The following is a 57,671-nucleotide window of genomic DNA, read 5'->3' as shown; positions in this document are numbered from 1 at the left end:
TTGATATCCTCGTCCTCGCAATGAAACCAAAAGATGCAGAAACCACTTTACAATCACTTTCTGATTTTCTAAAACCAAATCATTTAATCCTGTCAGTCTTAGCTGGAATTTCCACATCTTTCATCGAAAAAAATGTACCATTTGGTCAACAAGTGATTCGAGTCATGCCCAATACTTCAAGTATGATTGGGGAGTCTGCTACAGCCATTTCGCCTGGAACTCACACCTCTGTACAAAACATCTCACTAGCTGAAGAGCTGCTCCAATGTATTGGTGAAGTCTACGAAATACCAGAGGAACAGATGGATCTCTTTACAGGGATTGCTGGCAGCGGACCTGCTTATTTCTATTACTTAATGGAGCACATGGAGAATGAAGCCCAGAGAGGCGGCTTGAATTCACAGATTATTCGGAAAATCATTGCCCAGACAGTTGTTGGAGCAGCAAAAATGATCCAACAACATGGTACATCACCAGAGGTTCTTAGAGAGAACGTGACTTCTCCAAATGGAACAACGGCTGCAGGCTTAGAGGCTTTAAAAGGGAATGGCGGCGGTATCGCAATCACTGAAGCGGTTAAACGCGCAGCAAAACGCTCGAAAGAAATCAGCTTACAGCTAGAAAAAACCGAGTTAGGTACGGGAGTGATAGGATGATTTTGGCACAAAAACCGCTTAGGGTCGTAATTAAAATTGGGAGCAGCTCTTTAACCAGCCGGCATGGTGAAATTAGCCGCAGAAAAATTGAAAAACTTGCAAATGAAATTGTCTATCTAAAGGACCTCGGACATGAAGTCGTATTGGTTTCATCAGGTGCTGTTGCTGCTGGGTACCGAAGACTAGGTTGTCTTGAGCGCCCAAGCACACTGCCTGAAAAACAAGCTGCCGCCTCCATTGGTCAAGGATTGTTGATGGAATCCTACTCTGAGCTATTTTTATCCCACGGTTATGTTGCCGCCCAAATATTAATTACCAAAAGTGATTTTTTAGACGAAGACCGCTATAAAAATGTCAGAAACACTTTAAACGTATTATTGGAAAGAGGCATGGTTCCTATCGTTAACGAGAATGACACCGTGACAAACGATGTGTTAAATTTCGGTGACAATGATACCCTCTCTGCAAAGGTTGCTGGACTATTAGACGCCGATCATTTAGTGATTTTGTCCGATATAGACGGCTTATATAATGAAGATCCGACAAGAAGTACCAATGCCAGAATGCTAGAACATGTAACTGAAATTACACCTGAAATCGAAGCTGCTGCTGTTGGCTCTAGTACTAAGATTGGAACCGGCGGGATGAAATCCAAAATCGAGGCTGTTAAGATTGCCATGGCCTCAGGAATTACTACTTTTCTTGGCAATGCTGCCCGCAAAAATATCATAATAGACGGTGTAGTCGGCAAAGCCAAAGGAACTTATTTTAAAAGTAAAAAGTCTTCAACCTATTTAAATCATAAGGAAAGATGGATCGCCTTTAACTCCGTACCTTAGGGGAAATTAGTCCGATAACCAGAAAAAGTAATTGGAATATCTTTAAGAAAACAATAAATAAACGAGGAGGATTTGATGCATTTATTAAATGAACAATCCACGGTAGAAGCACAAGCAATGCAAGCAAAAAAGGCAGGAAAACGATTAAGTCTATTAACAACAGAAGATAAGAATCATGCCCTTATCTCATTAGCTGAACATTTGGAAACTGAGTTTGATTTCATTTTAAAGGCAAACGAAAAAGACCTAGAGGCAGGTCGCAGTAAAGGGTTTACTGAAGCTTTTATGGATCGTTTAGCATTATCAAAAACAAGGATCTTTGAGTTTGCAGATGGTCTTCGTCAAGTTGCAGCATTAGAAGATCCAGTTGGAAAAATCCTTTTGAAGAAAAGCTTGGATAATGGACTAAGTGTTTCAAAGATATCTGTCCCATTAGGTGTAATTGGAATGATTTATGAAGCAAGACCAAATGTAACCGTGGATGCCACAGGGCTGGCATTAAAATCTGGTAACGCGATTATTCTCAAAGGCGGTTCATCCGCGATTCATTCGAACAAAGCCATAGTTGATGTCATCCACCGCGCTCTTATCCATACAAAAATCCCCAAAGAAGCTGTTCAATTTATTAATAGTACAAACCGTGAAGACTCACAGCAGCTGTTTACAATGAGGGAACATATTGATGTCTTAATCCCCCGCGGCGGCGGCTCTTTAATAAATGAAGTTGTTTCGAATGCAAGTGTCCCAGTCCTTGAAACTGGTGTTGGTAATTGTCACCTTTATATTGACCAAGAGGCAAATCCTGAAATAGCTTTACGTATTCTTGTGAATGCCAAAACGGATCGTCCTGCGGTTTGTAATGCTATTGAGACGGTAATTGTACATCAAGATTGGCTCAACAAACATAAAATTGACCTTATCCAAACATTCTCTGCCCACTCCATTAGTGTGCATGGCGACAAAAAGGTGGTAAGTGAGATTCCAAATGCATCCCTTGCAACTGAAGAGGATTGGGCAGATGAATACTTAAGTTTACACATTGCAATGAAGGTTGTTCAAGACATTGACGAAGCCATTGAACATATTGAAAGCTATGGAACAAGGCATTCTGAAGCCATTATCACGGAGAACAATGATAGTGCTGAGTATTTTATGCAGCGGGTTGACGCAGCAGCCCTCTACCATAATGCATCCACTCGATTTACGGACGGCGGTGCTTTAGGATTTGGTGCAGAGATTGGAATCTCTACACAAAAACTGCATGCCCGCGGTCCTATGGGGTTAGAAGCATTAACAACCGTAAAATATGTGATGAGCGGTAATGGGCAAATACGATAACGATATATTAGTAGTTCAATAGAAACAATCTGAAAGGTGGTGATATTACATGGAATACGTTCTTACAGATGCAACTTGGGCATGGCTTATGGTCCCAATGCTATCACTAATTGTACTATCCGTTGTAACCTATTTTACTGAAAAAGGAGAGGCTTAAATGACTATTAACGTACCTACGTTAATTTCCATTATTATTTATTTAGCAGCGATGTTGGTGATTGGAATCGTTGCAGCAAGAATGACGAAGGATTTAAACGATTATGTACTAGGCGGAAGGCGTCTCGGTGCAGGAGTTGCTGCATTAAGTGCAGGGGCCTCAGATATGAGCGGCTGGTTAATGCTTGGGCTCCCCGGAGCCATGTATGTCGGAGGAATGAGTGAGATATGGCTGCCTATCGGATTATCACTTGGTGCTTATCTCAATTGGCAATTTGTCGCAAAACCATTACGTGTTTACACAGAAGTATCAAAAGATTCGATAACGGTTCCTGACTTTTTTGAAAATCGTTTTCGCGACCAATCAAAAATTCTTCGAGTGGTTTCTGCCATTGTTATTCTTGTATTTTTTACCTTCTATACTTCTTCTAGTCTTGTAGGCGGAGCCATTTTACTAGAAAATTCTTTTGGAATGGATTATAAATTAGCCTTGTGGGTCGGAGCAGCAGTTATTCTCTCCTATACACTATTCGGAGGATTTTTAGCAGCAAGCTGGACAGATTTTATTCAGGGTATATTAATGTTTTTGGCATTAATTATTGTACCTATTGTTGCAATCTTTGAACTGGGAGGATGGAATGAAACCGTTCAGAAAATTGGAGCAATCGATCCATCACACCTTAATGTATATTCAGGAGCAACCACGATTGGAGTTATATCTTTATTAGCTTGGGGACTTGGCTATTTTGGTCAACCACATATTCTAGTTCGATTTATGGGCTTACAATCAACAAAAGACGTTCCGAAAGCACGTTTAATTGGAATGGTTTGGATGATCCTATCCCTATTCGGAGCTGTATTTGTTGGCTTTGCAGGTATCGCCTACTTTGCTGATTCACCTCTTCAAAACGCAGAAACAGTTTTTATCATGTTTTCACAGGTTTTATTTAATCCATGGGTAGCCGGATTTTTACTCGCAGCCATTCTCTCAGCAATCATGAGTACTGTGGACTCACAATTACTCGTTTCTTCAAGCGCACTTGCGAATGATTTTTACAAATCACTTTTCAGAAGAAATGCTTCTAAAAAAGAAGAAATGATTGTTGGCAGAATTGCTGTTTTAGGAATTGCAATTATTGCGATTCTTTTAGGATATGATCCTGATAGTAAGGTTCTGGAACTTGTCAGTTATGCCTGGGCAGGATTTGGAGCAGCCTTTGGACCTGTAATCATTCTTAGTCTATTCTGGAAACGAATGACAAGAAATGGCGCCCTCGCCGGGATTATCGTCGGTGCTGTTACCGTCATTGTCTGGTCATCCCTTAAAGGTGGATTATTCGATTTATATGAATTAGCACCTGGGTTTTTATTTAGCAGTCTCGCGATCATTATTATCAGCCTGATCGGTAAAGCTCCTTCCAAGGAAGTCCAGGAAGAATTTTCTAAATATCGCTCCGATCTTGAGCAGGCATAATCTTTAAAGTACCCCTTGAATACTACATTCAGGGGGTTTTTATGTTAATTAAATTTCTTTGTAATTTTATTATGAGTCACTTCAATCTTCCCTGGCAGCACAAAAAGATATTCAATGATATTTTCTAGCAGGTCAACTAGTAAGGAAGTGGTCTCATAGTCCATTTCACTTTCTAATTCAAGCATCTTATTTAAGGAACTCTCCGCTTGCAGCAGCTGGCTAAGGGATTGAATTGGTTTTGCTAGATCCACGTGATTTGGGAGAATTTCAAGCTGCTGTGATAATGGCTGACCTTTACTTTTTTCTTTGAGAAAATGTTTCAGGATACTCTCAATCACACGTTTAGACATAACCGCAGTGGCTGAATTCTCTCTTGTTTGATGGACATTAATGGCTGAGCGATATGCCCTAATAAGATCCTTTGGAATATTTGGCAGACTTTCGATATGATTTATAAGATGTTTTGACGCTTGAACATCATAAATATAGGTGTCAGCGTGTTCACCTTGCTCTTCATGACCATCCTTTGTCATAATAATAAACACTGTTGACTTTTTACACGTTGGACAACTGGATTCCGTTACGATTCCATTCTTACTGCTCTGAAAGTTAGCATTAATCATAAATTCAGTGGTGATTCGACATTGCGGGCACTCGCTTTGGATACTCTTTGGTATTTTTACATTCCCATATCTAATATAAGAATTGACGGAGCCAGGATTGATTCTTCTCATACGCTATCCTCCCGATTATTCCACTCTTTGTATAATACAATCTCCTGATTCAAGTAATTTATTACATCTCTCACCGTTAGTTTTCCCCTAAAAAGAAAAATATCATATGTACACTGGTATTTTTATTCGATTTAAAAAAAGATTACAATGTTTGTCCTAGGACAAGCATAAGATAAGTATCTATCTATTTTTGCTGAAGGGACGGTTCAGCTCGTGACTAATAGCAGATCGAAGTTAACTGCTTCGCTATTTGCCTTGATGTCGATCAGTTTTTGGGGTGTTTCATTTGTATCGACTAAGGCTGTACTTGGAAAGTTAGACCCGTATTCGCTTCTTGTCATCCGATTCGGTATTGGAGCATTATTTCTATTTTTACTATTACTATTGCATCGTCATCGGCTGCATATCTCCATTAGATATGTTCCGCATTTAATGGTTTTAGGAATTCTTGGAGTATTTGTACATCAGGTTCTACAGGCAACAGCATTGTTAACGATCAACGCTTCTTCTGCCGGATGGCTAATTTCCTTCTCCCCCATCTTTACAGTGATCCTATCGCTGTTGTTTTTGCATGAAAAGATGAACTTCACAAAGGCTGTTGGAATGGTGCTTGCGGTAACTGGTGTCCTTATCGTTTCTTCGACGCGAAGTGGACAATCCATTCAATTTGCCATGAATATCGGCTTTCTCCTAATGATTCTTAGTACGTTGAATTGGGCTATTTATTCGGTGTTATTAAAAAGTTTAAAAATTCCTTATCCACCTCTTGTTGTAACGTTTTATATGTGTTTAGTTGGGTTGATTATAACTACACCTTTTATCATCCGGAACAGAGGATGGGAAAACCTTACATTGCTTGACCATTCGGAGTGGGCTCATTTGTTGTTCCTTGGTATCTTTGTGTCGGGAATTGCTTATTGGTATTGGGGAAAAGCTCTTGAGGTTTTAGAGGCTTCAAAGGTTTCCATGTTTTTATATTTGGAGCCTATCGCGACTTTAGTTGCTGCTGTTTTACTATTACATGAAAAGGTTTTACTCATAAGTGTTATAGGAGGAATCATAATTATAATTGGAGTGGTTATTGTTAACGGTCAGCTTGTCCCTATGTTGCTGCGCTTCTTGAAGAATAAACGGCTATAGGAGGAGAAGATATATGACTTTGACAGAGAGGATTAAGAATGTTTTAGATTCCTTAAAAAGTCCATCTAAAGCCGAACTGAAGGATGCATTGTTACAAATAGATATGAAACTTGAAGATCTTGTACAATTGCCAGAACCATCTGAAGGAAAGCCTTATAATCGAAAGCTACTATATAAAAATGATGAAGTCGAGCTCCTTGTGATGAATTGGTCTCAGTTGGAGTGTGCCCCTCATGATCATGGCAATTCCCACGGCTGGATACAAGTAATCTCAGGTACTTCCCTTAATTCTGTTTATGAAGTGAAAGGTAATAGCTTACCAAAAGAATTGTTTTATCAGTACCATCATAAAGGTCAATATTTTTATGCACCTAAAAAGGCTGTCCATAAGATGAAAGCTTCTAACCATTCAGATATGGTTACCCTCCACCTTTATTCCCCGCCCATTACCGGAATGATTGTCTATGACTTACAAAAATGTGCGGCATGTGTTGTATCAGATGATTGTGGTGCATGGTGGCCAGATGAACAACGTCAGAGGTTAAAGGAAATAAAATTAAGTAAGAAGTAAAAACAAGAGACCTGCGGCCCCAGGTCTCTTGTTTGTTAGAATAGTTTTTCCATTATTATTTATCTAATAGATCTAGAACCACCGTAACTTTAAATAAATCTCCATCTACATCAATATCTAATGTACCCTCATGTAAATCAATGATTGACTTAGCGATAGCAAGACCTAGACCAGATCCATCTGTATGACGTGATTCATCACCGCGTTTAAACCTCTCAAATAATTCATCGATGTTCTCACTTAACTCATATTTAGAGATATTCTTAAAGGTAATATTGACTTGATGATTTTCCTCTTTCACATCAATAAAAGCTCTTGTGTGCTCCAAAGAATATTTGACGATGTTTCCAATGATATTATCAAATACTCTCCAAAGCTTTTGCCCATCAACAAAGGCATAAACAGGGTTATCTGGATTTGACACTCGGAATTGAATTTGAGAATCCTCGATCGTTTCATTGTACTCTGCTAGAGATTGCTGCAGTAATTGAACAAGGTCGACCTGTGCTTTGTTTAGCTCAATAGCCCCGCTGGCCATCTTAGAAGCTTCAAAGAGATCATCGATTAACACTTTTAATCGCTTTGACTTGCGATCGATAATTTCAATATACGAATTTCGCTCATCCTCCGATAATGCTTGATTTTTAAGGAGCTGCGAATAGGTAATGATGGAGGTTAACGGTGTTCGTAAATCATGACTGACATTGGTGATCAGCTCTGTTTTTAGCCTTTCGCTTTTTGCCTGGGCATTTTGTGACGTTTTGACACCAAATTTCATTTGATTTAAATCACCTGCAAGCTTCGCAAAAACCGACTTGCCAATGATCGGCAAATCAGATTTAAACTCACCGTTTGCCAATGCATGAGCATTCAAAAGGATTTGATTAAAATAACCTGTTCGTTTGATAATTAGGATAAGAAGAGGTATTCCAATTAATAAAGCTGCTGGAATATATAGGGCTAAGAATAGCTCATCTATAAAAATAAGGGCAGTTAAGATCCCAAATAAAAAGACAACCGTCAGGATTAAAAAGGCCTGAGTTCCGACTCGAAAATTCAAGAATGCATTTCGGAACATATTTGCAATACCTGTAAAGAACTTTTTGATCCTTGTTAATACGCGTCCAATTACTGTCTTTTGCCAGACCCCTTTGTCAGAGCGAATGGTTTTGAATCGATTGTACAGATAAATGGCTTGGACCATTGTTAATCCAATGATTATCGTTAAAGATACAAGCTGGATAATGATATCATCTATATAAATATTCGAGTAAATATACGATGTACTATCAATTAATGCAATCGATGCTATGACAAATATCCCCTGTACGATCAAGGCAATATCAAATGGAATATGGTTATATTTACTCTGCCATTTACTTGGTGCAATAATCTGGAGAATTGCGATTCTCTTGCCTATCAATCCACTCGCTGCTAAGGCGAGTATCCCTGCTATTGTATAAATCCAATAGAAAATTCTTTGGTTATCATAATTATCATAATTCTGCATGATGATATTTGTGAAGGGTGCATTCTTTGAAACTCCTATTTTCCCTTCATATCGATCATTCCCGTTGGTCCGTGGAAGGTCAATTAATCCCTCATCTTCACGGAGAAATGGTTCATCATTAAATACAAGATACCCATTTTCTTTGGTAGGATAGCTTTCTATATAGTACATATTTTCTTCATTTATAGTTTGGCCTGCTGATTTTCCATCCTTTGATAAAAGATTGGTGTGTATCTGACCTGTTTTTGTATTTTTTAAATAATAAACAAATACTTCTTGGTACATTTCATAATCCTGACGGTAACTTTCAAGTAACTTGAAATACTCGTCAATATTCTCTTCTTTCTCTTGAAGGATACTATTCTTGATACTTTCGTCACTTTCAAAATTCTTTGTGATTTCATCTATTTTTTGATCTCGCTCCGTGATATAGATATCCGCAATCTTTTCATTTTTATTTGCCTTCGCATCATCTATTCTAGGTTGGTACTGCATTTCTATATCCCTGATTTGTTCGGTTAAATTACCAGCATGGTACCTTTGCTGCTCTATTTCGTCCTTTGATACGGTAATTGCCTTTTTCATTTCTTCCTTTGAAGGATACTCTATCTCAAAAGCCTTGATATATTCGGTTAAACTTTCTAATTCACTTTGGAATTGCTCTGTTTTAAAATAATCCCGCTGATAATAATCATTATCATTCAATAATGCCGATGTAACACCGCTGACCCCAAACGCAAATAATACGAACCACACAATAATGATGAATTTATTTTTCCATTTTGTATCCAATTCCCCACACCACCTTTAAATACCTCGGATTTTTTGGGTCGATCTCTATTTTTTCTCGAATTTTCCGTATATGGACTGCAACCGTGTTTTCAGCATTGTAACAAGGTTCTTTCCAGACCCTTTCATATATATCAGAGATTGAGAACACACGACCGGCATTGACCATTAGTAATTCTACAATTTTATATTCGATCGGAGTTAATTTCACCCGCTCCCCGTTAACAGCAACTTCCTTTGCTTCCTGATCAATCATCAGACCATTCAAATCAATGGTCTTGTTTTTATGTTCAAATTGCCCTAATGTTACATATCTTCTAAGCTGAGATTTTACCCTTGCAATCAGTTCTAATGGATTAAAAGGTTTTGTCACATAGTCATCGGCACCGATTTGCAAGCCTAAAATTTTATCTGTATCTTCACTTTTAGCACTCAACATAATAATGGGAATATTTCTTTGTTCACGTATTTTAAAGGTTGCCGAAATCCCATCCATTCTCGGCATCATAATATCAAGCAGAATCAAATGAACCTCTCGCTCATTTAATATATCTAGTGCTTCAATGCCATCCTGTGCCTTAAATACGGTAAGACCTTCATTTCTTAAGTAAATTTCAATCCCATCGCGAATTTCTTTATCATCATCTACCACCAGCACCGTATATTGATTCATAAAGAACATACCCCCTTCCATATATTTGGCGTCCATTTATTAGGAATGAATCTAGTATAAGCAATATTTCTTAAGTTAAAAGTAGGAGAAAAATGAAGAATTTCTTAAGATTTTTAGAAATGTACTGGAATATACACTCCTATTATGCCAGAGAGTCTTAGTAACAGGGTAATTGGGTGAATTATGTTATTATTAAGACAACTCACTGCCACAATTTGATTATAAATGTATTTGGTAAAGTAATTTATAGGGGGAATAAAATTTGGTTCTTCAGATTGAAAATCTCTTTTTGAGACGAGGAGAAAAATGGATTTTACAGGATCTCAATTGGCAGATCGAAAAAGGTCAAAACTGGGTTTTATTCGGACTAAATGGTGCTGGGAAAACATCACTTTTAAATCTACTGAATGCCTACACCTTCCCAACAAAGGGGAAAATAAGTGTTCTGGGTATGGAATTTGGGAAGACCTACCTAGCGGAACGTCTTCGGAAACAAATTGGGTTTGTGTCCTCATCCCTTCAACAAAAATTCCACCAAGGTGATAATGCATTTGAAGTGGTTCTAAGCGGTGCCTTTGCTTCCATAGGTCTTTATGAAACACCTACAGATGAGGTGAGAAATAAAGCCATTTCATTACTCGAAAACCTTGGGTGTATCCATTATGCTAATCGGAACTATGAAACACTATCCCAAGGAGAGAAACAACGCGTGCTAATTGCTCGTGCTTTAATGGGAGACCCTCCTTTACTCATTCTTGACGAGCCTACATATGGATTAGATTTTATTGCCCGTGAAAGATTGTTAGAATCTATTGAAAAGATTGCCAAAAGTCCGAATGCCCCCACTATTATTTATGTCACGCATCATGTTGAAGAAATTTTGCCTGTCTTCAACAAAACATTACTGCTAAAAGACGGCCAAGTATTTGCATCAGGAGACACAACTGAGTTGATTACGAGTGAAGTGCTTTCAACGTTTTTTGAGCTCCCCGTCAGCGTAATTTGGAAAAATAGCAGGCCGCTGCTTTCTAAAGATCAACTGGTAGGAAAATGATTAAAAGACTACAATACTATTTTGGAATTCTCAAATTAGTGTATTGTAGTCTTTTAATCTATACACTCAAGTTTCCTTTATCATTATTCTTGTAGTTAATACATATAAATAATTACTAATATTAGCAATCTATCAGTAAAGGATGAAACTCTTTGTGTATGGACCTTGGAAGCCTAACTTCTAAACTAACTGAATTAACATATTCCATATTGTTAGCAGGTTACAAAACTTGTCCTCCCAATTGGAGTAAAAAAGGGAAAAAGCCCCTTTATCATTCCCTTTGGTTTATTACGAAAGGCACGGGAGAGCTCATAATTAATGGTAAAAAAAATGACCTTTCACCAGGAAAACTCATAGTCTTTACCCCAGGTATGATCTGCGACAAAAAAACTTACCCTTCTGATCCTCTTGAATTTTATTTTATACGATTCACTCATGCAGCGGCCTTTGAGAAAAAAGAGCAATGGCATTTCAAACTTCCACAGGAAATATCTTTTCCATTAAATGGAGTCTATACAATAAAAAACAGCTCAGGGGTTGTACTCATATTAGATGAAATCAACTCTTTATCGAAACGAAGAGGTTCAACGATAGCATTTAAACAAAAAATATTATTCCAAGAACTAATACTAACCTTATTACAAGACTTTCATGTTCAAACAGTCTCAAAGGATACCAGACAAGTGATAGAGGAAACCATGGATTACATAGGTCATCATTATCACCAGCTAATAAACGTAACAGATTTGGCAAAAATGGCAGGCTTAAGTAAAAGTCATTACTCTAGACTTTTTAAAAAATTTACTGGTTACAGTCCGATTGAATATTTAACCCATCTCCGAATTGATAGGGCAAAGGAACTACTTGCTCATTCTGATATTAGAGTCAAAGAAGTAAGTCAAAATGTCGGTTATGAGGACGAACTCTATTTCAGTCGAATTTTCAAAAAGGTGGTTGGCGTCTCTCCTACTCAATTTAGTGATGAACAAAAATTAATAGATCAATAGAAAAAGGATGGTTACGATTGGTAATATTAACCTATAAATTTTACCGGAAGGGATGAGACTCCCCTTTAATTCTAGGAATCTAAATAGGCGGAAAAATTCCGCTTATTTTACAAAAGGCATTGAAAATAGACCAAATAGGCGGAGAAATTCCGCCTATTTACATGAAAGATGCAAAGATGGGGGATTTTTCTTTGCGTAGTCGGAAAATCTCCGCTTAGTTTCCCCAAAACCTGCTCCACTTTACTTTTAACCGGAGAATCTCCGCTTAGTCTACATTCGCTGGTTACCTAAAAAAATTCCATTTTCATTCATTTAACAAAGCCTATACGTTAACTTTTGCATGCTGGCCTTTATTCTGGTTTTTGCATAATTGATAGTAGGCTGACTGGTTTTTGAGCAGCTGTTGGTGATTACCCATTTCTACAATTCTGCCTTTATCTAAAACAATTATTTTATCTGCATGTTGAATGGTGGATAGTCGATGCGCAATGATAATGGTGGTTCGATTCTTGGACATTTCTTTTAAGGTTATTTGAACCGCTGTTTCGGTTTCGGTATCAATATTGGCGGTCGCTTCATCAAGGATAAGGACATCATTATCCGCAATCATGGCACGTAAAAAGGAAAGAAGCTGCTTTTGTCCCGCTGATAAGACCGTGCCTTCCTCTCCCAGCATGGTTTCATACCCCTCGGGCAGCATTCGGAAAAAAGAATCGATTTTCAAAGCTTTTGCACCTCGGATGATCTCTGCATCCGAAACGTGTTTATGGTTCAAACGAATATTATCAAAGACGGTGCCTGAAAAAACAAATGCATCTTGCTGGATGATTCCGATGTGCTTCCTAAGGTCATGTATGCGCACCTCTTTAATGTCTACACCATCAAGCGTGATACTCCCCTTTTGATAGTCATAAAACCGATTGATGAGTGAAATAATTGAACTTTTCCCTGCACCCGTTGCACCAACAACTCCCACGGTTTCACCTTGATTTATCCGAAAATGAACATCCTTTAATACCCATTCTTCCTCTTTGTAAGCAAACCAAACATGGTTAAATACAATATTGCCCTCAACTTTTTCCGGAAGGTCCTTTGGATGTACAGGGTCTACAATCGATGGTTTCGTTTCTAACGTCTCAAATATTCGCTCTGCGGATGCCAGAGCGGCTTGTATTTGATTAAACCTGTCTGCTAATCCTCTAAGGGGTTCAAAAAACTGCCTGACATAATGCGTAAACGCATACACGGTACCAAAGGTAAGGGTTTCGTCCATTACACTTCTACCCCCATACCAAACTAAAAGCGCAAGCGAAATATTTCCAAATAAACCGATCGAAGGATTAAAAATCGAATTGATAACCGTTTGACGCATCCCTGCTCGGTAATGCTCCTCATTTAATTCATTAAAAAGTTCCAGCTGTTTTCCTTCGCGGGCAAATAGTTGAATCACACTCATGCCGGAAAGATTTTCCGCTAAGTAGGAAAGTAGTTTTGAGAGAATACTCCTTAACTTCCTCTGTGTATTACGCAATACCCGTTTAAAATAAAACGTTACAACGGCGATAACTGGAATAACTAAAAAACAAATTAACGTAAGTTTTACACTCATATAGAACATAAGAGCAATGATACCAATTAGGATCAGCACTTCCTTAACAAGGTTCACTATCACCTGGGAGTAGAGTTGGTTAAGCGATTCAACATCGTGAGTAATCCTTGTCACTAATCTTCCAATAGGATGTTTTCTAAAAAAAGCCATTTCCATGATGGAAAACTGCTTAAAAATGGCTTGGCGAAAATCATAGATCACATACTGGCCTGTAAATTGAAGGGTGTTATTTTGATAATACGTACAGATAGAAGAAACCATAATTAGAATGAAATAGATGATGCCTAAGTACATCATTCCCTGATAGTCATTCATCTTAATGTAAGTATCAATGGCTAATTTAATGATAAATGGCTGTGCTAAACTGGCAATGACAATAAATCCTGTCAACAGAAGGGAAAAGAAAAGGAGTTTCCGATAGGGTTTTGCAAACATCAGCATGCCTTTTAATAATTGAGAGTCACCCATAGCAGACTGTTTTCCCTTAGTATTTTTCCGAATCATGATCTCCTCCTTTTCTTCAGGAATATCTTGCTTCCATTAAGGGATTGACTGGAAACTTCCGTTGTTTGCTGGGTATACATCTTTTTATAAATACCATTCTGCTTCAATAGAGATTGATGTGTGCCCCTTTCGACAATTTCCCCTTTATCTAATACAATAATTTGATCGGCTTCTTGAATCGTAGAAATTCGGTGGCTAATAATGATGGTTGTGCGACTTTTCATTTGGGATCGCAGTGTATTCAATATGTTACTTTCTGTTTTAGAATCAACGGCTGAAAGACTGTCATCAAAAATGATAATAGGAGAAGGTTTTATCAATGCTCTTGCAATACTAACGCGCTGCCGCTGTCCTCCTGATAAAGAAAGCCCTCTTTCTCCTAACTCAGTCTCAAATTTTTCTGGGAGATGCATAATATCTTCATAAACATGGGCCTGCCTTGCTGCTTGAAGAATCTGCTCATCTTGATAAGGATTAGGATCAAAGGCAATATTCTCTTTTATTGATGAGGAAAATAAAAAGTTGTCTTGCGGTACGTAGGCAACGGATGCTCGAAGAGTTTTTAATGGAATATCTCGAATATCGTGTTCGTCAATGTAAATTGAATTTTTTGGAGGATTGTATAAACGTAAGAGCAAATTGACTAAGGTTGATTTTCCGCTTCCTACTTTACCGACAATGGCCAAACTCGTTCCTTCGGGGATGAAAACATTGATATTTGTTAGTACATTCTCTTTACTTTTTTGATAGTTAAACGATAAATTATTAATTTTTATTGCCCCTTGAAAAGATGAAATGGGAGTAATCCCTGCTTCGTCTTTAATCGTAGGTTCTGTGGATAAAACAAGACGGATTCGACTATCCGCAGCTTTTCCCTGCTGGAGAAGGTTAATGACTTTCCCTATATTTTCAATCGGAGCAATTAACAATGACAAATACGTATTAAAAGCAACAAAATCTCCAAGAGAAATGGTACTTCTCATCACTAAAATAGAACCAAATACGATAGAAATTAAGTAACTTAGTCCAACAATACCTGAACTTAATGAGGTAAATAGTGAATTGGCACGGATTAACTGTTTATTTACCTCCACATTGCTCTGATTATCGTCAGTAAACTTCTTGTGTTCTTCCTGCTCTTGATTATACGTTTTAATAACACTGATTCCAGAACAAAATTCCTGCACCCTGCTTGTTAAAGTTCCAATCGCTTCTTGTACTTTCAATGAATGCAGTTGAATCTTTGAACGGAAACGATAAGCAATGTACGTTAGTCCAGGTAAAGGCAGGAGGACTAGCAACGTTAAATAAAGATGGATCGTACTAGCCATCATGAAAACAGAAATTGAAATGAGTACCGCCGCTTCTACCATCTGAAAGTATCCCTGCATGACAATCTGCCTCATGATATTGACATCGTTTACGGCATGAGCCATTAGATTGCCAATCCGCTGGTTTTGATAATATTCTGCCTGCAGTTTCTCCCAATGTGAAAACAGTGAACTCCGTAGGTCCCTCTCTAGGATTCTTGACATCTTGAATATATAAATCCGCCCGCTAGAACGAAAAAGAAAAGCGCCGAGTCCGACAAGAACAAACCATAGTGACAACTCCCATAAGTCAGAAACAAGGATGGATTTATTTTGGAGCCCATCTGTGAACTTTTTTAACAAGACGGGGACAAATAATTGCAAAACAAGGGAGATTGTTAAAAGGCTGGTGCCCAGCAAATAACTCCATTTATGTAGGACAAAATGCTCCTTAAAGATAGGTTTATCTTTCATCATATCCCCTCCTTCATAAAGGAATATGCTTAGAATAACCCACCTTCTAATCAATCACAATGGATTTCCCCATCATCTTACATGGACTATCATGCTTTAGATTACGTATCAAAAAATCTAAATACCCTTACTCCTCTTTTTGTAATAAAAATACTGGGACCAGATGATAGTAAATAAATAAAATTACCAGTCTCTCAAAATAAGAGACTGGTAGAGTTCGTTAAAGATTATTGTTTTTTATGTATAAAAATATTGTTTAATACCCGCTTATAGCACATACCACTGTTTATTTGGAACTATAAAAAAAATAATTTCACCTCTATTTTCCTAGCCTGCATAAGTATAAAGTGCTATTCATATGTTGGAGGGAAAGGAGGCGGTGTATGGGACCATCTAAGTTATTTGGCCAAACCCCCCGGACGTCAATCGGCATTTCAATCCCGCCAGAAATGATCATGCCGGCAATACTCCCAGGGGTGCAGGTACCTCCCGGTGGTAACCTAGTACGGGTCGACGTGCAATTTTTTCTCCAAGCCCTTGCAACTAGTTCAGGGATAGAATTGGATTATTTAATAATTGTCTTTCGTAACGATGAACAGGTCTGTTCCAGAAGTATCAGTCTAAACAAAATGAATCGAAACCAGCAAGAATGGTACCCTCTCTCACAAAGCTTTTCATTTATCGATGTGCCGTCGCCAGGAGTATACACATACAAATTGGGGATTCTTCCTGTTCCCGCTAATGATTTTAAGGTCCAATCATTGGTTCTTCTAGATAGTTCCTTGCTCGCCACAGTAACAAAACAGGAATCCCGTCCCCTCCCAAAGGAAACGGTCTTAGTTGGGAATAAAGAGATGGGGAGCATGTTCCTTTGTAGCGCCCCAACCAAGTTAGATCACATAATTCCAACCGGTCAAACCGTTAACACCGGGGTCTGGCTTCCGGATGGTTCAGCTTTTTACGGTGTTTCTAACGACGGCTTTTCAAGTGTGTTCCGTATTGAAGCGGCCACATCCCAAGTCACAATAGTCCTGCCACAAGGGAATTATGGCTCTTGTTATACTTCCAAAAACGGGAAATTCGTCTACGTGGCGGACAACAAAGGAATTGTCCAGATCGATACTCTAACCCAAAGCAGCACCCATTTCAAGATTCAGGAACATAAAGAACCATATTGTTTCTTCCTGCATCCTGACGGGAAACAGTTATTTGTCGCCCTTGGTGACGAGGGCATCGCTATAGTAAACGCCTTAAACATGAAGCAAGAGGGTGTCTATCCTGTCAAAGGGGTACAGGAGCTGCACTCGACTGACAACGGAAAACTACTGGCAGCCGTCGGCGCTGAGCTTTCCTTTATTTTTCCTGCAACTGGAATAATACGGAAAGTTGGTTCTCTGGAATCCCCCGTTGCTGCTGTACTTTCGTCAAGAATGAATACCTTGTGTGTAACCGAAAAAAATAAACAGCTGCACCTAATCGATTGTCATACTGGAGCTTGCACTACAATTCCGCTGCCGCTTGATCCACTTAATTTTCTCTGCCTTGATGACAACCGCGGCCGATTATATGCACCGATGGTTGACAGTGATCGTGTCGCGACATTGGTGGTGGTGGACCTCAGTAAGCGTGCTGTGGTCCTTGCTGAACAAATTCACCCCGGATATTTGTCCTCTCTTAAGATTGATAAAAACGGACGTTTATGGGCGGCAACCCTAGACCGAATCCTTTTGCTCGATGCAGACACACTAGAAACGGTAGAAGATATCCAAACTGGTCTCCAACCGTGTTCGATATTTTTCAGGCCATAACTTTTACGCCACTCTTTTTGTAGGTAACATATCTAGATACCCACTTTAAAAAGCCCAGGAGAGAAAAGCAAATTCTCAAATGGGCTTTTACTTAAATACCAATACATTTTTTTAATTAATAAATGAGCGACTCTCGAATGAGAATCGCTCCAATTAGCATTAACTTATTAAAATGAATCAGACTTTGAAAGTCTTTGCAATTAATTCCCATTGTTCTTCGTCAGATAGTTCTTGGTAATCAACTTTTACCATATTTGATAAATTTAGATAATATTGAAACAAACCACCTAGCATCTTTGCACCTGTACACATTTTCAAATCCCCTCTCCTATACAAATTAAGCAACAATATAAATTTTATTGTTTGTCCTAAGTTGTCTTCGAAAGCCTTTTGATATTCTAGGTGAATATGATTTTAGTATTTGCACAGTTGTCATGTGGCTTATCTACATTATATTTGAAAACGCTTACAAGTTCAATAAGTAATTAAATTTTTCAAATAATAATTGGAACCATACCCTAACTATAGCTTTAATCTGCCTCGGAATTTGATTCAATAATATTTACCAATTCTTCAATGATATCGTTTAGTTTCATCATGCTTGTATCTTTCTTAAGAATACTAGAAGTCTTAATAAGCAGAATTTCTTCTTTTTCACACACAAAAATGCCTCCATTCTTAATTAAATATAAGCCTTTCTGACTAAATTCATTATTACTTATATATGTAATTTACATATATATAATAACTCATTACTAACATATTTGTAAATTACAAATATGATTTTTCTTACAAATCCGTATTATTAATTATATTTTAACTTCAACTAATAATTGTGTAAATTAGATTAAAATCAATTATTGTTAACCTTTAGTTAATCCTAAATGTAAAGATTATTAAGTACACGAAAATAACGACAAATACTTTCTATTCTTTGTTTTTCGATAGTAGAATTCCTCATAAATGCTCAATTATAGGGAGGAACCATCGCTTTTCATAAGAAAGTGACGATGAAAACTCTTCATACTTTAACAGGAAAGAAGGAAGTGGTATTGAATTATACATTTACAAGGTAAATACCCTTGTAACTAATCGGAAAGGTTGTGAGTTTATGAGACTTCTGGATGTACAGCCTAAGAAAAACTTTAGCTACATCTTCGTTCAATTTCCAGGAATGAAAATGAATGTCCCTATGCTCCCCAACAATGAGGGAAAGGTGGTGAACGAAGATGTTGCTTTATGTGTCCAATTAAATAGCAAAGAGAAGGTTAATAGTTTATACCTTGTACCTACAAAGAGTATAAAACCGTTTGATTTTTCTGATGAAGAAATTGGCGCAAAAGCATTTTTTCGAGTCATCAAGAAAAAGGATACCTCTCCAAACTCACACAGTAAAGAATCTGAGGATTTCGTCACGTTTATTACAGATGAAGCGGCTGTTGTGCAAAAGAAAACAGCAGCGGGATATGAATTCGTCCTAGTTTTAAATAAACGTGAAATAGGTATTGTTGCTTCAATTGAAGACGTAGTGTTAGAAACAGAAAAAGTACCCGTGACAATTCATGAAGAGCCAAAACAAAGTGTCTTAGTTAAAACGAGTAATAAGAAAAATCTGATTGTCTTTGGAAGGAGGGCCAAGAAGAGTATATTCTTTGGAGGCCACGTCTTTCAAGATACTGAAGTTATAGATCCGATCCGAATGCTTTTAGAGGGCGTTAAAAGAAAAGTTATGGTATTCTCTCCTGCCGCATTAGATTTTATCGGTCCAGGTGATCATAACCAACCAATTTTTCTCATGAGGGGAGGCTAAAGTATTTTCTCAAAGGAATAGACAATTTCATAAAAAAATGATAATCGAAACGAAGGATTAAAAGGCTAATCCTTCTCGATAGAATAGATATAAAAATAATTAGGAAAGGTTAAATACAAACGAAGACTTCTCTTAAGGAGAATGATGCAATGTCAAATATTAAAAAGACTTAACCATGGGGTTAAGTCTTTTTAATATTTGTTTAACTCCTATTCTCCTGCGATATGTCTGACATTATTTAAGCAGGAATAGTAATAATGAACGTAGTTCCTTTCCCTTTTTCACTCTGTACTTCAATCTTTCCATTTATTTTATTGATGGTACTATAGACCATTAACATGCCAAGACCTGTCCCTTCATCCTTCGTAGAATAATAAGGTCTTCCTAATTGAAACACTTCTTTCTTCGTCATGCCGATCCCAGTATCCTTGATTTTAATAACGATGTCATTCTTAATTTCTCTTACATTGATAGAAAGAACACCGCCTTTTTCAATCATAGATTCAATTCCATTTTTATATAAATTCATTAAGCATTGCTGCATTTGATTTTTATCATATTTAATATTCAATGTGTTTACAAAATTAAATTGGATGTCAACCTGGTGCATATTGGCATAGGGGGTAATAATGTCTTTAACATATTCTGTTTCCTCTTTAAGATTAGAAAAAATCATGTTTGCACTTTGAGGCTTAGCAAATGCTAGAAAGTCACTTACGATTCTTTCAGCACGTTTTAATTCTACTAATGAAAAATCAATATACTTTCTCTCTTCTTGCGTAATGTTCTGAGAATTTTTTAGAAGCTGCAGAAATCCATTTGTAACTGTAAGTGGATTTCTAATTTCATGAGCTACACTAGCTGATAATTCACTAATAATAGTAAATCTTTCCGACTGCTGCGTTGATTCACGCTTCTTAATATTAGCATGTATTTGCTCTATTAAAATCATGATGATGAACATGACAACAGCATAAGTAGTTAAAGCATTGATGGTTAATGTCCAGAATTCCCTATTCAATACTGGCATTACTATTCCTAAGATTGTCAGGTACATAAGCATAGTCAGAATAGCGGCCATTACGGCACTCCAGATTCGTTTCTTTGTACTTTGTTTCATAAACCATTTATGTAAGATTGGGACGATTATAAAAATAACAGAAGCAAAAATAAGCGAATGGATTGTTCCTTCGCCGCCTACTAAAAACCGGTAACCATTTAAGATTATAAATAGTGGGAACGTAAACTTATATCCTCCAAAAAGAGCAATTAGTAAAAAAGGGATATAGCGTAAATCAAAGATAAAGCCGATTTCTAATCTTATAGGAAATGCCATACACAAAACCATTGAAATAGATGAAAGGAGTGTAAGAAAGTATTGATTATAGGTATGGAACCTGCTTTCAAAGAATATTAGAAAAGTTAAAACCGGAAAAAGTAGAAAAAGAAAATTTAAAAGCAATGATTCTATCAAGGTTATACTCCTTTCGTAAGAGTGTTAGACAAAAAATTACACATAAAAATATATTTTACTACAGTATTGGAATTTTATACATATCTGTATTTCTTTTTTTACATAACTGAAAATCCCTTCACACTTCAATATTCAGTTCTTCTATTCACCTCTTTTTTTTCCCTCTAGAAATAATTAATCATAATTAAGTTATTCCTGGAAAAAATAATATTGTTTAGTAAATTTTTCTCGAAAGGGGGATTTTCCTTGTCTGGTGAGAATCACAATCACATAATTCCACTTAGCGAGAATGTAGAGGAAAACATCGAAAAACTGGAAATGGCACTTGGGAAAAGTGACGACTTGTCAATTAGAAGACTCAATGTTTCCGCTAAAAACGTAGCGATCATACATATAGAAGGCATTGTTGACGATCAAAGCATTAATGAAAATGTGATCAGCCCAATTATTCAACTTAATAAAGAAAATCATCCCTTTAAAAGTACTAAAGAGTTAGCAGACAAAATTGTTCAGATTTTATCTGTAGCCTCTATCGAATTTATATTCAATTGGTCAGATCTTTTAGAAAATATTTTAGCCGGAGATACAGTAATCTTGGTCGATGACTCCCCAAAAGCAATCACTTTAGGTACAAAAAAGATTCAATCCCGTTCTATCACTGAACCAACTACCCAAACGGTTATTAAAGGTCCAAAGGATAGCTTTACAGAGAATATTAGTACAAACATATCATTGGTTCGGTCTAGAATTCAAAATGCTAAATTAAGGCTTAAACTAACAAAAGTAGGAAATGTAACAAAAACAGATGTCGGGATTATGTACATACAGGGGAATGCAGATATCAGCATAGTCAATGAAGTAATGTCACGGCTAGAAAAGATAAATATAGACAGCATACTTGAAGCTAATTATATAGAAGAAGCAGTTCGAGACAACAGGAAGACACTCTTCCCTCTTATGCAAAGTTCTGAAAGACCTGACGTAGTGGCTGCGAATTTATTAGAAGGCAAAATTGCTATTATTATCCAAGGAACACCATTTGTCTTAATCTTACCTGTTCTTCTCATTCAGTTTTTTCAATCTCCCGAAGATTACTATGAAAATAATGCATTCAGCTCTTTTTTGCGATTAATTCGGATCGGCTCTTTCCTATTGAATATGTATGCCTCCGCCGTATATTTAGCTTTAATTACACACCATCAAGGGTTAATCCCTACTACCTTAATGGTTACGTTAATGGCACAGAGAGAAAGAGTTCCCTTTCCTGCCATCATTGAATTATTACTGATGGAACTAGCCTTTGAAGTTCTAAGAGAGGCTGGCGTTCGGATGCCCAGAGCAATCGGTCCAGCCGTTTCCATTGTTGGAGCACTCATTTTAGGTCAAGCAGCAGTGGAAGCAGGATTTGTTTCAGCTGCCATTGTTATCATTGTAGCCACGTCAGCTATAAATAGCTTTACACTTCCGAATACAAATATTGTAAATACTGCAAGAGGCTTGCGGTTTTTATTAATTTTCAGTTCAGCTTTTATAGGATTTTATGGAATTTTATTACTTACCTTATGTATTCTAGTACATCTTTGTAGTTTACGATCATTCGGTGTGCCTTATGTAGCTCCTTTTGCACCATTCAGAATGGGCGCTCAAAAAGACAGCTTAATTCGGTTCCCGATTACTTCTATAAACATGAATGATACAGAGGGTAATAAAGAAACTAAAACCAAATGAATTCAAGTAGGAGTAACAAATGAAAAAACTCGTCACTTTGCTCTTCATCCTCATGTTAATCCCAGGCTGCTCCAATTATAGGGAGTTAAACCAATTAGGTCTTGTCATTGCTATGGGAATAGATGTCTCTAAGAATATTGAAAATGGATATCGGGTTACTTTCCAAGTGATTAACCCAAGTCAATTATCTCCTACAGGGGCTACTACCGGGATACCCGTTTCTAACTATACGGCAGAAGGAGAGACATTAGTAGATGCCTATCGAAGAGCATCTATTATTATTCCGAGAGATAACGACGTTACACACCTATCACTGATTGTCATTAGTGAAGAGTTGGCACGAAAAGGAACAAATTTGATATTTGATGCATTTGAACGAGGAAAACAAGCAAAAACTACTTTCCCCGTTTTTATTGCAAGAGGAACTTCAGCAGAAAATGTACTCGGGGTGGTTGAACCACTTGAATCAAATCCAACTAAAAGTGTTAGAAGTACCAGTGAAAACAATCAAAAATATTATGGGATTTCAAAAACTATCCCTTCACATGAAGTCATTGCTACTCTTTCAAGTGAAGGAAAAGACCTGCTATTACCAGGGATAAAACTAAATAAAAAACTAACATCCAAAAACCAAACTGACAATTTAAATAATATAAAACCATCTGTTATTGAGGTTAGTGGTTTAGCCATATTTAAAAAAGATAAATTGGTAGGCTGGTTTGATGGAGAAAATGCTCGGAACGCCAATCTAATTTTATCAGAATTAGATAGTACATCATTTTCTATCCCCTGTGAAAAAAAGTATATGACACTTATTACTAAAAGAAGTAAAGGTAATATAAAAACCCTTTTAAAACGTTTTCCTACTTTACAAGTCAATATCGCATTAAATACTGAAATTTCTGAAGTAAATTGTAATAAAGACTTAACTGACACAAAAGTGTTAACCGATATAGAGAATGATTTAGAAAAAGAAATAATAAGACAAGTACAACGAACTATTCAAATCTCACAGGGTACAGGAACGGATGTGTTTGGATTTGGAAGCTCACTATCAAAAGAAAATCCTCGTTATTGGAAAAAACACAAAAAAGAGTGGAACACCATTTTCAGCAAGGCAAAAGTGGAGGTTAAGGTAAAAGCTTCTATTAATGATTCAGGCCTTGTAACGGATCCCTATGAACCTAAATAACAACAAAGAGGTAAACAGCTATGTCTAATGTGAAAATTGATGGGTATCAACTTTTCTGCTTAATCGTCCTTTTTTTATTTGGGACCACCATTTTTTTAGATATTGGCAGCGGAGCAAAACAAGATGCCTGGATTCTAACCCTTATCTCACCTTTTGCTGGATTAATTTTATTTACGATATACTATCAACTTCATAAGAGATTTCCTACTCTTCCCCTAACAGAATATGTAAGGAAAATTTGGGGTAAGTTCCTAGGAAGTATTATTAGTTATTTTTATATTATTTATTTTATTTATATAGCATCAAGAGTTTTACGAGATATTGAAGAAATACTGATTAATTCTGCTTATTACAAAACTTCAATCACGGTTGTTGGTATTTGTATGATGCTTACCTTAATCTACACGGTAAATTTCGGATTTGAAGTATTTGCTAGGGTAGCATGTATCTGTTTTTTATTGATTGGTCTTACTTTATTAATTATTAATATTATGTTTATCATAACCGATCTAATCCATATCGAAAATCTAAAACCAATCCTTGCAGATGGATGGAAACCAATCATTAAATCACTACCGCTAAATGTAACCGTTCCTTATGGGGAATTAATTACACTTTCAATGGTCTTCCCCTATTTGAATAAACAAACAAAAATATTGAAGACGGGAATAATGGCAGTACTATTTGCAGGAATCTATTTTACCTTAAACATTCTTTTATTAATTTGTGTACTAGGAACGGACGTATTATCAAGATCTTCATTTCCGGCACTCAAAGCAGCCAGCTTTATAGATATTGCAGGTTTTATTCAGCGTTTAGATTCTTTTGTTATCATTTTAGTTGTGTTCTTAGGATTTATTAAGATAACCATGTTTTTCTTTTGTGCAGTCATTGGAATGAACACTCTGTTTAAAATAAAATCTAGTGCACTATCCACGTATTCAATAGGAGTAATTATATTACTAGCGTCCATAATGATAGCACCTAGTTACCAAAATCACTTAGATGAAGGACTAGAAATCGTACCGTACTTGCTTCATATTCCATTACAAATAGTCATCCCTCTTTTATTACTACTCACTGTCTTAATTAAGGGGAGAATAAAAAATGTGATAACTTAAAAATATTGTTAAAGTTATTCTCTTTTTCGGATATGAGTCAAAATTAGCAGAACCAATATTATGAAACAAATCAAAATAAGAAAATAATCTTCTCCTTTAGCTACCCTTAATAATTTACTTAGACTAAACCAAGCTTCGAATAAATCATGGCCTTGTACAATGTCCATTAGAACAACTAGAGAAATAGTACTTATTAAAATAAAAATTAAAATTCCTGCTGTAAGCACATCTTTCACCCGCAAGTTCTATTATTGTCGTTCGACTATTACCCTTACTATAATTAACAAGTTTTTTTATTCATAACCATAAATATAAATGAATTGCCATCCTACAAAAAGCAATGTTATGTATCCTTATACATTACACTGCTTTTTATTTTGGCGTTGTTAACTGGTCTGTTGATTTGTGCTCCAGGCGCTTCGCTTTCCGCAGGCGGTTCGGGAAGCCTCCTCGACGCTAAAGCGTCTGCGGGGTCTCCCCTGTCCCGTCCTCCTGCAGGAGTCTCGCACCTTCCGCACAAATCAACATAGTTCTAATAACCAACAATTATCTAAAACACATATTTTTTATAAGCAATACATATAACCGAAATATTAGTTGGAACATATTGTTCATTAAAATTTTGGGTTTTCTATATTAATATAGTACTAACAACCTAAATTTAAAAAGGATTTTTATATACATTCCCTTTCTAGTTTTAGTGGTTCATCTATTTTTTCAGGAGGTTTTTATGCTTAAGAAACTATTACCTGCTTTTGTTTCCTGTTCTATTGCTCTTACTGGTGTTTTTACCTTCTCTACTTTTGTTCCGAAAGAAGTAAGTGCTTCTTCCTATAATGAGCTCGGTGATCGTCCGTTTATGGGTTGGAGCAGCTGGAGTTCAATTCGAAGGAATCCAACAGAAGAGAAAATAAAAGCGGCTGCGGATGTATTGGCGGCGAAATTTAAGTCTCACGGCTATCAATATGTTAATCTTGATGATTATTATATGCTCGATTGGAGAACTAATGTTGATAAATATGGCAGGTGGGCAGTTGATCCTAAAAAATTCCCAAATGGTATGAAGGCACTTGGGGACTATATCCATAGCAAGGATTTGAAGTTTGGCTATTATGTAACGCTTGGTATTCCAAAGGCAGCGGTGGATCAAAATACACCGATTGAAGGGACACCGTATCATGCAAAAGATATTGTGGACTTTAGTATAGGGGAAAAGAAGAATTTTAACTATGAGAAAATGTATGCCATCGATTTTTCAAAGCCTGGGGCACAGGAGTTTATCGATTCTTGGGCCAAGCTATTCGCGTCCTACGGGATTGATTACCTAAAAATTGACGGTGTCAGGAACCAGGATATCGCTGATGTCGAGGCGTGGGCGAAGGCACTGAAGAAAACTGGAAGACCGATACATGTGGAATTATCCAATAACCTTGATATTAAACACATAGATACCTGGAAAAGCTTATCCAATGGCTGGCGGACTGATCATGACGTAGAAGCCTATGGGACACCATACCTTGCCTCTTGGAAAAAGGTAGTTAGAAGATTCGATGATGTTGCCCAGTGGCAGCCTCATGCTGGCCCAGGTGGCTGGAATGACTTGGATTCACTGAATGTAGCAAACGGCAGCAAGGATGGTTTAACAAAAGATGAGAAATTTTCTTACGTTTCACTTTGGGCAATTGCTGCATCACAATTTGTTATTGGAAACGATCTGACAAGTCTTGATGATTTCGGAATCAGCCTGTTAACAAATGATGAGATTCTTGGTGTTAATCAGAGCGGTGTTGCAGGAAAAAGACTATATAAAAAATCAGATTCTCAAGTATTCTATCAAAGCCTGCCGGATGGCTCTTACAACATTGCACTCTTTAATACTAGCAAATCCAACACAGATGTAACTGTCAAATGGAAAGATTTAGGGATTCAGGGAAGCGCATTCGTTCGTGATTTGTGGAGTCATCAGGATTTAGGAAGCATGGAGGACGGATTTACTGCAAGTATTCCCACTCATGGTTCACGTATGATTCAAGTGGTTCCTGCGTCGTCTTTAACTGTTTCACCTGAAAACGGTGCAACCGAGGTTAATCCTTCTAATCTCTCATTAAATTGGGAATCCCAATTAGGTACAGACAAGTATCATATACAGGTCGCAACAGATGTGAGCATGAAAAATATTGTTTTTGATCAAATGGAAACTCTGCCAACTGTTAATGTAAAGGATCTTGATCATGATACTGCCTACTATTGGAAAGTATCCTCTGTTTCAGGCGGAGCTGAAACCCAAATCGGGATCTATTCCTTTAATACAACTAGCACATCTGTCCCCGCTGCTACAGACTGGGTAATAGCAGACAGGAAAAGTAATGATAGTGTTTCACTCACATGGAATCCAACATTTGGTGCAGATTCCTATACGATCTATCGTAAAAAAGGCAGTCTCTTTGGACTTAGCAGCGAATACGAACAAATCGCTTCTAATGTACCAGCGCCAAACTTTGTGGATCAGACCGCGGAACTCAAAAATGGGGTTACTTATTCCTATAAGGTAAGTGCTAACAATGCAATTGGTGAAAGTAATAAATCAAATGCTGCCCTTTCGGACGACCAATCAACTGTAAGGTTAACAGCTCTTTTAATCGTTTCCTTTACATTACTTGCAATCGCACTCATTTTTCTAATTGCTAGAATTAAATCTAAATCTACTAAAGAAATAGAACTAGTAACTAAGCGTGCTTCATAAGTAGAAAAGAGTTCGGGGATGTCCCCCGAACTCTTTCCTTTAACAATAATGATTATTTGTAGGTTAATTCTAAAGTTAAAACCCTGCCAATTTGTTCTGCTATTCTTCTAAGATTTGAGCGTGTAACCTCTGGTTTCATTGCAAACTTAAGGTCAACTGGACCGTCCACGATGGAAAAGTAAGCGGCTAATCCAGATTCATGCAAGGAAGGATTCCCATCTGATACATCACCTGCGAGTGCGATCACTGGTATTCCATGCTTTCTGCATAATATGGCAATTCCCACAGGGGCTTTTCCCATTGTGGTTTGGCCATCCAGCTTCCCCTCTCCTGTGATCACTAAATCTACTCCCTGAAGCTTATTTTCAAAACGAGCGAGATTAAGGATTAATCCCACTCCTGATTCTAACTCAGCCTGTAAGAACCCTGCAAAAGCCGCACCCAATCCACCTGCTGCTCCTGCACCGGGAAGATTCTGCAAATCTATCCCGAACTGCTTATTTACTATATTCGCAAAGTGTTCAAGTCCTTCATCTAGTTCTTTAACGATATCAGGTGTAGCTCCTTTTTGTGGTCCGTAAATATACGCTGCTCCGTTCATTCCATACAACGGGTTATTAACATCACAAGCAACACGGAACTTTGCACGTTTAACTTGTTCGGAAACATTGCAACCATCTACTCTAGTAATGTTCTTAAGTTCTACACCACCAAGACCAACCCGAGCACCCGCTTTATTATAAAATTGATACCCAAGTGCTTGAAGCATTCCAATTCCAGCATCATTGGTGGCACTTCCTCCAAGACCGATAATAATTTCACTGCAGCCCTTTTTAATTGCTTCCATAATTAACTCGCCAACACCATAAGTGGTGGTAAACAATGGATTACGCTGTATATCAGTTAATAAAGGCAATCCACATGCCTCAGCAATCTCAACCACTGCTGTAGTCTGATCACCTAAAATACCAAATCTTGCGCTTACCGGCTCACCTAGTGGTCCAGTTACATCCGTATCAATGAATCGTCCATTTGTTGAATAAACAAGTGCCTCAACTGTTCCCTCTCCACCATCTGCAACAGGCACCGTCTGAATGTTAAATTTTGAATTAACCTTTAAAAAGCCTACAGCAATAGCCATATTTGCTTCATTTGAGGAAAGACTTCCTTTCAAGGAATCCATCGCTACTAAAATATTCAACCTTACCACCTCATATAGCAACCTTATAAGCTATGTAAAAAACAAGATAACTAGTTGTTCCACAGTTATCTACACGTTTATCTCTATTCAAATAAAGGACTTACTGCTTTTTCATTATGAATACGGTCAATCGCTTCAACAAGGAGCGGGGCAATCGATAATGAAGTAATTTTATTTATCTTTTTTTCTTCTGGCAGCTCAATTGAATTGGTCACGACTAATTCTGTAATCGAAGATGCTTCTATTCTACTAATTGCTGGCCCTGAAAGTACTGGATGAGTACAGCATGCATACACTGCCTTTGCTCCTCTTTCAATTAAAGCATTAGCGGCTAAAGTAATGGTTCCGGCTGTATCAATTAAATCATCTATTATAATCGCATTTTTCCCTTCAATATTCCCAACAATATTCATCACCTCTGCAACATTAGGCTGCGGACGGCGTTTATCAATGAAGGCGATAGGTACATGTAAACGGCTAGCCATTTTTCTCGCTCGTACGACTCCTCCATTATCTGGTGCAACCACAACTACATCTTTCATTCCTTTATTTTCAAAGTACTTTGAAAGTATCGGAACACCTAATAATTGGTCGACCGGTATGTCGAAAAAGCCTTGAATTTGTGGAGCGTGAAGATCCATTGTGATAACTCTATTTGCTCCGGCTGTTTCCAAAAGGTTTGCAACTAGTTTTGCTGTGATCGGTTCACGAGAACGAGCTTTACGGTCTTGTCTTGCATATCCATAATACGGAATAACCACATTGATGGTTCTAGCCGATGCCCTCTTCAATGCATCGATCATGATGAGAAGCTCCATAATATACTCATTTCCAGGCTGTGAAGTGGACTGCACCAAATATACCTCACTTCCACGGACACTTTCTTCTATATTAATTTGAATTTCTCCATCGCTAAAACGAGATACGGAACACTTCCCTAACTCACATCCTAAAAGCTGTGCCATCTCTGTAGCTAACTTCCGATTTGAATTTAACGTAAACATTTTAAATCTATTAGTTAGTTGATAAGCCACCGCAAAGCCCTCCATGCTGTTTTCGAATTTTGAAAGCCTTTCTAATCTCATTATTTTATTACAACTGGTGAAATCGGTTCGTTACCATTTAACACATTTACCAAATTATCCGCAGCTAAATGTGCCATTGCCAATCTTGTTTTAACACTTGCACTTCCGATATGGGGCAAGGTAACAACATTCGGTAATGAAAGTAAGGGATGATCAATCGGTACAGGTTCTTGTTCAAAAACATCAAGTCCTGCAGCCCAAATCTGTCCATCCTTCAACGCATGATACAAAGCTTCCTCATCGACAATTCCGCCTCTAGCAGAATTGATTAAGATAGCATTTTTCTTCATGAGGGATAATGCTTGCTTTCCAATAAGGTGATGTACCTCTGTACTATAAGGAAGAAGGATACAGATAAAATCGGATTGCTGTAACAAATCCTTTAGTTCTGCGTATTGAATCTCTAACTCTTTTTCTTTGTCAAGCTTACGAGTCCGATTATAGTAGAGAACATTCATATCAAATCCTTTTGCTCGTTTGACAAGTGCCTCTCCAATTCTGCCTAATCCAATAATTCCTATGGTACTTCCATGAATATCTTGACCCGTTAACTGCATTGGGGACCACGCCCCCCATTTACCGCTCCGTAAAAAATCAGATGCTTCCACAACTCTTCTTGCTGCAGCCATTAAAAGAGTGAACGTTAAATCTGCAGTAGTTTCATTGAGAACTCCTGGAGTGTTGGTAACAATGATACCCCTCATGGATGCTGCTTGAATATCAATATTGTTATATCCAACTGCTAGATTATTAATGACTTTTAAATTCGGTGCATGTTCTAAAACCTCTTCATCAATCGTATCAGTTAATAGACAAAAAAGACCGTCCACATCTTCTATTTCCTTCAATAGGACATCCTTTGGAACAGGGATATATTCCTCCTCCCACATTCTCACATCAAACTGACTTAAAAGTATATCCAAGATTTCGTATGGCAGCTTTCTAGTTATATAAACCCTCTTTTTCAAGTATTCACCACTACCTTTCTAGCTTTTCCTGGCACTTAAAGCAAAGAATTGTTTTAAAGACGGATATAGCTCTTTATATACCTGATATAATTCATCATAAATGCCAAGTTGCTCAACCTCAGGTTCTACCGAAAACAGTGTGTGGTTACTTATTTCTTTTGCAGCACTTTCTAGTGAAGAAAAATAACCAACCGCTGTGCCTGCCATAATACACGCTCCTAATACTCCGGTTTCGCAAATGTCCTTAATATGAATATTCTTGTTTAGAACATTCGCCTTGATTTGTGCCCATTCCTTGTTTTTAGCTCCGCCACCTATGGAAGGAAACCTTTCAAGTTCAAGTTGATATTTCGTCTCAATAATTTCGTGGATTTGCCGTAGACCAAATGAGCAGCCTTCTAAAATGGCACGAAACATATCAGCTTTGCATGTGTTCAAATGAATTCCTGCGAAGACACCTCTTGCATCAGGATCCCAAATAGGCGATCGTTCACCTTGCATATAAGGTAGGAAAAATACACCGTTAGCACCCGCTGCTGATTGTTTATATAAATCTGCAAAAATAGCTTTAGAGTGACCTTCCGGCTTCAAAAACTCCTCGTAAAACCATTGAATAGAAGCACCAGGAAATGACATAGCCCCATGGGATAACCAGCGGTTTTTAATAATATGGCATCGATTCAAAAATCGCTTATCTAAAATATTGGGCTGATTGGTACAAACCGTTAATACGTTAGATGTACCAACAGATTCAAACATTTCATTTTCCACAATTCCCAAAGCCAAAGTAGAGCATGCTGTATCCGCAGCGCCAGCTACGACGGGAATACCTTTGGAAGAAAGCTCAGGCATCAACAAATCACCAATAATCGAACTAGGATCAACGACATCTGGAAGTTTATCGCTATTTATACCCACCTTTTCATAAATGTCTGAAGACCAATGATAATTCTCTATATCATACATTCCAGAGAAGGAGCTTTGAGTCCAATCCATCACAAAGCATCCAGTCAGTTTATGCAAAATAAACGTCGATAGATTTCCCCACTTATACGTTTTCTCATATAAATCAGGATGGTTATTCTTAAACCACAAATGTGTTGTAATCGTATACATTCCTTGTTCTAATCGATTCTTCGTTACCAAGTCTAGTAGGTCTTCTCCAACTACATGCTTAATCCATTCTGCTTCTGCTTTACTTCTTTGGTCTAAATACATAATTCCTTGGTATAGAGGCACACCCTTTTCATTTAAAAACACCGAACAATTACAAAAGGTTGAAAGGGAAATTGCATCCACAGAGCCTGCTGCTTCTACTTGATACCATACTTTCGAAAGCATCGTTTTTGTCTTACACCAAATTTCCTCGAGGTCGATTTCTACCCAGCCCTTTTGGGGGTAAAGAAGGGAGTATGGTTGATACTCGAGGTATCCCAATACTCCTTCTTTATTCATGGCACCGACTTTTATCCCACTTGTTCCAATATCAATCCCGATTACATGAGACATGATTTACCACCTATTTTTATTATACGTTTGCTGGTTGATTGATTAATTCGTTATAAAGCTCTAGTGTTTCATGCACAGTTCCTTTATTATGAATAATATTTTTAAACGCTTTGACAACTGCTGTAGGATTCTGATTATTCCATACTATTCTACCAAATGTTATTCCTGTTCCACCAGCATCGATTACATCATAAACCATTTGGAAATAGTCTTCGATATTATTTCCGTTGTCTCCGCCCGCAACGACAACCTTACCTGGGGTTGAGGAAACAACCTTATGGAACGTTTCTGGATTTCCAGTATATTTCGTTTTGACAATATCTACTCCAAGTTCTGCTCCAGCACGAACTGCATAAGCAACATGTCTCCAATCATTCTTCTCATTCTCAGGAATTTGATTTCCTCTAGGATAAATATGAGCAATCATTGGCAGTCCATTTGCTGCCGCCTGACCCGCAATTATCCCAAGATTACGAAGCTGTTCCGGCTGATCATCACCACCAACGATACATCCCATTGATACGGCATCAGCTCCTAGACGGACTGCTTCATCAACCTCTGTAACCCATGCATCATAGTTAGGCTGCCATGGCGAGAAGGTTGAGCATTTTAAGATAAAGCCCGCTTTACCAGCATGTGGACGGAAGCACAAATCAGCAATCCCTTTATGCATGGTAATGGCATCAGGCCCTCCTGCCACAATCTCACTTACTTTACGTTCGATTGGCATTAATTCTTCAAAAATCCCCCGTGCCATTGCCTGGTCTACCGCAACAGCTAATAACTTCCCAGATTCCTGATTTAATAGACGACTCATGCGAATTTCTTTACCTAAAAATGCCATAATAAAACACTCCAATTCATATTTTTTATAGTTTTATAGTGTAATAACTGACTTCATACCATTGCCATTGCGGACATCCAATATCGCTTGCTCGATATCATCTAGTGTATAACCGGTTGTGGTTAAAACATCAGTATTTATTTGGCCAGAAGCAATCAGAGAGAGCGCCTTGTGGTAATCGGCTCTAGTTAAAGCCGAAGTCCCATTAACATTCACTTCATTGTAATGAATGATATTTGGGTCAACTTCAGATAATACCCCTTTTGTAAACCCTGCAAATAAGTTTAAGGTACCGCCTTTTTTCAGTAGATTTATACTTGAATTGACTAAGAACGGAACTCCAATCGCCATTATCGCAACGTCTGCTCCAAGCCCATCTGATTCACTTAACACGATATCGTGTAGTGATTCATTATTAGGGTTTACAGCAAGATTGGCACCTGCAAGAAGTGCTTTATCACGACGATGTTCAATTGGTTCACTTAAAATAACAGACTTTGCACCAGCGATTTTCGCTAACTGAACATGCATTAAACCAATAGGACCGCCACCAATAATGACTACAACGTCTCCCATTTTGACATTCGCCTTCCTTTGGCCATTGAGACAGCAAGCAAGCGGTTCGGTTACAACTGCTTGTTCAAACGAGATATGATCAGGAATTTTCACAAGATTACCCGATTCCACAGCAGCACCAGGAATTTTCACATATTCTGCAAAACCACCATCAAACTCATATCCAATAGCTGTACGGTTTGCACAAACATTTTCCCTTCCATTCAGGCAGTAATAGCATTTTCTACAGGGAATAACCGGCATAACCCCTACTCGATCACCAACGAAAAAATCTTTCACATTTTCGCCAACTTCTTCAATCGTGCCTACAAGCTCATGACCAATAATTGATGGTGTTCGAACGCCCTTTGTCTTTTTCCCTTCAAAAATACGGACATCTGTGCCACAAACAGCACTTGCATTAACCCGGAGTAGCACCTCAGCCCCGTTAATGACTGGTTTCTGCACCTCTTCGAGTCTTAATTCATTTGGTCCATGAAAAACTGCTGCTTTCATTACACCTCACTCCATTTCCTTTATAATTATATTATACGTCGTGGTGGTAATTTCCTTCATACTTTATTAAAAAAAATAGAAGAATTTTTTCCTACCTCTATTTTTATAAATCAAACCAACCAATTGGGATGGTGATAATCTGTGGAAAAAAGACGAATGCTAAAAGGATAGCAAAGGTAACAGCTAACCATGGTAATGTAGCTTTACTTAGTTCCTCAATTTTTAGTCCGGTAATGTTACACGTTGCGTATAAACAAACACCAATTGGAGGTGTAACTAAACCAATAGACAGAAGCACAACAAGGAATATCACAAAGAATACAGGATCAATTCCAACGGTTACAACGGTTGGCATTAAAATCGGTACAAGGATAAAGACTGCGGCTGTTGCATCCATGAACATTCCTACAATAATTAAGAAAACAAACAGCATTAACATGATGACAAGGGGACTATCACTAACCCCTCCGATAAATTGGGCAACTCTTGCTGGCAGGCCATCATATTCAAAAACCCAGCCTGCAGCTTTAGCCGTTACGGCAATGAAAAGTATAGTCCCTGTAAGACTTGCCGTTTTAAAGAAGATATTCGGCAGCTTTTTGAAGGTTAACCCCTTGTAAACAAAAAGTGCAATAAACAACATATACAATACACAAATACCTGCTGCTTCTGTTGGGGTAAAATATCCACTTAATATGCCTAAAAGAAGAATCACTGGCGCAAGTAATGCAGGAAATGCCCGGACAAATTCTCTTCCAAGGGTCTTCCATTCAAATTTCTGTTTAATACCGTAATTATGCTTTTTGCAATAGAAGTAATTGTATATCATATAAACAACAGCAATGATTACTCCTGGTATAAGTCCGCCAACAAGTGCGGCACCAATTGAAACGCCTGCTGTTGATGCAGCTACAATCATTAAAATACTAGGCGGTACTATTGTTGCAAGAACTGATGTAATCAGTGTTACTGCAGCTGCATAGCTTAATGGGTAGTTATTACGTGTCATTGCATTTGTCGTTAAACGCCCCGTACTAGCTATATCAGCTACGGATGATCCAGCCATGCCCGCAAAGATCAGACTGGCTAGGATATTAACCTGACCAAGTCCACCTGTCATCCAACCGACAATGCTCTTAGAAAAGTCAAAAATCCTCTCGGCTATCCCGCCTTCATCCATGATCATACCTGCTAATATGAACAAAGGGACAGCGACCATAAGAAAGCTATTCATTGAACTGTACATCGACTGAATTACGATACTGATAGGTACATCCGTGAAAATAAGTATAGTCCCGACAACTGCTATACCAAGGGATGTAGCAATAGGAATGCCGATAAACATTAATATGAAAAACAAGATTAATAGAAAGATAGACATTTTATTGCTTCACCTCCTCTTCAAGTAGTGATCGGTCATATAGGAATGATTGGATAGTATTTACTATCCCTGTTACCGCTGAAAAAGGAATGCAGAGCCCTATTAACCACATCGGTAATAATAAAACAGAGCTTTTTTCATTGGTACTAAATTGCTGTGACATTAACTCAATTCCTAAGACGAACATGAATAGAAAGAATCCAATCGTTGCAATCATATAAATCCATATTGATCCTTTTTGAATGAATCGTGGAAAATACTTTAAAAGCAGCGTAACTCTTGCAGATTCTGCTTTTCGAAACCCAATTCCGATTCCTAAATATATCAACCAAATAAAGATAAACCGAGTTAACTCTTCTGTCCATGGCGCAGGATGCCCTATTAATCTACCAATTATTTGCCACATGACAACTACAAAAATTGCAGCAGAGGACAAGGATGCTAATGTATCGGTTATCTTATTAAAGACCAGGAAAAAGCTTTTTACTATACTCTTCTCACCCTTCACCATCGCATTGCTCCTTTAGTTCATTGTGCGGCGGACATTGCTCAAACAATGGCCACCGCCTTACTTTCGGTTATTTATTCACTTTTCCCAACGAACTCTAATAATTTTCCAAAGAATTCATCATTCTTAACTAAGCCCTTAAAGGTTGGATACGCTTTCTTTGAAACCTCCACGAATTGCTCTTGCTGTTCTTTCGTTAACTCATTAACCTTAACTCCTTCTTTTTCAAGGAATTCAACAGCGGTTTTTGCTTCCTCAGTATCATAATCTAAAGCCCAGCCTTGAATTTCTTTAGAGGCTTCCGTTAAGATTTTTTGCTGCTCTTCTGATAATTTATCAAACTTCGCTTGGTTGATACCGACTACCCAGCCATCAGCCATATGGTTTGACAACGTTAGATATTTTTGTACTTCATATATTTTCGCAGATGTTACAACACCAATTGGGTTTTCTTGGCCATCAATCGTTTTTAATTGTAAAGCGTTGTAAACTTCTGCAAAGTCCATCGGAGTGGTTACCGCCCCTGACCCTTTAAAAAACTCAACCCACAATGGATTATTAGGTACACGTAATTTTACTCCTTCTAAATCTTCCGGTTTTGTGATCGGATTCTTTGAGTTAGTAATTTGTCTGAAATCACGAGTCCAGTAACCTAATCCTTGAATGTCCAGTTCAGAAACGGAACTTAAAAGCTCTCCGCCAAGGTCGCTATTTAAGAATGAAACGAATTGATCTTTGTCATCAAATAAGTAAGGGATACTAATTGCACTAAATTCAGGTATAAAGTTTGCATATAGTGAGGTTGATAATACAAGCATATCTAGGCTTCCTGCCCCTAATTGTTTAACGGCAGCAGATGGGTCGCCGCCATAAAGAGTTCCATTTGGATGTACCTTTATTTCGATAGAACCATTACTTTTTTCCGCTACAACCTTTGCAAATTCTTTTGCAGCTACAGATACCGAAGCTTCATCAGGATCTGGTGTAGATAGTGTAAATGTTACCTTCTTGCCAGAGCTCGATTTTTCTTCACCGCTCGTTGTACTGCTGCAAGCTGATACTGCCAGTAAGAGAACCATTGCCAAAACCACTGATAAAAACTTTTTCAATTGTTTTTCCCCCTTATTTTCGACTGTATTTTGATAGCGCTTTCTCTTTGGTTTATAAAAAAAGAATATTCGCTATCCGTTCAATTTTCTGAAAATTCATTCTGTAAAACTATCATATCACAGGGTGGTAATTTCCTTCAAGAATATTTTAAAAAAAATGAATATTATTTTCACATATGATAGTTAAAGGGGGAAATAATTGTTGCAACTTACCTTTACATCTTTTTATCGATGGTTGATTTACGCGTTTTTTGCAAATTATTATAAAACATTTCATACTGTTGATTTGCGACTGCAGCCACTAAAACATCTATAATGGTTAACTGAGCAATCCTTGAAGAAATAGCATCCGTTCTAAACAAAGTTTCATTTGAAGCAGTTTGCAAAACAATATCCGAAATATTCGTGATTGGGGATTTGGATGAATTCGTTATACAAATTAAAGTTGCGCCTGCCTCTTTAGCTAATTTCATAGCAGATAATACCTCTGTATTTGAACCTGTATGTGATATGCCTATAACTACATCTTGTGCTGTAAGGACACTTGCTGACATTGCTTGCAGCACAGAATCATTATATGCAAACGATTTAACCCCTAATTTTAGTAGTTTATGTTGGGCATCAAAAGCAACGGTTCCCGATCCGCCTGTTCCATAAAACTCGATTAATCTAGCTTTAGATATGGCTGAGACAGCCTTCTGAAGTTCTTCGTCACTGCATACTTCTATTGAATCATATAAAGCTTGTATATTTGATTGAAAAACCTTCTTCTTTATTACAACAACGTCGTCACCTTTTTCAATCACTTCATGAATCTGTTTCTCAGGTGCAATTACCTCTTTGGCAAGATGGATCTTTAGATCCTGAAACCCTTTATACCCAAGCCGCTTACATAAACGAACGACGGAAGATTCACTTGTTTCACTTCTTTCAGCCACTTCTGTAATGGATAGATGAATAATCTCTTCTTGATTTTGTTCGATGAACTCAACAATCTTTTTTTCTGAATCCCGAAGCTTTGACATCGCTGCACTAGTTCTTGTAAAAAAACCTGGATTCGTATTAATGTTTAAATCACTCAACTGTAATCCCCCTCTACTTAAAAATTTACTAGTATATTTAACTATTTTATAATAACTATTCATGATTTATCTACTAATATTTTTATAAAAATTAGCACGATTAGAAGAAAATAACAGCAATTATAATTTCAGTTTTGTGTGATGACGCTGGATTGAAACCAGATTTAAAAATCCCCATTTTTTAGTGTTGGCACTAATAAATGGGGATTTTTTTGTATTAATATTAAAAAATTAAAAATCTAAGGGGAGTCTTCTTTTAACTCCCCCTACCGTTTTAAAGACCTCGATGAACTAAATCTTTGATCTCTTACCCTTTTAATTGTTTCGTACTCTTGATACTTGGTATTCTTCTTTTTAGAATATAGTGCATTTATTGATGCTCTAATACTGGAACAATGCCCACAATAGGTACATGTACCATCCTCGAACAGTCTTAAAGCCATACATTCAGGACATTTATGAATATCCATCGAACTCCCCCCACTATACCATTGTTAATTAATAAATAATATGTAGGGGGAAGGTTATATATATTTCATTCCTAAATTGTTTAGGTATTTATTTGGGGGATTGAAAGTGATATGATTGAAAAAATGCCAGGCACCTTCCTATTAATAACCATAGGGGTGCCGGGCACTTAGTTTATCTGATTTGTACTTTAATTCCCTGTTAATTGAGCTTCCTTCACCTTAAGGTCGAAACGGTCTGCATTCATTACCTTAACCCAGGCTGCAATAAAGTCGCGTACAAACTTCTCTTTGTTATCATCTTGAGCATACACTTCTGCTAGCGAACGCAAAACAGAGTTTGAACCAAACACGAGGTCAACTCTTGTAGCTGTACGCACGACCTTCCCTGTTTTTCGGTCACGTCCTACATATACATTTCCTTCTACTGGTTTCCACTCTACTCCCATGTCAAGTAAGTTAACAAAGAAGTCGTTTGTGAGTGTTCCTACCCTTTCAGTGAATACACCGTGTTCAGTGCCGCCGTGATTTGTACCTAGTACACGCATACCTCCAATAAGGACAGTCATTTCAGGTGCAGTTAGGTTTAGAAGCTGTGCCTTGTCAACTAAGAGCTCCTCTGGACTTACACGATATTGCTTCTTCTGATAGTTGCGGAAACCATCTGCAATAGGTTCTAGGACAGCAAAGCCTTCAACATCCGTTTGCTCTTCTGTTGCATCACCGCGTCCAAGAGCAAAAGGAACTCTCACATCAAAGCCAGCTTCATGAGCTGCTTTTTCAATCGCCGCATTCCCCCCTAATACAATCAAATCAGCAAGGCTGACACGCTTATCAAATTTACTTTGAATCTCTTCTAGGACATTCAGCACTTTGGCAAGTTGTTCCGGCTGATTCACTTCCCAATCCTTTTGTGGGGATAGACGGATGCGGGCACCATTCGCGCCGCCGCGCATATCTGAACCACGGAAAGTACTTGCGGAAGCCCAAGCAGTAGTGACTAACTCGCTGATGGTAAGTCCTGAGTTTAGGATTTTAGCTTTAAGATCTTGTACTTCAGAATCTGTCAATTCATAATTAACAGTTGGTATAGGATCTTGCCAGATAAGATCTTCCTTAGGAACCTCAGGTCCTAAATATCTTGCTTTTGGCCCCATGTCGCGGTGCAGAAGCTTGAACCATGCACGGGCAAACACATCAGCAAATTCTTCTGGATTCTGATGGAAACGACGGGATATTTTTTCGTATTCAGGATCGTAACGTAATGCCATATCGGCGGTGGTCATCATCGTTGGAACTTTAATGGATGGATCTTCTGCATCCGGTGCAAGATCCTTTTGATCCGGATTCACCGCAAGCCACTGAAAGGCCCCAGCAGGACTCTTTGTTAACCACCATTGATATCCAAATAATAAATCAAAGTAACCATTGTCCCACTGAGTTGGATTAGCCGTCCAAGCACCTTCAATACCGCTGGTGATGGTGTCATGACCCTTCCCGCTGCCGTGAGTGCTTAACCAGCCTAAGCCCATTGCTTCAATTGGAGCTGCTTCTGGCTCTGGACCAACATGTGCAGCATCTCCTGCTCCATGTGCCTTACCAAACGTATGACCGCCTGCAATTAATGCTACCGTTTCTTCATCGTTCATTCCCATCCGGGCAAAGGTTTCGCGAATATCACGAGCACTAGCTACCGGATCAGGGTTACCATTTGGACCTTCTGGATTTACATAAATAAGACCCATTTGTACTGCAGCAAGTGGATTTTCAAGCTCACGATCACCTGTGTACCGTTTGTCTCCCAGCCACTCGGCTTCCGTTCCCCAGTAGATGTCTTCTTCAGGATGCCAAATATCAGGGCGTCCTGCCCCAAAGCCAAACGTCTTACCCCCCATGGATTCGATCGCAACATTACCAGCTAAGAGGAGCAAGTCAGCCCATGAAATCTTATTTCCATACTTTTGCTTAACCGGCCACAGCAATCTGCGTGCTTTATCGAGGTTGCCGTTGTCTGGCCAGCTGTTTAGTGGTGCAAACCGTTGTGCACCCGTACCACCACCGCCACGGCCATCACCTATCCGATATGTACCTGCAGCATGCCAAGACATACGGATGAAAAATGGACCATAATGTCCATAGTCAGCAGGCCACCAATCCTGACTGGTTGTCATCAGGTCGCGAAGGTCCTGTTTAAGAGCATAGTAGTCTAATTTCTTAAATTCCTCTGCGTAATCAAAATCCTCTCCCATAGGGTTAGACTTCTTATCATGCTGATGGAGAATGTTCAAGTTTAACTGGTTTGGCCACCAGTCACGGTTTGATGTACCACTAGATGTGTTACTAGTAGCACCTCCGTGACCAAACGGGCATCCTCCAGCAGCATTGTTATTTTTGTCCATAAATTTGTCCCCTTTCTGAAAAATTAATAATTATTCTTCTAGTGGTGAGACATAAAACAGGATGTCTATAATTATTCTATTTCTATTCTACTAAGCTATTACTGAAACTTGTGAAGTTAATGATAATTATCACAAAGTTTTAACATTTAGGAGCTGTTTTAATGCAGTCTTCTCCAATACATTAAAATTAGACTGTGTTAATTGGTCTGTTGATTTGCGCTCCAGGCACTTCGCTTTCCGCAGGAGTTGCGGCGAGCCTCCTCGGCGCTTGCGCCTGTGGGGTCTCACCTGCTCCGTACTCCTGCAGAGTCTTCGTGCCTTCCGCGCAAATCAACAGAGTGCTAAAATCAACATTTAGCTTTAACACAGCCAGAAATTAAAAAGCTGACTCGATATTGATACAAGTCAGCTTTCGTTTGAATTATTAATATAAATTTCAGGTTCCAAAGGATACAGATCCATAAACGACTGCGGCTGCTTTTCTCGGTACTCCTTTGGTGTACAAGTTTTTATCTTTACAAAATTACGATTAAATGAACGTATGCTTTCATATCCGCATAGATGAGCAATTTCAGTAATATTTTTCTCAGTATAGATTAATAGATGGCATGCATAGTTAACCCTAGTTTCATTTAGAAAATCCACAAAAGACATACTAATATGAGTATTAAAATACTTCGATAAATAATTATAACTGTAACCTAGTGTACCAGCGATACTTTTCAAAGAAATCGATTCTGTAAAATGGTTCTGAACATGCGTTAACAACTTATGAAGCAGCTCTGGATCTTGTTTGTCGCCTTTAATTAAGCTGGTTTGTCCCATTAGCTCCGCTAATAATAAATAGAGACAGGCCTTTTGTTCTAGGAGATTTGAGTTTTCTTTGAAAAGTGTTCTAGAAATTAGTGTATTTGCTTCATTAGAAAGGTTGAAAACTGGATTTTCAAGTGAACTATTTTCTATCATCCTTTGAAATGTTGGAACATAGTCTGGCGAAAAAATACAAATGTTGGCGCGAGAATGTGATTTTGTACTAAACGAGTGAATTTCATAAGGCAATATGAGTAAGAATTGTCCAGTTTTTAACTGGTAACTTTTTTGCCTAATAATGACTTCCATTTCCCCATCTACGAGGAATAATAATTCAAAACCACGATGGAGATGGCTTGGGAAGTTTAAATTTAAGGTATGATAGTTTGATATTAAATCAAAATGGTGTGCTTCATATATTAACATGATAAGACCATCCTCAGTAAAGAGTGAATTTTGTCTAGGATTATATAAGTTTTTACTTGTTGTGTCAAACCTATCAATGATAGATTTATCGATATAAGAGTGATTTCATGACATAAAAAAGGAGATTGGCAATGGAAAAACTTAGAATTGGAATGGTCGGCTATAAATTTATGGGAAAAGCACACAGTCATGCTTACCGAGATCTTCCACTCTTCTTCCCAAATACTGTTCATCCTGAGATGAAGGTTATTTGCGGACGTGACCTAAAAGGTGTGAGCACAGCAGCCAGGCAATTTGGCTGGGAGGAATACACCAGTGACTGGAAAAGCCTCCTGGAAAGAGATGACATTGATTTAATCGATATTAATGCACCTAGTGATGTACATAAAGAAATAACCATTGCTGCTGCTCAAGCGGGCAAACATGTTTTTTGCGAAAAACCGTTAGCGCTTACATTAAAAGATTCCCGAGAAATGCTTGAGGTTGTCGAGGCTGCAGGGGTCAAACATATGGTTGGATTTAACTATCGCTTCGCACCTGCAGTTATGCTCGCTAAAAAGCTTATTGACGAAGGAAGGCTCGGCGATATCTATCATTTCCGTGCATGGTTTTTACAGGATTGGCTCGTGGATCCAAACTTCCCGCTAGCCTGGAGACTTCAGAAAGAAATTGCAGGTTCAGGCTCTCACGGAGACCTCGGAGCTCATTTAATCGATTTATCTCACTACCTAATCGGCGATATTACCGAAGTAATTGGTATGAACGAAACGTTTATTAAAGAACGGCCACTTCCTTCTCAGATGACAGGTTTATCAGCAAAAGGCAGTGATAGTAATGAAAAAGGTGAAGTGACAGTGGATGACGCTACCCTATTTCTAGCTCGGTTTGCTAACGGAGCTTTAGGAAGCTTTGAAGCAACTCGCTTTGCGGCTGGCCACCGTTCTACCAATTCATTTGAGATTAATGGCAGTAAAGGCAGTGTTATCTTTGATTTTGAACGGATGAATGAACTGCAAGTTTATTTCGTTGATGATCAAGAAGATGTCCAAGGCTTCCGCCGCGTCTTAGCAACAGACCCTGCTCACGCTTACGCAGAAAACTGGTGGCCGCCAGGACATACGATTGGTTATGAACATACGTTTATTCATGAAATGGTTGAACTTATGGAATCTTTCCGGGAAAATCGACTCCCTGTTCCGAACTTTCGTGATGGTGTAAAGTGCCAGGAAGTATTAGAAGCGGTTGATTTATCGATTGAAAAACGCCAATGGATTCGTATTTCTGACGTATAAAAAATAATAAAGGGAGTGCTTTTATCATGAAAAAGAGTGCATTGATTGTTTGGGGCGGATGGGATGGCCATCAGCCGGAACAAGTAGCTGAAATCTTTAAAGGGATCCTTGAGGAGGAAAACTTCCAAGTAGAAGTATCTAATTCACTCGATTCTTATGATGACAAAGAAAAGTTAAAATCTTTGGATTTAATCGTTCCCCACTGGACGATGGGTGAAATTGAAAAAAAATATGTCTTAAATATATCCGAAGCAGTCGCCGCTGGTACAGGATTAGCTGGATGCCATGGTGGAATGTGCGATTCTTTTCGAAATAATGTGGACTGGCAGTTTATGACAGGCGGAAATTGGGTGGCACATCCAGGAAATGATGGTGTGGAATATACAGTCAACATCAAACATTCCTCCAGTCCCCTATTAGAGGGTCTCTCTGATTTTAAAGTGGCTAGTGAGCAATATTATCTACATTACGATCCAGCTGTTGAAGTATTAGCTACCACTCGCTTCCCGGTTGTTGACGGACCTCATGCTGCGAATAAAGCTGTTGATATGCCTGTAGTTTGGACGAAACGCTGGGGTCAGGGAAATGTATTTTATAACTCATTAGGCCATCAAGCTAATATCATTGCCCTTCCGGAAGTTTCACTCATTATGCGCCGTGGATTTTTGTGGGCCGCTGAAGGAAAAAAACGAGATGCAGCGCTTAATTATGGAAATGTACGGACCTACACAGGTATGGGAGACAGCCAATAAGTAAAGCGAATTTCGAAGAGCTTATGGAATGTAAAATAAAATAATCGGGAGGATCCTAATGAAAAAACTTAAAATTGGTATCATCGGTTGTGGAAATATTAGTTCTATTTATATGGAAAACTGTCCGAAGTTCCCGCAACTCGAGCTTGTTGCCTGTGCCGATTTAGATGTGGAGCGTGCCCAATCTCAAGCTGAAAAGTTCGGTGTCCCCAAGGCTTGTTCCGTAGAAGAGTTACTGGCTGACCCAGCGATTGAACTTGTCATTAATCTAACCATACCTAAAGCACATGCCTCTGTTTGCATTCAAGCACTTGAGGCAGGAAAGCATGTTTATACAGAAAAACCACTTGCTGTGACACGCGAGGAAGGAAGACAAATTTTAGAAACCGCAAAGAAACATAATCTTCTTGTTGGCAGTGCACCTGACACCTTCTTAGGTGCTGGTATACAAACCGCAATCAATCTAATCGAACAAGGTGAAATTGGAGTTCCGATTGGTGCATCCGCATTCATGATTTGCCGCGGGCACGAACATTGGCATCCAGACCCTGCCTTTTATTATGATAATGGCGGCGGACCTATGTTTGATATGGGTCCTTATTACTTAACGGCCTTAGTGGCCCTTTTAGGACCAATCAAACGAATTTCTGGTTCTACTCGTATCAGTTATCAAGAAAGAACGGTGCTTAGTACACCAAAAGCAGGTACTAAAATCGAAGTATCCACCCCTACACATATCTCAGGTGTAATCGATTTTGCATCGGGTGTAATTGGAAGTATTACTACAAGCTTTGATGCCTTTGGCGGTACATCGCTGCCCCCTATTGAAATTTATGGCAGTGAAGGAACTTTACTAGTCCCTGATCCCAATACGTTCGGTGGTCCTGTAAAAATAAGGAAACGTGACGAAAATGAGTTTAAAGAGGTTCCTCTTCCGTATGGATATTCCCAAAACAATAGAGGGCTTGGCGTTGCAGATATGGCTAAAGCCATCCTTGAAGGTGGGAAATATCGAGCAAATAGCGAATTAGCGTATCACGTTTTAGAAGCGATGCATGGCTTCCATGATTCCTCAGATAGTGGTAAACATTATTTAATGGAAAGTACCTGTGAGCGTCCTGAATCTGTATCTTTGGAATTACAGGCTTAAGTCATTCGCTAGAATTGTATACTTTCAAAGTAAAGGGCTCCCATATACTTGGAGAGCCCTTTTACTATGAACAGACAGATTGGTATATTAATACTATAAGTATTGTTCCGTTACTATTCGTTTTTTGCAGTTCCAGGGAACGATTCAGCCATTATTGTTACCTCGACTTCGTGTTTTCGATGTTCTAGGGAACGATTCTCCAGGTATCGTTCCCTTGTCACTCTATTATCAAGGATCAAGGGAACAATTCATAACAATATTTCTATGGTGTATTTAATGTGCAGCTATTCCATTACCTAGCGGTTAATGAGAGTTCAAGCTGTTCTTGTCATGAGATGAAACAGTTCTTCCGCTACCGGTATATAATCCATATTTAGCTCCTTAGGTAAATTGTCAATAAAATGGGCACCCAGTTATATTATCTTAAATGGCCGGGTGCCTGTTCACTTCGTATTCGTAGATTTTAATTCCTCTGCAACAAATGCCATGTCTTGTAAAAACATGTTCCATAAGTTAGGTCTGCGTCTTACGGCTAGTGGATGGTAAGCAACAGTTGTCTGAAAACCATTCACATCGTGCCAAGTACCTCGTAAGTTCTTAACTTCAGCTTCAGAGTCATGAAAGAAGGATTGGACTGCTACATTTCCTAAACATAAAATAAGCTTCGGCTTTTTATGGTGGATTTGTTGTTCTAAATGAATCATACAAGTTTGGCGCGTCTGATCCTTTTCATAAGCCCGGACTGGTCTTCTTTTTAGAATGAAAGTCACGTAGAGGTCGTCCATTTTTAATCCAACTTCGCTTGCAGCTTGTTGTAAAGTTTGTCGAGTTCCGCAGACCATTGGATTTCCTTCACGGTCTTCTCTGGCTCCCGGGTTATCCAGTATAACCATAATAGGAGCATCTGGATTACCTTCTCCCCAGACCATACGAGTTCCGTGTTTATATAGGCCGCATTCACGACAATCTTGATAGGCTTCAGGGGTTGGTTCCTCTGGCCATAATTCCGAGCAAAAAGCAGACATAGCATCCATCTCCTGGTACTAGTTTTTCATTTTGTTATTCTTTCCAATAATCAATCACGTACTCAACTTGATTTTTGGCTACGATATTTACTGCGTAATAAACGATGTTTTTATATCTCATTTCTCGTATAGGATTTTTTGTGACATTGTGCATATCTCTAATAATTGCAATATCTGGCAGGGTAAATGCCACTAAAATAATTGCCTTACTGTCATTAATCCCCCATGTACCCTTCGTACCTAAAACAAGGGGTAAGGGGTTAGCACGATTCTGTAGATAATTATACACCCACTCTTGTTCGCTTAGATTCTTTTTATCCAAGCACAGTCCTCCCCTTTTATTGTTTCATAAGCGGTTCATTGAGGTACATAAAAAACAGCCAATATAATTGGCTGCTTCTCCCTTAACGATCAAGTCCCTTTTTATTCTTACTGACATTATCATTTGGTGAATCACCGGTACCATTTTTACTCTTACTATTAACTGTTCCATAAATTTGATTATCCGCAGTTACCTTTGCACCTGTTTTGAAATTATCCTTCGTATTCATTGTGTCATCTCCTTTAGTAAATCATATTTATTATCTATAGAGGGTTAAAGAAATATACCGAATTGGGGTAAGTTAATAATGGAGGTTATGCAAATGATTATTTACCATGGTTCTATAAGAAATTTTCAAAATTTCAATGAAGAAACCGTCGTTCAAAACTTAAGTCACGATATCAATACGATTGGATTTTGGTTCACTTCAGATATCAGAACAGCCAAACCGTTTGCGATTGGTTCAGAGACGGTGATTGAAAAATCTAAGAGCGAGTTCTGGGAGAATGGTGAACCAAAGGTTATTCAATATGAAAGGCCCATTAGCGGGTTTATTTATAAGGTATATATAGATGAACCAAATTTAAAAATTTACGAATCTAATACAGAGGAATCATTTGATTTGTTTATGAGGGAACGAGACGTATATTGTGATTATTTAGGTGCCAAAAAGAAAAATGTTACCTGGAAAGATGGTGCAATTCTTCTAAATAAAGAAGAAGCCAATACAGAGTTTCGAAGGAGCCTAATAAAGCAGGGATACGAAGGCTTATCAATTCGCCAAGCAATGATCCATAATATGAGGACAAATTTGTATTGCATTTTTTCGGAGAAATCTCTGCTTATTACAAATGTCGTTTCATTAGAGGCATAAACAACTGACAAAAAAATGTTCAGGAGATGATCCCCCTGAACAACATAATAAATTTTTTCATTCCTTAAGTCTTGGTTTGGCAGGATCACAATTCGGCGGTTCAATGTTTGCCGATTCTGCTAATTTCATTAAGTAGTAACATTCTTCCCGATACATATGATCCGCCATTAACGGTGCAAAAGTGCCCAACGCTTGGTTACTTAGTTCTAATTCTTCTATTTCCGTTAGAAAATTTTGGAATAACTTAATTTCTAATTGGGCATCATTCGTCATTTTTTCCAGGGCGGGAAAGTTCGTCAAATTGGTTCTTAAAAATCCTGCCAGTTCTACTGCTTTTAGATAAAAACCTTCAAAGTCCTTCATAAATGCCTTACTTTTCTCTCTTAATTTCTTTTCTACACCATCTAAATTGGAATAGATAGCATTTGAGTGACCTGCTGCGTCTAATAACCAAAGCAGATGATGATGAAGTTCGTGGTAAACAGGCGGGACTTTCCCCTCCTTTAAGTATTTTAAAATCCTTACATATTCCTCTAATTCATTTACCATGTGATTAATAAATGTTGGTGTAAGATGTATCTTAATTTTTCCGACCAGATGTTGTTTTATTAGATCTAATTTGAAAGCCCGCAGCTTCATTACCTCTGGTTCTACTTGTGCTGCTAGTTCCCGTGGCGGCGCGGATTTTGCACGTTCAAGAAGTGTATCAAATATGTTAATAAAATTTTGTGCCTGCTCAATCTCTGACTTTTGAATGGGAGCAAGAGCTTCAAAAATAAACCGGGAATGATCACCTAATATCTGAAGCCAAAAACGGTGTTCAAATCTGGCCGACCTTTCAACAACATCATTCATGTCCATTCCTCCTAGGAAAAAATACCACACTAATTTGATATTTATTCTCCTCAGGCATGTCTTATGAACATCGGGTCTGGCGTATACCCCAGTTTACTGGCGCATACCCCAGTTTACTGGCGCATAACTCAGTTTACTCTCGCATAAGCTCTCTTTACTCTCGCATAAGCTCTCTTTACTCTCGCATAAGCTCTCTTTACTCTCGCATAAGCTCAGTTTACTCTCACATAAGCTCACTTACTCTCGCATAAGCTCACTTTACTCTCACATAGCTATCCTTATTTACACGTCCTAGCAGTGCTTCAACAAACTTTTCGCAACGCTGCAAATCCTCCTTTTGTGGCCGAAGTTCAACTTTCAAGGTCGCTGCTAAATTTGTGTGCACGTACAGCATGTCCCGAAACTGATCAACCGCTCCGCAAAACATCGGATAACAAGTATCGCCTGTTCCAAATACAGCAGTAGCCATGTCTTTTCTCCTAATCGATTCAAATCCTCTATAGATCGGCAACATTTCCTTTGGGATGTCACCCTTTCCCCACGTGTACGTTCCGATAGCTAGTGCGTCAAAATGACATAAATCCGATACAGAAAACTCCTCTATACTAAAAATAGACACCTTGACTGCCTTCGAACAAAAAATTCGATAAATCACATGTGCCAATTCTTTCGTGTTTCCTGTTACGGATCCGTAAACAATGGCCACGGATAAATTAGAGTTCATCAAATCCATTTGATTGTGAGACCTTCGAATAGGTTCTAGATTTTTGTTCAAAGAAATCTGACTTGGTCTCATTCATCATTTCATCTCCAAATACTTGAATCCACGGCATTGGATTGGTTCTTTCTTCATAAAGATTTTTCAAGCCAAGCTGCCTCAAACGTTTATTGGCTAAATATTCAACATAGCCTTCAAATTCAGCTATATTGATTCCTTTGATTTCGGCTAATATATAATGAGCCCACTCTTTTTCTAGTTCAACCGCTTCATTAATGGTTTGGTAAATATAGCGGGTATTTTCATCTGTATGAAGCTCAGGAATTTCTGTTATAAGGATTCGAATGAATTGGGCTATAAAATAGGCATGCTGCATCTCATCCCGCTGGATATAACTAATCATTGTACTAGTTTTCAGCATTTTTTGCTGACGTGCTAAATGATAGAAAAAGGCAAACCCAGCGTAGAAATAAATTCCCTCTAGATTAATGGAGTTTACAGATAACTTAAATAACGATTGTGGCGTTGGATGCTGTCTAAATTCCTCATAGGCATCTAATATCAATTGATTTCGTTTTTGGACAATGTGATCACTTTTCGCCTGATTAAATCGTTCGTTTTGATCGCCAACGGGTATAAGCGAGCTTAATATATAAGAATAGGATTCATTATGAACCGCTTCTTGTTGTGAAATAACAGCAAAAATCGCTTTAAAACTAGAATCACTTACATAATCCATGACTTGGCTCATGGTTGGAGTCTGTAAACTATCAAGGGAAGCAAGCTGTGTATTTATCCGCAAAAATACATCCTTTTCGTGATTACTAAGGAAATCCCATTGTTTTATATCATCTTGCATATTAATTTCCTGGGGCTTCCAAAAATTTGATAATAGAGTCTGATATAAGTCGTACATTTTTGGATAGGCAATATCATTCCAATTTAGAATTCCAGACGATCTCCCATTAATGATTCCTGTGGATTTGTTTGGAAACTCAGGATTTAATAATTTTATCTTGGTTAATAGTGCATGAATCATAATAAACCTCCTCCATTTACTCTGCTAACTTTGACATGCTTCACATTCTTCTATCTCCGATTGAGATGTACTTCTTATGTAATAAGTTGTTTTCAAACCCTGCTTCCATGCTTCCCTATGAAGATGTAATAACTCAACCGCTTTAATATCATGACGAACATATAGATTAAAACTAATCGATTGGTCAATATGGCGCTGTCTGGCGGCGTTTTGTCGAATACTCCATGTCTGGTCCAATACATGACGAGTTCGTCGATAAAAGTTGTAACTTTTATGATCCAAATCTGGCGCGGTTACTTTAAATTTGAAATTTTTCTTCTCCTCTGCATATTCCACTGCATATAGAGGATCAATACCATCTGTTGAACCACCAATCTTTGCGGTCGATGAGTTCGGTGCAATTGCCATCATCCAGCCATTTCGAACCCCATAACTCGTTATCTCCCTCATCAATCGATTCCACCGATCAGATTTATACCCTTTCCGCTCAAAATACTGGCCTGACTGCCATTCTGAACCTTTAAATTTTGGATAGCTTCCTTTTTCCTTCGCTAATTCCATTGAAGAACGAATGGTATGGTAAGCAATTTCTTCATATAGCCGATCTGCATATTCGACAGCTTGAGAAGACTCCCAGTAAATCCCTTCCAAAGCTAGAAGATGATGCCAGCCAAACGTCCCTAACCCTACAGGACGATATTGTTTATTTGTGACTTCGGCTTGTCCAACTGAAATGGTATTGAGGTCAATCACATTGTCGAGCATCCTCATTTGAATAGGAATTAATCTCTCTAGTACATTTGCTTTTACAGCTTTCGGAAGATTAATAGAAGATAGATTGCAGACAACAAAATCCCCTGGTTTACGAACAATCACAATATTTCCATCTTCGTCCTTATATTCTTTCACAATCGTGGTAGCAGACATATTTTGTGTAATCTCGGTGCACAAATTGCTGCAATAAATGGATGTACGTCCTATTCCTCTAACATGTTTGTTCGGATTTTGGCGATTTACTTCATCCCGGTAGAACATATATGGCGTACCGGTTTCTAATTGAGAAATCATAATTCTTGCCATAATATCCATGGCTCGATAACTTTTTCGAGGAAGCAGAGGATGGTTTACGGCTTCTTCATACTTTTCAGTAAAAAACTTTACCTCACACTCATCATAGAAATCTTCCAAACCAAGGGAATTTCCGTCTTGGTCTTTCCACCCCATTATTTGTTTTACTTGATGCGGGCAAAAAGTATGCCATTCTCCCACACTTCGACCGTTTTCATCTACTTCTTCTAATTTCTTCATAAACAAGTCAGGTATTGAAACACCCGTAAAAATATCATGAGCCTTTCGCCTTTCGTCCCCATTATTTGTCTTTAAATCTAAAAATCCATTCATCATATCTTTATGAAAGATATCTAAGTAAACGGCGATTGCCCCTTGCCTTTGACCCAATTGATCCACACTCACAGCGGTATCATTTATGAGACGAATCCAAGGGACAACCCCAGAAGAATTACCTTTGAACTTCTTGATATCAGATCCTAAAGCACGTACTTTGCCTAGATAAACACCTAATCCTCCTCCGTCTTTGCTTAATCTAGCAATATCCCAATTATTCAAATATATCCCGTCTAAGGAATCTTCAACTGTATCAATAAAACAAGAAGAGAGCTGCCCAAAGCTTTTTCCGGCATTTGAAAGTGTTGGTGTAGCAACGGTCATATATAAGTTACTAAGTGCCCAGTAGGCTTCTTTTACGAAATTTAACCTATTATCCTTTTGTTCTTTTCTCATTAACGTCATGGCGATAATCATAAAGCGTTCTTGGGGCAGCTCATATAGATTACCTTCGTAATCTTTTGCCAAGTAGCGATCTGCTAGTAAAAACAACCCTATATAATTAAACAAATGATCCCGTTCAGACGCTATTTCTGCTCCCAATATTGCTACCTCTTCTTTTGTATAATCCTCTAATAGATCATTAGAATAGATTCCTATTTTCGTTAATTCAGCAATCAAAGAGTAAAAGTCACCATATTTATTTTCCGGCTTGTACCCTCTGCTGTTTGAAGCATTTCGATAAAGTTCCTGTAAATACAGATTTGCTGCCAGGAAAGTCCAGTTTGGGTCACTCATTGAAATTTGATTTAATGCATAGAAAAGAGATTGTTCATAGATGGAAGAATCTTCTAGTTTTGTAATCTTTTCAACTAATTGGGTTGTATCGAGATGATATTTTTCAGAAGCTCTTTTCACTGTTGCTAAAATTGTTTGTTTTTCTGCATACATGCTATCTACTAGCATACCTAGTTCCCCTTTTCGTATCGTAATGACTTCGTGAGTGAAACGACAAAAAACCCATCTATGAAGATGGGTTACAATAACGTGGAATCATCTATCATACAGTCTTATTCACTGTAATAGCACCGATACCCTCGTTATATCTTCCCAGCTCCCGAAGAAGATAATACGTAATAAAAATGGCAGGTCTCCTGACTTGTGCTTCTTCCTACTCTAATCCCTTCCCATCTTTTAGACAGTGGATATGATTATTTCGTCAGCACTTACAGTTGCGGGTACAGTTCTGGGTTTTCACCAGATTCCCTATTACGTCTTTTACAGACACCATTATTATTGGTCATTATCTATATTTAGTGTTTCAGTTAATGATGAACACTAAATATTGTATAGTCACAACTATAATATACTATTTTCCCTATTACAATATTAAAATTAAATATCAGAAAATTATGTACGAATGAATTTTAATATGATATAGTAATGGGCAATTACATATCGTGTAAGAATTGGTGCCAAGCTGAGGCTTGGCTTAATAGGGAAGAACGGTGCAAGTCCGTCGCTGTCCCGCAACTGTAATTCGGAGTGAATCACGCAAAACCACTGTCTTTTGATGGGAAGGTGTGAGGAGCATTGATGAAAAGCCAGGAGACCTGCCAATTTGTAGTACACACCAGATACCTACGTGGAAATAGGTGGTGACATTCATTTGTACGACAAACGAGTTACGAGAAGAATTGTTTATGCTTATCTTTAAACAATTCGCCTAACTTGATTGTATAGCCATTTCCGGTTCATGGAGATGGCTTTTTTGTATTTGGAAATATGTAAATGAATAGGAGGAATCGTAAATGAATTTAGCTAGTACAGCCATTGGTTATCCCTACATTGGTGGTAACCGAGAGTGGAAACGCAGTGTTGAAGCGTTTTGGAAAGGCACGACTTCAGAGGAAGAATTTATCTTTGATATGAAGACCCTGCGTTTAAATCAATTAAAGCATCAGCAATCATTAGGATTAGAAATCATTACGGTTGGAGATTTTACTATTTATGACCGTATGCTGGACCTTGCAACCATGTTTGGTATGATTCCCGCCCGTTATAAGTGGAGTGACAAAAAGGTAAATCTCACCACCTATTATGCGATGGCACGTGGAGCGGGTAATGTTGTGGCTTCGGAAATGACGAAATGGTTTAATACAAACTATCACTACATAGTGCCGGAGTATGAAGGCCAACAGCTAAAATTAACGCAAAACTACCTTTTAGATTATTTTTTAGAAGCAAAGTTTGAACTTGGTATTATTACAAAGCCGACCATTATTGGTCCGTATACCTTTGTCCACCTTTCTAAAGGATACGATTCCAAATCCAAAGCATCATTTATTTTAAAACTCTTGCCGCTTTATGCTCAAGTACTCCAACAACTTGTAGATGCAGGAGCACAGTGGATTCCAATGGAAGAGCCAGCACTAGTCCTCTCACTTGCACCCGAAGAGATTAAACTAGTTCAACAAATCTATAAACAATTAGCAGAAGAAGTTCCTGCTGCGAAGCTGATGTTACAAACCTATTTTGAAGGACTACCAGCGTATGAAGAGCTTATTCAATTACCTGTTGCCGGGTTTGGCCTAGATTTTATTCATGGAGCTGATGAGAATATGGCATCACTCCGAAAATACGGTTTCCCACAAGATAAAGTATTAGGGATTGGAATCATAAATGGGCGTGATATCTGGCGGGCAAATTTGGCTGAAAAAACAATGATGACAAAAGCAATTTTATCCTTAAGCGGTGTAAATGAAGCTTGGATTCAATCTTCTTGCAGTTTACAGCACGTGCCTGTCACCACTAAATCGGAAAAAAAGCTGGACGGTAAATTATTAAATGCTTTATCCTTTGCAGATGAAAAAATCGTAGAGTTATCTCATATAACATCCTTCATTTCTGACGAAAAATGGTCTGGAAGGAATTCTGTATCGCAAAGTATGACGGCAATTCAAGCTTTAGAGGAGCATGAGGCGAGGAAAAATCCACGGGTGAAGGAGCTTTTATCACAAGTGAGACAAGAGCATTTTACTCGTCCAATGCCTTTTAACGAACGCCAGCCATTACAACAAGCAGCGTTACAATTACCGGATTTTCCGACAACCACGATTGGTAGTTTCCCACAATCGGATTTAGTAAAAAGAACACGTTCAGCATGGCGTAAAAAAGAAATAAGTGACACTGAATATGCTGAGTTTGTGAAAAATGAAAGTGCTCGCTGGATTCAAATTCAAGAAGACATTGACCTTGATGTCTTTGTGCATGGTGAATTTGAGAGAACCGATATGGTAGAGTACTTTGGTGAAAAACTAAGCGGTTTTGCTTTTACTGAAAAAGCTTGGGTAGTATCTTATGGTTCACGTTGTGTGAAACCACCGATTATTTATGGTGATGTTGAGTGGACATCCCCCATGACAGTGAAGGAAACAGCTGAAGCACAACTACTAACATCTAAGCATGTCAAAGGAATGTTAACAGGTCCTATCACTATCTTAAATTGGTCTTTTGTTCGTGATGATTTATCGCGTGAAATGGTAGCCAATCAAATAGCATTAGCCCTAAAAGAAGAAATTCAAGCATTAGAAAATGCAGGCATTGCCATTATTCAGGTAGATGAACCAGCTTTACGTGAAGGCTTGCCGCTCAGGAAAGAAGACTGGAATGACTATTTATCATGGGCGGTAAATGCATTTAAGCTTGCGACTTCCAGTGTCAGAAATGAAACACAAATTCATACCCATATGTGCTATTGTGAGTTTAATAACTTTATAGAGCCGATTCGCGCTCTTGACGCAGACGTAATTTCCATTGAAACGTCCCGAAGTCATGGAGAATTGATTCAATCACTCAAGCATAATCCTTATGAACTTGGTATTGGGTTGGGGGTGTATGATATACACAGCCCGCGTGTTCCTAGTGTTGAAGAAATTGACACCATCTTAAAAGAAAGCTTAGAAATAATACCAAAAGAACAGTTCTGGGTAAATCCAGATTGTGGTTTAAAAACACGTCATGAAGATGAAACAATTGCTTCATTAAAAAATATGGTCACAGCTGCACGAAAACTTCGCCAACAGTACCAGCAAATGGTTTTCTAAAGAAAATTTCTATAGAGATAGGCGCTTAGGAATAATCCTTAGCGCCTCATCCGCTTTCCCCATCTCTAGTTGATTACAGTGAGAAATTATTTGCATAGTCATGTTTATATTCTGTCCTCTTAGGTCACCTTTGTAATAGAAATCGGAGGTTATATACATGGGTTTGGTTACGGAAGCAAAATTTCATTATTATAAGGAAAGGATATTTTCTCTAGAATTGCCATTATGGGACCATGATGTCCTAAATCCTGCATTCTTATTGGAAAAAGATGAAGAGAAAAAGTTGGAGATTTATTACACTCCCTTTGACTATATTAACGAAAAAGCAACGGTGGTGATTGCAGGAATAACACCTGGACTCCACCAGATGAAAAAAGCTTTTACAGCCGTTATTGAGAATCAGAATTTAGAGGAGGAGGAATTCCTTCATATGGTGAAAAAAAGTGCTAGTTTTGAAGGGACGATGAGAAACAACCTCATTGCAATGCTTGATGAACTTGAATTACCTAAACATCTGGGCCTTTCTTCTTCAAGTGAACTTTTTAGCAGTGCAAGTCATCTTGTCTACACCACCTCCATCCTCCCCCATGCGGTATTTTTCAATCATCAAAATTTTAACGGTTCGCGGCCAAATATTTTAAAAACGGAAATGCTTTTGAAGTATGTAAAAACAAATTTTATACCCGATATGTCTAGAATTGAAAATCCTCTCATTATTCCTTTAGGAGTGAATGTAAGCAAAGTGCTTGATCATTTTTATGAAGATAAGTTTATATTAAAGGGGTTCCCTCACCCTTCAGGCAGTAATGGTCATCGCCATAAACAATTTCGGGAAAATATAAAGGATATGAAGATACAAATAGAGAATTATTTTCATATTAATCATTAGGAGTTTATTAAGATGGAGCAAATCGCTATTATTTCAGACATTCATGGGAATATCCCCGCACTAGAATCGGTGCTGGCTGATATCGACTCAAGACTAATTAAGAGAATTATTTGCCTGGGTGATTTAGTTGGCAAAGGCCCGCAATCTAGCATGGCAATACAAATGATTCAAAAGCATTGTGAAAAAGTGGTTAGAGGCAATTGGGATGATTTCTTTCCTAAGCCCCAAGAGTCCGACACCATCAAATGGCATCAACACCAGTTAACTGAAATACAAATGAATGAATTAAAAGAGCTGCCGTTTTCATTAGAGTTTATGATGAGCGGTAAACTAGTCAGAATGTTTCATGCCTCACCTCGTAGTGTATATGAAAGAATACAACCGTGGGACTCTCTTGAACGTCGCTTGAGTATGTTCGAAAACACAGAACACACTGAAAATATAGCAGGAAAAAGAGAACCTGATGTTGTTTTTTATGGTGATATTCATAATGCATACCAGGAAAACATTAAAGGTAAAACTTTATGTAACGTGGGCAGCGTAGGCAATCCGCTTGATCTCACACAGGCATCCTATGCCATCCTAGAAGGAGAATATAACCAAAGTGAAAATGGAGTATTTTCGATTCAGCTTGTGCGAGTCCCCTATGATATCGAGGCATCCATACATATCGCGAAAGAATTGGAAATGCCCGAGCTAGAGGAATATATTCAAGAATTAACAACCGCAAA

The 57,671-nt window shown here is 38.2% G+C and carries 47 protein-coding genes, 1 pseudogene and 2 riboswitches (2 of these 50 cut by a window edge); of the genes and pseudogenes, 21 read left to right on the top strand and 27 right to left on the bottom strand.

The genetic code is table 11. The features are described from left to right. The 4 genes and pseudogenes from proC to putP all read left to right on the top strand — a co-directional run. Window positions 1–656: the 3' portion of a pyrroline-5-carboxylate reductase gene (gene proC / locus H0184_RS14695; protein ID WP_221826610.1), read on the top strand. Its footprint begins 199 nt before the window's first position; the window shows 656 of its 855 coding nt (coding positions 200–855); its start codon lies beyond the left edge, outside the window; the stop codon is at window positions 654–656. Then, a pseudogene (proB, locus tag H0184_RS14690) lies at window positions 653–1,492 on the top strand (glutamate 5-kinase); the annotation flags it as partial. The gene proC and the pseudogene proB, both read left to right, overlap by 4 nt. A 78-nt stretch (window positions 1,493–1,570) precedes the next feature. After that, window positions 1,571–2,833, top strand: coding sequence for a glutamate-5-semialdehyde dehydrogenase (locus H0184_RS14685; RefSeq protein ID WP_221826599.1), 1,263 nt, complete (start codon window positions 1,571–1,573; stop codon window positions 2,831–2,833). 157 nt (window positions 2,834–2,990) lie between these two features. Continuing rightward, complete coding sequence (putP, locus tag H0184_RS14680; protein WP_260631587.1) at window positions 2,991–4,463, top strand: sodium/proline symporter PutP; 1,473 nt, start codon at window positions 2,991–2,993, stop codon at window positions 4,461–4,463. 44 nt (window positions 4,464–4,507) lie between these two features. Here the strand turns inward: putP and H0184_RS14675 are convergent, their stop codons facing one another. Then, the gene (locus H0184_RS14675; protein ID WP_221826592.1) at window positions 4,508–5,197 is read right to left on the bottom strand and encodes a hypothetical protein; all 690 of its coding nucleotides are present in this window, start codon (window positions 5,195–5,197) and stop codon (window positions 4,508–4,510) included. Window positions 5,198–5,410: 213 nt separating this feature from the next. Here H0184_RS14675 and H0184_RS14670 point away from each other — a divergent pair, with 213 nt between their 5' ends. Further along, entirely contained in the window at window positions 5,411–6,337 is a 927-nt protein-coding gene (locus H0184_RS14670) for a DMT family transporter (RefSeq protein ID WP_221826590.1), read from the top strand. Window positions 6,338–6,350: 13 nt separating this feature from the next. Next, window positions 6,351–6,908 (top strand): cysteine dioxygenase, encoded by a 558-nt coding sequence (locus H0184_RS14665; protein WP_221826589.1) that lies wholly within the window; start codon window positions 6,351–6,353, stop codon window positions 6,906–6,908. Window positions 6,909–6,963: 55 nt separating this feature from the next. On the opposite strand, the gene H0184_RS14660 is transcribed toward H0184_RS14665, so the two are convergent. Together H0184_RS14660 and H0184_RS14655 are read right to left on the bottom strand one after the other, a co-directional pair. Continuing rightward, the gene (locus H0184_RS14660) at window positions 6,964–9,210 is read right to left on the bottom strand and encodes a sensor histidine kinase (protein WP_221826587.1); all 2,247 of its coding nucleotides are present in this window, start codon (window positions 9,208–9,210) and stop codon (window positions 6,964–6,966) included. Further along, the gene (locus H0184_RS14655; protein ID WP_221826585.1) at window positions 9,188–9,880 is read right to left on the bottom strand and encodes a response regulator transcription factor; all 693 of its coding nucleotides are present in this window, start codon (window positions 9,878–9,880) and stop codon (window positions 9,188–9,190) included. Before H0184_RS14655 ends, H0184_RS14660 begins: the two co-directional genes overlap by 23 nt. A 262-nt stretch (window positions 9,881–10,142) precedes the next feature. On the opposite strand from H0184_RS14655, the gene H0184_RS14650 reads away from it, so the two are divergent. After that, the gene (locus H0184_RS14650; protein WP_221826583.1) at window positions 10,143–10,934 is read left to right on the top strand and encodes an ABC transporter ATP-binding protein; all 792 of its coding nucleotides are present in this window, start codon (window positions 10,143–10,145) and stop codon (window positions 10,932–10,934) included. 158 nt (window positions 10,935–11,092) lie between these two features. After that, window positions 11,093–11,941: an AraC family transcriptional regulator gene (locus H0184_RS14645; RefSeq protein WP_221826582.1), complete on the top strand. Its 849-nt coding sequence runs from the start codon at window positions 11,093–11,095 to the stop codon at window positions 11,939–11,941. A gap of 322 nt (window positions 11,942–12,263) precedes the next feature. Here the strand turns inward: H0184_RS14645 and H0184_RS14640 are convergent, their stop codons facing one another. Further along, window positions 12,264–14,054 carry an ABC transporter ATP-binding protein gene (locus tag H0184_RS14640; RefSeq protein ID WP_260631586.1) on the bottom strand — a complete coding sequence of 597 codons (1,791 nt, stop codon included), beginning with the start codon at window positions 14,052–14,054 and terminating at the stop codon, window positions 12,264–12,266. Then, window positions 14,051–15,841 (bottom strand): ABC transporter ATP-binding protein, encoded by a 1,791-nt coding sequence (locus tag H0184_RS14635; RefSeq protein ID WP_260631585.1) that lies wholly within the window; start codon window positions 15,839–15,841, stop codon window positions 14,051–14,053. The genes H0184_RS14640 and H0184_RS14635 overlap by 4 nt, the downstream gene beginning before the upstream one ends. A gap of 380 nt (window positions 15,842–16,221) precedes the next feature. On the opposite strand from H0184_RS14635, the gene H0184_RS14630 reads away from it, so the two are divergent. Further along, a complete protein-coding gene (locus H0184_RS14630) occupies window positions 16,222–17,646 on the top strand; it encodes a YncE family protein (protein ID WP_221826579.1) in 1,425 nt (474 codons plus the stop codon). 177 nt (window positions 17,647–17,823) lie between these two features. Here the strand turns inward: H0184_RS14630 and H0184_RS27695 are convergent, their stop codons facing one another. Beyond that, window positions 17,824–17,958: a hypothetical protein gene (locus H0184_RS27695; RefSeq protein WP_260631584.1), complete on the bottom strand. Its 135-nt coding sequence runs from the start codon at window positions 17,956–17,958 to the stop codon at window positions 17,824–17,826. A 218-nt stretch (window positions 17,959–18,176) separates the two neighbouring features. After that, window positions 18,177–18,308 carry a hypothetical protein gene (locus H0184_RS27690; protein ID WP_260631583.1) on the bottom strand — a complete coding sequence of 44 codons (132 nt, stop codon included), beginning with the start codon at window positions 18,306–18,308 and terminating at the stop codon, window positions 18,177–18,179. Between the two features lie 449 nt (window positions 18,309–18,757). Between H0184_RS27690 and H0184_RS14625 the strand changes: the two genes are divergently transcribed. After that, complete coding sequence (locus tag H0184_RS14625) at window positions 18,758–19,456, top strand: hypothetical protein (RefSeq protein WP_221826578.1); 699 nt, start codon at window positions 18,758–18,760, stop codon at window positions 19,454–19,456. A 238-nt stretch (window positions 19,457–19,694) separates the two neighbouring features. Here the strand turns inward: H0184_RS14625 and H0184_RS14620 are convergent, their stop codons facing one another. After that, window positions 19,695–20,918, bottom strand: coding sequence for an ATP-binding protein (locus H0184_RS14620; RefSeq protein WP_260631620.1), 1,224 nt, complete (start codon window positions 20,916–20,918; stop codon window positions 19,695–19,697). A gap of 258 nt (window positions 20,919–21,176) precedes the next feature. Between H0184_RS14620 and H0184_RS14615 the strand changes: the two genes are divergently transcribed. The 4 genes from H0184_RS14615 (at window position 21,177) to H0184_RS14600 (ending at window position 27,714) form a co-directional block, all read left to right on the top strand. Then, window positions 21,177–22,658, top strand: a complete 1,482-nt coding sequence (locus tag H0184_RS14615) for a spore germination protein (RefSeq protein ID WP_260631582.1) — start codon at window positions 21,177–21,179, stop codon at window positions 22,656–22,658. Window positions 22,659–22,677: 19 nt separating this feature from the next. Continuing rightward, window positions 22,678–23,850, top strand: coding sequence for a Ger(x)C family spore germination protein (locus tag H0184_RS14610; protein WP_221826570.1), 1,173 nt, complete (start codon window positions 22,678–22,680; stop codon window positions 23,848–23,850). 20 nt (window positions 23,851–23,870) lie between these two features. Continuing rightward, window positions 23,871–24,971 (top strand): GerAB/ArcD/ProY family transporter, encoded by a 1,101-nt coding sequence (locus tag H0184_RS14605; RefSeq protein ID WP_221826568.1) that lies wholly within the window; start codon window positions 23,871–23,873, stop codon window positions 24,969–24,971. A 730-nt stretch (window positions 24,972–25,701) separates the two neighbouring features. Next, on the top strand, window positions 25,702–27,714 hold the full coding sequence (locus tag H0184_RS14600; RefSeq protein WP_221826566.1) for an alpha-galactosidase: 2,013 nt from the start codon (window positions 25,702–25,704) through the stop codon (window positions 27,712–27,714). Between the two features lie 52 nt (window positions 27,715–27,766). On the opposite strand, the gene H0184_RS14595 is transcribed toward H0184_RS14600, so the two are convergent. The 12 genes from H0184_RS14595 to H0184_RS14540 form a co-directional block, all read right to left on the bottom strand. Next, entirely contained in the window at window positions 27,767–28,915 is a 1,149-nt protein-coding gene (locus H0184_RS14595; RefSeq protein ID WP_221826559.1) for a glycerate kinase family protein, read from the bottom strand. An 83-nt stretch (window positions 28,916–28,998) separates the two neighbouring features. Continuing rightward, entirely contained in the window at window positions 28,999–29,964 is a 966-nt protein-coding gene (locus H0184_RS14590; protein ID WP_221827171.1) for a ribose-phosphate diphosphokinase, read from the bottom strand. A gap of 35 nt (window positions 29,965–29,999) precedes the next feature. Continuing rightward, on the bottom strand, window positions 30,000–30,968 hold the full coding sequence (locus H0184_RS14585) for a 2-hydroxyacid dehydrogenase (protein ID WP_221826557.1): 969 nt from the start codon (window positions 30,966–30,968) through the stop codon (window positions 30,000–30,002). An 18-nt stretch (window positions 30,969–30,986) separates the two neighbouring features. After that, window positions 30,987–32,477 (bottom strand): xylulokinase, encoded by a 1,491-nt coding sequence (locus H0184_RS14580; RefSeq protein WP_221826555.1) that lies wholly within the window; start codon window positions 32,475–32,477, stop codon window positions 30,987–30,989. Window positions 32,478–32,496: 19 nt separating this feature from the next. Beyond that, complete coding sequence (locus tag H0184_RS14575) at window positions 32,497–33,321, bottom strand: class I fructose-bisphosphate aldolase (RefSeq protein WP_221826554.1); 825 nt, start codon at window positions 33,319–33,321, stop codon at window positions 32,497–32,499. 33 nt (window positions 33,322–33,354) lie between these two features. Then, window positions 33,355–34,392, bottom strand: a complete 1,038-nt coding sequence (locus tag H0184_RS14570; RefSeq protein WP_221826548.1) for a zinc-dependent dehydrogenase — start codon at window positions 34,390–34,392, stop codon at window positions 33,355–33,357. A 103-nt stretch (window positions 34,393–34,495) separates the two neighbouring features. Beyond that, on the bottom strand, window positions 34,496–35,773 hold the full coding sequence (locus H0184_RS14565) for a TRAP transporter large permease (RefSeq protein ID WP_221826541.1): 1,278 nt from the start codon (window positions 35,771–35,773) through the stop codon (window positions 34,496–34,498). 1 nt (window position 35,774) lies between these two features. Then, window positions 35,775–36,284, bottom strand: a complete 510-nt coding sequence (locus tag H0184_RS14560; protein WP_221826540.1) for a TRAP transporter small permease — start codon at window positions 36,282–36,284, stop codon at window positions 35,775–35,777. 71 nt (window positions 36,285–36,355) lie between these two features. After that, on the bottom strand, window positions 36,356–37,390 hold the full coding sequence (locus tag H0184_RS14555; protein WP_221826532.1) for a DctP family TRAP transporter solute-binding subunit: 1,035 nt from the start codon (window positions 37,388–37,390) through the stop codon (window positions 36,356–36,358). A gap of 215 nt (window positions 37,391–37,605) precedes the next feature. Then, the gene (locus H0184_RS14550) at window positions 37,606–38,472 is read right to left on the bottom strand and encodes a MurR/RpiR family transcriptional regulator (RefSeq protein WP_221826530.1); all 867 of its coding nucleotides are present in this window, start codon (window positions 38,470–38,472) and stop codon (window positions 37,606–37,608) included. Window positions 38,473–39,130: 658 nt separating this feature from the next. After that, window positions 39,131–41,338 (bottom strand): catalase/peroxidase HPI, encoded by a 2,208-nt coding sequence (gene katG / locus H0184_RS14545; protein ID WP_221826528.1) that lies wholly within the window; start codon window positions 41,336–41,338, stop codon window positions 39,131–39,133. 405 nt (window positions 41,339–41,743) lie between these two features. Next, window positions 41,744–42,574: a helix-turn-helix domain-containing protein gene (locus H0184_RS14540; protein ID WP_221826521.1), complete on the bottom strand. Its 831-nt coding sequence runs from the start codon at window positions 42,572–42,574 to the stop codon at window positions 41,744–41,746. Between the two features lie 131 nt (window positions 42,575–42,705). On the opposite strand from H0184_RS14540, the gene H0184_RS14535 reads away from it, so the two are divergent. From H0184_RS14535 to H0184_RS14525, 3 genes are read left to right on the top strand one after another with little or no spacing between them, the layout of a single operon-like run. Next, window positions 42,706–43,866 (top strand): Gfo/Idh/MocA family protein, encoded by a 1,161-nt coding sequence (locus H0184_RS14535; protein WP_221826519.1) that lies wholly within the window; start codon window positions 42,706–42,708, stop codon window positions 43,864–43,866. Between the two features lie 26 nt (window positions 43,867–43,892). Continuing rightward, on the top strand, window positions 43,893–44,618 hold the full coding sequence (locus tag H0184_RS14530; protein WP_221826513.1) for a ThuA domain-containing protein: 726 nt from the start codon (window positions 43,893–43,895) through the stop codon (window positions 44,616–44,618). A 58-nt stretch (window positions 44,619–44,676) separates the two neighbouring features. Then, window positions 44,677–45,768 (top strand): Gfo/Idh/MocA family protein, encoded by a 1,092-nt coding sequence (locus H0184_RS14525; RefSeq protein WP_221826511.1) that lies wholly within the window; start codon window positions 44,677–44,679, stop codon window positions 45,766–45,768. A 443-nt stretch (window positions 45,769–46,211) separates the two neighbouring features. Here H0184_RS14525 and H0184_RS14520 read toward each other — a convergent pair whose 3' ends face one another. The 3 genes from H0184_RS14520 to H0184_RS14510 all read right to left on the bottom strand — a co-directional run bounded on the left by H0184_RS14520 (window position 46,212) and on the right by H0184_RS14510 (window position 47,344). Then, window positions 46,212–46,793, bottom strand: a complete 582-nt coding sequence (locus tag H0184_RS14520; RefSeq protein ID WP_221826509.1) for a uracil-DNA glycosylase — start codon at window positions 46,791–46,793, stop codon at window positions 46,212–46,214. A 34-nt stretch (window positions 46,794–46,827) separates the two neighbouring features. Then, window positions 46,828–47,115, bottom strand: coding sequence for a hypothetical protein (locus tag H0184_RS14515; RefSeq protein WP_221826507.1), 288 nt, complete (start codon window positions 47,113–47,115; stop codon window positions 46,828–46,830). A gap of 82 nt (window positions 47,116–47,197) precedes the next feature. Further along, window positions 47,198–47,344, bottom strand: coding sequence for a hypothetical protein (locus H0184_RS14510; protein WP_221826505.1), 147 nt, complete (start codon window positions 47,342–47,344; stop codon window positions 47,198–47,200). 93 nt (window positions 47,345–47,437) lie between these two features. On the opposite strand from H0184_RS14510, the gene H0184_RS14505 reads away from it, so the two are divergent. Continuing rightward, entirely contained in the window at window positions 47,438–47,989 is a 552-nt protein-coding gene (locus tag H0184_RS14505; RefSeq protein ID WP_221826504.1) for a hypothetical protein, read from the top strand. A 57-nt stretch (window positions 47,990–48,046) separates the two neighbouring features. Here H0184_RS14505 and H0184_RS14500 read toward each other — a convergent pair whose 3' ends face one another. The 4 genes from H0184_RS14500 to H0184_RS14485 form a co-directional block, all read right to left on the bottom strand. Next, the gene (locus tag H0184_RS14500; protein WP_221826502.1) at window positions 48,047–48,844 is read right to left on the bottom strand and encodes a DUF2935 domain-containing protein; all 798 of its coding nucleotides are present in this window, start codon (window positions 48,842–48,844) and stop codon (window positions 48,047–48,049) included. A gap of 253 nt (window positions 48,845–49,097) precedes the next feature. Next, on the bottom strand, window positions 49,098–49,577 hold the full coding sequence (locus H0184_RS14495; RefSeq protein ID WP_260631581.1) for a flavodoxin domain-containing protein: 480 nt from the start codon (window positions 49,575–49,577) through the stop codon (window positions 49,098–49,100). Then, complete coding sequence (locus H0184_RS14490; protein ID WP_260631580.1) at window positions 49,558–50,601, bottom strand: ribonucleotide-diphosphate reductase subunit beta; 1,044 nt, start codon at window positions 50,599–50,601, stop codon at window positions 49,558–49,560. The genes H0184_RS14495 and H0184_RS14490 overlap by 20 nt, the downstream gene beginning before the upstream one ends. A gap of 24 nt (window positions 50,602–50,625) precedes the next feature. Continuing rightward, window positions 50,626–52,911 (bottom strand): ribonucleoside-diphosphate reductase subunit alpha, encoded by a 2,286-nt coding sequence (locus tag H0184_RS14485; RefSeq protein ID WP_221826500.1) that lies wholly within the window; start codon window positions 52,909–52,911, stop codon window positions 50,626–50,628. 161 nt (window positions 52,912–53,072) lie between these two features. After that, a riboswitch (cobalamin riboswitch) is annotated at window positions 53,073–53,252 on the bottom strand. A gap of 146 nt (window positions 53,253–53,398) precedes the next feature. Continuing rightward, window positions 53,399–53,580, top strand: a riboswitch (cobalamin riboswitch). Between the two features lie 176 nt (window positions 53,581–53,756). Here H0184_RS14485 and metE point away from each other — a divergent pair. The 3 genes from metE to H0184_RS14470 form a co-directional block, all read left to right on the top strand. Continuing rightward, on the top strand, window positions 53,757–56,051 hold the full coding sequence (gene metE / locus H0184_RS14480) for a 5-methyltetrahydropteroyltriglutamate--homocysteine S-methyltransferase (RefSeq protein ID WP_221826498.1): 2,295 nt from the start codon (window positions 53,757–53,759) through the stop codon (window positions 56,049–56,051). 157 nt (window positions 56,052–56,208) lie between these two features. Next, the gene (locus tag H0184_RS14475) at window positions 56,209–56,940 is read left to right on the top strand and encodes a hypothetical protein (protein ID WP_221826491.1); all 732 of its coding nucleotides are present in this window, start codon (window positions 56,209–56,211) and stop codon (window positions 56,938–56,940) included. A gap of 12 nt (window positions 56,941–56,952) precedes the next feature. Then, window positions 56,953–57,671: the 5' portion of a metallophosphoesterase family protein gene (locus H0184_RS14470; RefSeq protein ID WP_221826489.1), read on the top strand. 19 nt of this gene lie beyond the right edge of the window; 719 of the gene's 738 nt are visible here — the first part of the coding sequence; its start codon is at window positions 56,953–56,955; its stop codon lies off the right edge, out of view.

Origin of the sequence: Neobacillus niacini, from assembly GCF_019749295.1 — a bacterium.
Classification (GTDB): Bacteria; Bacillota; Bacilli; order Bacillales; family Cytobacillaceae; genus Neobacillus; species Neobacillus niacini_D.
Note: the sequence above shows the minus strand (reverse complement) of the source record. Positions and strands in the feature narration are given on the sequence as shown.

Bases quoted from the DNA above. Each gene is read 5' to 3' on its own strand.
- H0184_RS14685 (WP_221826599.1), top strand. From the start codon at position 1,571: ATGCATTTATTAAATGAACAATCCACGGTAGAAGCACAAGCAATGCAA.
- putP (WP_260631587.1), top strand. From the start codon at position 2,991: ATGACTATTAACGTACCTACGTTAATTTCCATTATTATTTATTTAGCA.
- H0184_RS14675 (WP_221826592.1), bottom strand. From the start codon at position 5,197: ATGAGAAGAATCAATCCTGGCTCCGTCAATTCTTATATTAGATATGGG.
- H0184_RS14665 (WP_221826589.1), top strand. From the start codon at position 6,351: ATGACTTTGACAGAGAGGATTAAGAATGTTTTAGATTCCTTAAAAAGT.
- H0184_RS14655 (WP_221826585.1), bottom strand. From the start codon at position 9,880: ATGAATCAATATACGGTGCTGGTGGTAGATGATGATAAAGAAATTCGC.
- H0184_RS14645 (WP_221826582.1), top strand. From the start codon at position 11,093: ATGGACCTTGGAAGCCTAACTTCTAAACTAACTGAATTAACATATTCC.
- H0184_RS14640 (WP_260631586.1), bottom strand. From the start codon at position 14,054: ATGATTCGGAAAAATACTAAGGGAAAACAGTCTGCTATGGGTGACTCT.
- H0184_RS14635 (WP_260631585.1), bottom strand. From the start codon at position 15,841: ATGATGAAAGATAAACCTATCTTTAAGGAGCATTTTGTCCTACATAAA.
- H0184_RS14630 (WP_221826579.1), top strand. From the start codon at position 16,222: ATGGGACCATCTAAGTTATTTGGCCAAACCCCCCGGACGTCAATCGGC.
- H0184_RS27695 (WP_260631584.1), bottom strand. From the start codon at position 17,958: ATGTGTACAGGTGCAAAGATGCTAGGTGGTTTGTTTCAATATTATCTA.
- H0184_RS14625 (WP_221826578.1), top strand. From the start codon at position 18,758: ATGAGACTTCTGGATGTACAGCCTAAGAAAAACTTTAGCTACATCTTC.
- H0184_RS14610 (WP_221826570.1), top strand. From the start codon at position 22,678: ATGAAAAAACTCGTCACTTTGCTCTTCATCCTCATGTTAATCCCAGGC.
- H0184_RS14605 (WP_221826568.1), top strand. From the start codon at position 23,871: ATGTCTAATGTGAAAATTGATGGGTATCAACTTTTCTGCTTAATCGTC.
- H0184_RS14600 (WP_221826566.1), top strand. From the start codon at position 25,702: ATGCTTAAGAAACTATTACCTGCTTTTGTTTCCTGTTCTATTGCTCTT.
- H0184_RS14590 (WP_221827171.1), bottom strand. From the start codon at position 29,964: ATGGAGGGCTTTGCGGTGGCTTATCAACTAACTAATAGATTTAAAATG.
- H0184_RS14580 (WP_221826555.1), bottom strand. From the start codon at position 32,477: ATGTCTCATGTAATCGGGATTGATATTGGAACAAGTGGGATAAAAGTC.
- H0184_RS14575 (WP_221826554.1), bottom strand. From the start codon at position 33,321: ATGGCATTTTTAGGTAAAGAAATTCGCATGAGTCGTCTATTAAATCAG.
- H0184_RS14570 (WP_221826548.1), bottom strand. From the start codon at position 34,392: ATGAAAGCAGCAGTTTTTCATGGACCAAATGAATTAAGACTCGAAGAG.
- H0184_RS14565 (WP_221826541.1), bottom strand. From the start codon at position 35,773: ATGTCTATCTTTCTATTAATCTTGTTTTTCATATTAATGTTTATCGGC.
- H0184_RS14560 (WP_221826540.1), bottom strand. From the start codon at position 36,284: ATGGTGAAGGGTGAGAAGAGTATAGTAAAAAGCTTTTTCCTGGTCTTT.
- katG (WP_221826528.1), bottom strand. From the start codon at position 41,338: ATGGACAAAAATAACAATGCTGCTGGAGGATGCCCGTTTGGTCACGGA.
- H0184_RS14540 (WP_221826521.1), bottom strand. From the start codon at position 42,574: ATGTTAATATATGAAGCACACCATTTTGATTTAATATCAAACTATCAT.
- H0184_RS14535 (WP_221826519.1), top strand. From the start codon at position 42,706: ATGGAAAAACTTAGAATTGGAATGGTCGGCTATAAATTTATGGGAAAA.
- H0184_RS14530 (WP_221826513.1), top strand. From the start codon at position 43,893: ATGAAAAAGAGTGCATTGATTGTTTGGGGCGGATGGGATGGCCATCAG.
- H0184_RS14525 (WP_221826511.1), top strand. From the start codon at position 44,677: ATGAAAAAACTTAAAATTGGTATCATCGGTTGTGGAAATATTAGTTCT.
- H0184_RS14520 (WP_221826509.1), bottom strand. From the start codon at position 46,793: ATGTCTGCTTTTTGCTCGGAATTATGGCCAGAGGAACCAACCCCTGAA.
- H0184_RS14510 (WP_221826505.1), bottom strand. From the start codon at position 47,344: ATGAATACGAAGGATAATTTCAAAACAGGTGCAAAGGTAACTGCGGAT.
- H0184_RS14505 (WP_221826504.1), top strand. From the start codon at position 47,438: ATGATTATTTACCATGGTTCTATAAGAAATTTTCAAAATTTCAATGAA.
- H0184_RS14500 (WP_221826502.1), bottom strand. From the start codon at position 48,844: ATGAATGATGTTGTTGAAAGGTCGGCCAGATTTGAACACCGTTTTTGG.
- H0184_RS14495 (WP_260631581.1), bottom strand. From the start codon at position 49,577: ATGGATTTGATGAACTCTAATTTATCCGTGGCCATTGTTTACGGATCC.
- H0184_RS14490 (WP_260631580.1), bottom strand. From the start codon at position 50,601: ATGATTCATGCACTATTAACCAAGATAAAATTATTAAATCCTGAGTTT.
- H0184_RS14485 (WP_221826500.1), bottom strand. From the start codon at position 52,911: ATGCTAGTAGATAGCATGTATGCAGAAAAACAAACAATTTTAGCAACA.
- metE (WP_221826498.1), top strand. From the start codon at position 53,757: ATGAATTTAGCTAGTACAGCCATTGGTTATCCCTACATTGGTGGTAAC.
- H0184_RS14475 (WP_221826491.1), top strand. From the start codon at position 56,209: ATGGGTTTGGTTACGGAAGCAAAATTTCATTATTATAAGGAAAGGATA.